The organism is Pseudomonas sp. ok272 (genome assembly GCF_900109995.1).
GTDB lineage: Bacteria > Pseudomonadota > Gammaproteobacteria > Pseudomonadales > Pseudomonadaceae > Aquipseudomonas.
Genome location: NZ_FOCB01000002.1, coordinates 186981 through 243252, shown reverse-complemented (window position 1 = coordinate 243252; position 56272 = coordinate 186981). Strand labels below are relative to the sequence as shown.

General features: G+C 61.2%; 50 protein-coding genes, 2 tRNA genes and 5 pseudogenes (2 of these 57 only partly in view). 26 read left to right on the top strand and 31 right to left on the bottom strand.

What is annotated here, in order from left to right; genetic code table 11:
- The 3 genes in view from napA to napE are tightly spaced (at most 37 nt apart) and all read right to left on the bottom strand, a layout consistent with a single transcriptional unit that may run on beyond the window.
- Positions 1-1423: the 5' portion of a nitrate reductase catalytic subunit NapA gene (gene napA, locus BMW74_RS03965; RefSeq protein WP_093413957.1), read on the bottom strand. It extends 1082 nt beyond the left edge of the window; 1423 of the gene's 2505 nt are visible here — the first part of the coding sequence; the start codon lies at positions 1421-1423; its stop codon lies beyond the left edge, outside the window.
- Positions 1420-1680: a chaperone NapD gene (locus BMW74_RS03960; RefSeq protein ID WP_093413954.1), complete on the bottom strand. Its 261-nt coding sequence runs from the start codon at positions 1678-1680 to the stop codon at positions 1420-1422. The genes napA and BMW74_RS03960 overlap by 4 nt, the downstream gene beginning before the upstream one ends.
- A gap of 37 nt (positions 1681-1717) precedes the next feature.
- Complete coding sequence (gene napE, locus BMW74_RS03955) at positions 1718-1882, bottom strand: periplasmic nitrate reductase, NapE protein (RefSeq protein WP_093413951.1); 165 nt, start codon at positions 1880-1882, stop codon at positions 1718-1720.
- Positions 1883-2514: 632 nt separating this feature from the next.
- Here napE and BMW74_RS03950 point away from each other — a divergent pair.
- The 3 genes and pseudogenes from BMW74_RS03950 (at position 2515) to BMW74_RS03940 (ending at position 4257) form a co-directional block, all read left to right on the top strand.
- Complete coding sequence (locus BMW74_RS03950; RefSeq protein ID WP_093413949.1) at positions 2515-2997, top strand: VOC family protein; 483 nt, start codon at positions 2515-2517, stop codon at positions 2995-2997.
- A gap of 3 nt (positions 2998-3000) precedes the next feature.
- Positions 3001-3123 (top strand): annotated as a pseudogene (locus BMW74_RS25655) (carboxymuconolactone decarboxylase family protein); the annotation flags it as partial.
- Between the two features lie 126 nt (positions 3124-3249).
- A complete protein-coding gene (locus BMW74_RS03940; RefSeq protein WP_093413947.1) occupies positions 3250-4257 on the top strand; it encodes an Ldh family oxidoreductase in 1008 nt (335 codons plus the stop codon).
- Positions 4258-4893: 636 nt separating this feature from the next.
- Here the strand turns inward: BMW74_RS03940 and BMW74_RS03935 are convergent.
- The 13 genes from BMW74_RS03935 to BMW74_RS03875 form a co-directional block, all read right to left on the bottom strand.
- Positions 4894-6465, bottom strand: coding sequence for an aldehyde dehydrogenase (NADP(+)) (locus tag BMW74_RS03935; RefSeq protein ID WP_093413945.1), 1572 nt, complete (start codon positions 6463-6465; stop codon positions 4894-4896).
- A 139-nt stretch (positions 6466-6604) separates the two neighbouring features.
- Entirely contained in the window at positions 6605-7522 is a 918-nt protein-coding gene (locus BMW74_RS03930; protein WP_093413943.1) for a dihydrodipicolinate synthase family protein, read from the bottom strand.
- Between the two features lie 270 nt (positions 7523-7792).
- Positions 7793-8515, bottom strand: coding sequence for an amino acid ABC transporter ATP-binding protein (locus BMW74_RS03925; protein ID WP_093413941.1), 723 nt, complete (start codon positions 8513-8515; stop codon positions 7793-7795).
- On the bottom strand, positions 8508-9158 hold the full coding sequence (locus BMW74_RS03920; RefSeq protein WP_093413939.1) for an amino acid ABC transporter permease: 651 nt from the start codon (positions 9156-9158) through the stop codon (positions 8508-8510). Before BMW74_RS03920 ends, BMW74_RS03925 begins: the two co-directional genes overlap by 8 nt.
- A gap of 10 nt (positions 9159-9168) precedes the next feature.
- The gene (locus BMW74_RS03915) at positions 9169-9834 is read right to left on the bottom strand and encodes an amino acid ABC transporter permease (protein WP_093413937.1); all 666 of its coding nucleotides are present in this window, start codon (positions 9832-9834) and stop codon (positions 9169-9171) included.
- Positions 9827-11605, bottom strand: coding sequence for a cis-3-hydroxy-L-proline dehydratase (locus BMW74_RS03910; protein WP_093413935.1), 1779 nt, complete (start codon positions 11603-11605; stop codon positions 9827-9829). The genes BMW74_RS03915 and BMW74_RS03910 overlap by 8 nt, the downstream gene beginning before the upstream one ends.
- Positions 11606-11615: 10 nt before the next feature.
- The gene (locus tag BMW74_RS03905; RefSeq protein ID WP_093413933.1) at positions 11616-12434 is read right to left on the bottom strand and encodes an ABC transporter substrate-binding protein; all 819 of its coding nucleotides are present in this window, start codon (positions 12432-12434) and stop codon (positions 11616-11618) included.
- Positions 12435-12803: 369 nt separating this feature from the next.
- Positions 12804-13553, bottom strand: a complete 750-nt coding sequence (locus tag BMW74_RS03900; RefSeq protein ID WP_093414825.1) for an AraC family transcriptional regulator — start codon at positions 13551-13553, stop codon at positions 12804-12806.
- Positions 13554-13627: 74 nt separating this feature from the next.
- Positions 13628-14884: an NAD(P)/FAD-dependent oxidoreductase gene (locus BMW74_RS03895; RefSeq protein WP_093413931.1), complete on the bottom strand. Its 1257-nt coding sequence runs from the start codon at positions 14882-14884 to the stop codon at positions 13628-13630.
- Positions 14881-15117: a 2Fe-2S iron-sulfur cluster-binding protein gene (locus tag BMW74_RS03890; RefSeq protein WP_093413929.1), complete on the bottom strand. Its 237-nt coding sequence runs from the start codon at positions 15115-15117 to the stop codon at positions 14881-14883. Before BMW74_RS03890 ends, BMW74_RS03895 begins: the two co-directional genes overlap by 4 nt.
- Positions 15110-16225 carry an NAD(P)/FAD-dependent oxidoreductase gene (locus tag BMW74_RS03885; RefSeq protein ID WP_093413927.1) on the bottom strand — a complete coding sequence of 372 codons (1116 nt, stop codon included), beginning with the start codon at positions 16223-16225 and terminating at the stop codon, positions 15110-15112. The genes BMW74_RS03890 and BMW74_RS03885 overlap by 8 nt, the downstream gene beginning before the upstream one ends.
- A complete protein-coding gene (locus tag BMW74_RS03880; RefSeq protein WP_093413925.1) occupies positions 16222-17154 on the bottom strand; it encodes a 4-hydroxyproline epimerase in 933 nt (310 codons plus the stop codon). Before BMW74_RS03880 ends, BMW74_RS03885 begins: the two co-directional genes overlap by 4 nt.
- A gap of 105 nt (positions 17155-17259) precedes the next feature.
- Positions 17260-17931, bottom strand: a complete 672-nt coding sequence (locus BMW74_RS03875; RefSeq protein ID WP_093413923.1) for a GntR family transcriptional regulator — start codon at positions 17929-17931, stop codon at positions 17260-17262.
- A 310-nt stretch (positions 17932-18241) separates the two neighbouring features.
- Here BMW74_RS03875 and BMW74_RS03870 point away from each other — a divergent pair, with 310 nt between their 5' ends.
- The 3 genes from BMW74_RS03870 to BMW74_RS03860 are packed head-to-tail and all read left to right on the top strand — an operon-like array spanning position 18242 to position 20915.
- Positions 18242-19699 carry a PAAR domain-containing protein gene (locus BMW74_RS03870; RefSeq protein WP_093413921.1) on the top strand — a complete coding sequence of 486 codons (1458 nt, stop codon included), beginning with the start codon at positions 18242-18244 and terminating at the stop codon, positions 19697-19699.
- The gene (locus BMW74_RS03865; protein WP_093413919.1) at positions 19696-20307 is read left to right on the top strand and encodes a hypothetical protein; all 612 of its coding nucleotides are present in this window, start codon (positions 19696-19698) and stop codon (positions 20305-20307) included. The genes BMW74_RS03870 and BMW74_RS03865 overlap by 4 nt, the downstream gene beginning before the upstream one ends.
- On the top strand, positions 20304-20915 hold the full coding sequence (locus BMW74_RS03860; RefSeq protein WP_093413917.1) for a hypothetical protein: 612 nt from the start codon (positions 20304-20306) through the stop codon (positions 20913-20915). Before BMW74_RS03865 ends, BMW74_RS03860 begins: the two co-directional genes overlap by 4 nt.
- A gap of 60 nt (positions 20916-20975) precedes the next feature.
- Here the strand turns inward: BMW74_RS03860 and BMW74_RS03855 are convergent, their stop codons facing one another.
- Complete coding sequence (locus BMW74_RS03855; RefSeq protein WP_093413915.1) at positions 20976-21248, bottom strand: hypothetical protein; 273 nt, start codon at positions 21246-21248, stop codon at positions 20976-20978.
- Positions 21249-21926: 678 nt separating this feature from the next.
- Between BMW74_RS03855 and BMW74_RS03850 the strand changes: the two genes are divergently transcribed.
- A complete protein-coding gene (locus BMW74_RS03850) occupies positions 21927-22637 on the top strand; it encodes a methyltransferase family protein (protein WP_256562518.1) in 711 nt (236 codons plus the stop codon).
- Positions 22638-22851: 214 nt separating this feature from the next.
- Here BMW74_RS03850 and BMW74_RS03845 read toward each other — a convergent pair whose 3' ends face one another.
- On the bottom strand, positions 22852-23352 hold the full coding sequence (locus tag BMW74_RS03845; RefSeq protein WP_093413910.1) for a PaaI family thioesterase: 501 nt from the start codon (positions 23350-23352) through the stop codon (positions 22852-22854).
- Positions 23353-23720: 368 nt separating this feature from the next.
- On the bottom strand, positions 23721-24176 hold the full coding sequence (locus BMW74_RS03840; protein WP_093413905.1) for an NUDIX hydrolase: 456 nt from the start codon (positions 24174-24176) through the stop codon (positions 23721-23723).
- A gap of 332 nt (positions 24177-24508) precedes the next feature.
- Between BMW74_RS03840 and BMW74_RS03835 the strand changes: the two genes are divergently transcribed.
- Entirely contained in the window at positions 24509-25609 is a 1101-nt protein-coding gene (locus BMW74_RS03835) for a polyamine ABC transporter substrate-binding protein (RefSeq protein ID WP_093413900.1), read from the top strand.
- A 124-nt stretch (positions 25610-25733) separates the two neighbouring features.
- On the opposite strand, the gene BMW74_RS03830 is transcribed toward BMW74_RS03835, so the two are convergent.
- The gene (locus BMW74_RS03830) at positions 25734-26054 is read right to left on the bottom strand and encodes an isochorismate lyase (RefSeq protein ID WP_093413897.1); all 321 of its coding nucleotides are present in this window, start codon (positions 26052-26054) and stop codon (positions 25734-25736) included.
- A gap of 142 nt (positions 26055-26196) precedes the next feature.
- On the opposite strand from BMW74_RS03830, the gene BMW74_RS03825 reads away from it, so the two are divergent.
- Entirely contained in the window at positions 26197-26577 is a 381-nt protein-coding gene (locus BMW74_RS03825; protein WP_093413895.1) for a RidA family protein, read from the top strand.
- An 18-nt stretch (positions 26578-26595) separates the two neighbouring features.
- Here the strand turns inward: BMW74_RS03825 and BMW74_RS03820 are convergent, their stop codons facing one another.
- Entirely contained in the window at positions 26596-27498 is a 903-nt protein-coding gene (locus BMW74_RS03820; protein WP_093413892.1) for a LysR family transcriptional regulator, read from the bottom strand.
- Between the two features lie 177 nt (positions 27499-27675).
- Here BMW74_RS03820 and BMW74_RS03815 point away from each other — a divergent pair, with 177 nt between their 5' ends.
- A complete protein-coding gene (locus BMW74_RS03815; RefSeq protein ID WP_093414819.1) occupies positions 27676-29010 on the top strand; it encodes an MFS transporter in 1335 nt (444 codons plus the stop codon).
- A gap of 36 nt (positions 29011-29046) precedes the next feature.
- Here BMW74_RS03815 and BMW74_RS03810 read toward each other — a convergent pair whose 3' ends face one another.
- The 4 genes from BMW74_RS03810 to BMW74_RS03795 form a co-directional block, all read right to left on the bottom strand.
- On the bottom strand, positions 29047-30330 hold the full coding sequence (locus tag BMW74_RS03810) for an NAD(P)/FAD-dependent oxidoreductase (protein WP_093413889.1): 1284 nt from the start codon (positions 30328-30330) through the stop codon (positions 29047-29049).
- Between the two features lie 477 nt (positions 30331-30807).
- Positions 30808-31407 carry a TetR/AcrR family transcriptional regulator gene (locus tag BMW74_RS03805; RefSeq protein ID WP_093413887.1) on the bottom strand — a complete coding sequence of 200 codons (600 nt, stop codon included), beginning with the start codon at positions 31405-31407 and terminating at the stop codon, positions 30808-30810.
- Positions 31400-32251, bottom strand: coding sequence for a 3-hydroxybutyryl-CoA dehydrogenase (locus BMW74_RS03800; RefSeq protein ID WP_093414815.1), 852 nt, complete (start codon positions 32249-32251; stop codon positions 31400-31402). The genes BMW74_RS03805 and BMW74_RS03800 overlap by 8 nt, the downstream gene beginning before the upstream one ends.
- Before the next feature lie 14 nt (positions 32252-32265).
- Positions 32266-33450 carry an acetyl-CoA C-acyltransferase family protein gene (locus tag BMW74_RS03795; RefSeq protein ID WP_093413885.1) on the bottom strand — a complete coding sequence of 395 codons (1185 nt, stop codon included), beginning with the start codon at positions 33448-33450 and terminating at the stop codon, positions 32266-32268.
- Between the two features lie 289 nt (positions 33451-33739).
- Here BMW74_RS03795 and BMW74_RS03790 point away from each other — a divergent pair, with 289 nt between their 5' ends.
- From BMW74_RS03790 to BMW74_RS03770, 5 genes are all read left to right on the top strand, one after another.
- Positions 33740-34774: an AraC family transcriptional regulator gene (locus tag BMW74_RS03790; RefSeq protein ID WP_093413882.1), complete on the top strand. Its 1035-nt coding sequence runs from the start codon at positions 33740-33742 to the stop codon at positions 34772-34774.
- 103 nt (positions 34775-34877) lie between these two features.
- Positions 34878-36167 (top strand): NAD(P)/FAD-dependent oxidoreductase, encoded by a 1290-nt coding sequence (locus BMW74_RS03785; RefSeq protein WP_093413879.1) that lies wholly within the window; start codon positions 34878-34880, stop codon positions 36165-36167.
- 25 nt (positions 36168-36192) lie between these two features.
- On the top strand, positions 36193-36750 hold the full coding sequence (locus BMW74_RS03780; protein WP_093413876.1) for a helix-turn-helix domain-containing protein: 558 nt from the start codon (positions 36193-36195) through the stop codon (positions 36748-36750).
- 23 nt (positions 36751-36773) lie between these two features.
- Positions 36774-38120: a glutamine synthetase family protein gene (locus tag BMW74_RS03775; protein WP_093413873.1), complete on the top strand. Its 1347-nt coding sequence runs from the start codon at positions 36774-36776 to the stop codon at positions 38118-38120.
- A gap of 194 nt (positions 38121-38314) precedes the next feature.
- Positions 38315-38388: transfer RNA gene (locus BMW74_RS03770), tRNA-Cys, on the top strand.
- A gap of 100 nt (positions 38389-38488) precedes the next feature.
- On the opposite strand, the pseudogene BMW74_RS25380 reads toward BMW74_RS03770, so the two are convergent.
- Together BMW74_RS25380 and BMW74_RS03760 are read right to left on the bottom strand one after the other, a co-directional pair.
- Positions 38489-38644, bottom strand: a pseudogene (locus BMW74_RS25380) (integrase); the annotation flags it as partial.
- A 166-nt stretch (positions 38645-38810) separates the two neighbouring features.
- Positions 38811-39665 (bottom strand): annotated as a pseudogene (locus BMW74_RS03760) (universal stress protein); the annotation flags it as partial.
- Between the two features lie 667 nt (positions 39666-40332).
- Between BMW74_RS03760 and BMW74_RS25650 the strand changes: the two are divergent.
- The 3 genes and pseudogenes from BMW74_RS25650 to BMW74_RS03750 form a co-directional block, all read left to right on the top strand.
- Positions 40333-40434 (top strand): annotated as a pseudogene (locus BMW74_RS25650) (IS5/IS1182 family transposase); the annotation flags it as partial.
- A gap of 287 nt (positions 40435-40721) precedes the next feature.
- Positions 40722-41600, top strand: coding sequence for an N-acetylmuramoyl-L-alanine amidase (locus BMW74_RS03755; RefSeq protein ID WP_093413867.1), 879 nt, complete (start codon positions 40722-40724; stop codon positions 41598-41600).
- Between the two features lie 165 nt (positions 41601-41765).
- Positions 41766-42014, top strand: a pseudogene (locus BMW74_RS03750) (potassium transporter Kup); the annotation flags it as partial.
- 128 nt (positions 42015-42142) lie between these two features.
- Here BMW74_RS03750 and BMW74_RS03745 read toward each other — a convergent pair.
- Positions 42143-42691 carry a cytochrome b gene (locus tag BMW74_RS03745; protein WP_093413864.1) on the bottom strand — a complete coding sequence of 183 codons (549 nt, stop codon included), beginning with the start codon at positions 42689-42691 and terminating at the stop codon, positions 42143-42145.
- Between the two features lie 485 nt (positions 42692-43176).
- Between BMW74_RS03745 and BMW74_RS03740 the strand changes: the two genes are divergently transcribed.
- The 3 genes from BMW74_RS03740 to BMW74_RS03730 all read left to right on the top strand — a co-directional run bounded on the left by BMW74_RS03740 (position 43177) and on the right by BMW74_RS03730 (position 47448).
- On the top strand, positions 43177-44919 hold the full coding sequence (locus BMW74_RS03740) for an amidohydrolase (protein ID WP_093413861.1): 1743 nt from the start codon (positions 43177-43179) through the stop codon (positions 44917-44919).
- A gap of 450 nt (positions 44920-45369) precedes the next feature.
- Positions 45370-47007, top strand: coding sequence for a methyl-accepting chemotaxis protein (locus BMW74_RS03735; RefSeq protein ID WP_093413858.1), 1638 nt, complete (start codon positions 45370-45372; stop codon positions 47005-47007).
- 356 nt (positions 47008-47363) lie between these two features.
- A tRNA-Leu gene (locus tag BMW74_RS03730) sits at positions 47364-47448 on the top strand.
- A 286-nt stretch (positions 47449-47734) separates the two neighbouring features.
- Here BMW74_RS03730 and BMW74_RS24590 read toward each other — a convergent pair.
- From BMW74_RS24590 to BMW74_RS03720, 3 genes are all read right to left on the bottom strand, one after another.
- Positions 47735-47953 carry a hypothetical protein gene (locus BMW74_RS24590; RefSeq protein WP_139208364.1) on the bottom strand — a complete coding sequence of 73 codons (219 nt, stop codon included), beginning with the start codon at positions 47951-47953 and terminating at the stop codon, positions 47735-47737.
- 208 nt (positions 47954-48161) lie between these two features.
- Positions 48162-48632 (bottom strand): hypothetical protein, encoded by a 471-nt coding sequence (locus BMW74_RS03725; RefSeq protein WP_093413856.1) that lies wholly within the window; start codon positions 48630-48632, stop codon positions 48162-48164.
- A 142-nt stretch (positions 48633-48774) separates the two neighbouring features.
- Positions 48775-48978 carry a hypothetical protein gene (locus BMW74_RS03720; protein ID WP_093413853.1) on the bottom strand — a complete coding sequence of 68 codons (204 nt, stop codon included), beginning with the start codon at positions 48976-48978 and terminating at the stop codon, positions 48775-48777.
- A 271-nt stretch (positions 48979-49249) separates the two neighbouring features.
- On the opposite strand from BMW74_RS03720, the gene BMW74_RS03715 reads away from it, so the two are divergent.
- The 5 genes from BMW74_RS03715 to BMW74_RS03695 all read left to right on the top strand — a co-directional run.
- Positions 49250-51454 carry an OsmC domain/YcaO domain-containing protein gene (locus tag BMW74_RS03715; RefSeq protein WP_093413850.1) on the top strand — a complete coding sequence of 735 codons (2205 nt, stop codon included), beginning with the start codon at positions 49250-49252 and terminating at the stop codon, positions 51452-51454.
- 443 nt (positions 51455-51897) lie between these two features.
- Positions 51898-52140, top strand: coding sequence for a DUF1652 domain-containing protein (locus BMW74_RS03710; protein WP_093413848.1), 243 nt, complete (start codon positions 51898-51900; stop codon positions 52138-52140).
- Positions 52141-52340: 200 nt separating this feature from the next.
- Positions 52341-52589, top strand: coding sequence for a hypothetical protein (locus tag BMW74_RS03705; protein WP_093413845.1), 249 nt, complete (start codon positions 52341-52343; stop codon positions 52587-52589).
- On the top strand, positions 52589-53284 hold the full coding sequence (locus BMW74_RS03700; RefSeq protein ID WP_093413842.1) for an alpha/beta hydrolase: 696 nt from the start codon (positions 52589-52591) through the stop codon (positions 53282-53284). The genes BMW74_RS03705 and BMW74_RS03700 overlap by 1 nt, the downstream gene beginning before the upstream one ends.
- A gap of 391 nt (positions 53285-53675) precedes the next feature.
- Positions 53676-56272 carry the 5' portion of a xanthine dehydrogenase family protein molybdopterin-binding subunit gene (locus tag BMW74_RS03695; RefSeq protein WP_093413839.1) on the top strand. It continues 235 nt past the right edge of the window, so the window shows 2597 of its 2832 coding nt (coding positions 1-2597); it begins with the start codon at positions 53676-53678; the stop codon falls past the right edge of the window.

Sequence of the window (56272 nt, the reverse complement as noted above, 5' to 3'; positions counted from 1 at the left end):
CGCCATCTTTGAGCATGCGGCTTTGTTGCACTGCATGGAAACCGACTTTCTCCTGGATAGTGCCCGCGGGCAGCTTCCAGATTTTCTCCGCCGTGGCGCGGTGCTTGGGATTGGTCACGACCATGTCGGCGGGCAGGCGGTGGGAGAAGGTTCCGACTTCACGCGCGGTGCCGCAGGCCGATGGTTGGCCGGTCAGCGAGAATGGGCTGTTGCCCGGCTCGCTGATCTTGCCAGTGAGCAAGTGGATGTTGTAAATCAAATTGTTGGCCCATACCCCCCGGGTGTGCTGGTTGAAGCCCATGGTCCAGAACGAGACGATCTTGCGTTTGGGGTCGGCATAGAGTTCGGCCAGGCTCTTGAGATGCTGCGCCGAGACGCCGCTCTCCTTGGCCGTTCGCTCCAGGGTGTAGGGTTTTACAAACTCGGCGAATTGCTGGAAGGAGATGTCGGTCCAGGTGTTGGCCTTGTCGGCATTCTTCGCCTGTTTCTCCCGCGGATCGTCCGGCCGCAAGCCATAGCCGATATCGTCGGCGCCCTTGGCAAAGCGCGTGTGCTTGCTGACGAAGTCCTGGTTCACCGCGCCGCTTTCAATGATGTGGTTGGCGATGTAATTGAGAATCAGCAGATCGGTCTGCGGCTTGAACACCATCGGAATGTCGGCCAGCTCGAAACTGCGGTGCTCGAAGGTGGACAGTACCGCGACTTTTACATGGGGCTGGCTCAGGCGCCGGTCGGTGACCCGACTCCAGAGCACGGGGTGCATCTCGGCCATGTTCGAGCCCCAGAGCACAAAGGCGTCGGTGGCTTCGATATCGTCATAGCAGCCCATTGGCTCATCCGCACCAAAGGTACGCATGAAGCCCATGACCGCCGAGGCCATGCAATGACGGGCATTCGGGTCGATGTTATTGCTGCGAAAGCCGGCCTTCATCAGCTTGTTGGCGGCATAGCCTTCCCACACCGTCCATTGCCCGGAACCGAACATTGCGATCGATTCGGGGCCTTTGTTCTTCAGGGCCTGCTTGTACTTTGCCTCCATGATGTCGAAGGCTTTTTCCCAACTGATGGGCTGGAACTCGCCCTGTTTGTCGTACTCACCGTTCTTCATGCGTAGCAGTGGCTGGGTCAGGCGGTCGACGCCGTACATGATCTTGGAAAGAAAATAACCCTTCACACAGTTCAGCCCGCGATTGACCTCGGCCTTGACGTCGCCATGGGTGGCAACCACCCGGTTGTCCCGGGTCGCGACCATCACGCTGCAGCCGGTGCCGCAGAAACGGCAGGGCGCCTTGTTCCAGTCCAGGGTGACCATGTCGGCTTCGGTAATCAGGTTGCTGGCAGACGTGGCAATCGGCAGGCCTGCGGCGGCGGCCGCGATGGCCGCAGCCTGGGCCTTGACGAATTCTCGGCGGGTCATGCTCATTGGGTGTCTCCTGCAGGGTCGAGGAGTTCGTGATAGATCAACGCAGCGTTCAGTACGCCCGGCAAATTGCTTATTTGCTCGATACGTTGAAGGATCTGATCTTCGTGGCGGGCCTCAAGGACCACCACCAGTTTGCCGACGGTACTTTCGTGGTGCAGCTCCAAGTTATCCAATAAGCGCAAGTTGGCTTTGACGGCGTCGAATAGTTCAGGTCGGGCAAGTACTACCAGGCTGGCAATATGCAGGGTTTCGTCCATGCGTTGACTCCGAATAGCGCTGAAAGAGGACTATCAGTTAGAGAGTTCCAGGCGGGCCGTAGAGCATTTGCAGGAACCAGACCATAAACCCGTAGCCGCCAACGATGGCAACGGATAGCAAGGGAAACAGACAGACCACGAGAAATACGAATAGCCGGGTTTCCTTGCGCCGCTGGATTTTTTTTTCGTCAACTAATGTCACAGCAATCACTCCGGGCTGATTGGAGCTGAGACTAGAGCACGCTGCGTAAAGCGTTTTTTATCTAGATAATTTGGCGATCAACGGTAACAACAGCAGTCATCCAGGTGTTATTGGGTTTAATAAGTAAGGTTGTTACATCGTTGGGTAATAATTGAATGCTGCTGCGTATGATTGTTGTTTACTAGTTATTGCTAACTGCGGCCTCGGATTACAACGTGTGGTGACAACAACGCGCGGCTAAAGAGCCGCGTTTTTTTGTTATCCGCTAGAACAACTTGAGAACGTTGATGTACACGCGTGGCGCCTTGCCAATATCCCAATAGCTGTAGTCTTGGGTTGGCACGACGAAGTCTTGGATCGGCACAGTGAATGGTTAATCGCCTCCTCGTTGCCCCTAGCGTTCAACGGCGTGATGTCCACCACTGCTAAGACCGCTAGCGAGGGTGTTCTTCATTGCGTGCGATCACGTTGTCTGCCTGCTCGTGGTGAGCAGGTTTTTTTCGACTCATTCCGTCATGGCCGCCGCTGGAGCGCGGCGAAGCTGGGCAGAGCGGTTTGATCGTCGGTTTTAAAAAAGGGGGCGCTTGAGCTGACTAGAATGTAAGGCTCAGTCACCCCTTTGGAGAATCACGATGATCAGCAAAAACACCCTTTGCCTCTGGTTCGACGGCACCGCGCTGGACGCGGCCACCTTCTACGCCAAGACATTCCCTGACAGCGCCGTGAAGGCTGTTCATCACGCGCCCGGCGACTACCCGGCGGGCAAGCTGGGCGATGTCTTGACGGTCGAGTTCACGGTCTTGGGCCTCCCTTGCCTTGGATTGAACGGCGGGCCGATGTTCAAGCACAGCGAAGCGTTCTCCTTCCAGGTGGCGACCGACGATCAGGCCGAGACGGATCGCCTGTGGCACGCGATTGTCAGTAACGGCGGCCAGGAGAGTGCGTGCGGCTGGTGCAAGGACAAGTGGGGGCTGTCGTGGCAGATCACCCCGCGTGTCTTGACGGCCGCCATCACCGATCCTGATCGAGCCGCGGCCAAGCGTGCGTTCGACGCCATGATGGACATGACCAAGATCGATATCGCGACCATCGAAGCGGCGCTGAACGCTAAATAATGCGCGCCAGACGAGTTGTACGAGCCGTTGAAAGCGCACTTCACCGACGTCGAGATCTCGGACCTGACATTGGCAGCGGCCTTGATGAATGCTTTCAACCGCCTGGCGGTGGGCATGAAGCTTTAAACCAAGGCTGTTGGCGCGGGCGCCGTGTCGGGCGATATGCTGAATTCGTCATCGCCTCGGGCTAAAGCGATCAAGCCGTGGACCCGGGAATGGGCCAGTCTGACCGGTCTGTTCAAGGAGATGACCATGATCCGACTGTCCCTGATCGAAGCCCGCGAGTTGGCCGAATCGATCCTGTTGCACAACGGCTTCAACGCCGCCCACGCCCAGGCAGTGACTGCCACGGTGATTGCCGGCGAGCGCGATGGCTGTGCGTCCCACGGCTTGTACCGGATCCTGGGCTGCGTGAATTCGCTGCGCGCCGGCAAGGTGTCGGCCGATGCGCAGCCCAAGGTGATCGACCAGGCGCCGTCGATTGTGCGGGTCGATGCCGCGGGCGGCTTCTCGCAACTGGCGTTCCAGGCCGGGTTGCCGGTGCTGGAACAGAAGGCCCGGACCAATGGGATTGCCGCGCTGGCGATCAATCATTGCGTGCACTTTTCCGCGTTGTGGGTGGAGATCGAGCAACTGACCGCCGCCGGCCTGGTGGCGCTGGCCTGTACCCCGAGCCATGCCTGGGTGGCGCCTGCCGGCGGACGCGTGCCGGTGTTCGGCACCAACCCGATTGCGTTTGGCTGGCCGCGTGCGGGCAACGATCCGTTTGTCTTCGACTTCGCCACCAGCGCCATTGCCCGGGGCGACATCGAGTTGCATCGACGTGCGGGCAAGGCGATTCCCGAGGGCTGGGGCGTGGATGCCCACGGGCAGCCGAGCACCGATGCCAACGTGGTGCTCGACAGCGGGGCGATGCTGACCTTTGGCGGGCACAAGGGCTCGGCGCTGGCGGCCATGGTCGAGTTGATCGCCGGCCCCTTGATCGGCGATCTGACCAGTGCCGAGTCACTGGCTTACGACGCGGGCAGCAAGTCGTCGCCTTACCATGGCGAGTTGATCATTGCCCTTGATCCACGACGTTTCTTGGGGGATGCCACCGAACAGCACCTGGCGCGGGCCGAAAGCATGTTCCAGGGGATCGAGGGGCAGGGCGCACGCTTGCCGTCGCAGCGGCGCTATGCTGCGCGGGCGCGCAGTGCGGTGGAGGGGGTACAGATACCCGAGGCTTTGTACCACGACCTCAAGGCCTTGCTCGCCTGATAGACGCTGACCATCTTTGTGGGAGCGAGACCGGCTTGCCGGCGAAGAGGCCGGCACATCCAGCCTCTTGGCATGCTGATCCACCGCTTTCGCGAGCAAGCCCACCCACCCTGGTCCACGGCGAACACACATCCGGGGAGCAGCTCAATTCCTTGTAGGAGCGAGGCTTGCCCTAATGCCAGTCAGTTAAGCGAAACCCGCGTGGGAGCGAGCCTGCTCGCGATAGCAGTAGGTCAGTCAACGGAGATGTTGGCTGTGTTGCCGTCTTCGCGAGCAGGCTCGCTCCCACAGGTTTGGCGCCTTAACTGACTGGCATTAAGGCTTGCCCGCGAAGGCGGTAAGCCTGACGACATCGATGTTGAATGGGTTGGCCGGTTCGCGGGCAAGCCTCGTTCCTACGGGCTCAACCCAGAGTCCTACTCGCGATGGCGGTGACGAGCGGCATGACTAAGACAGTTGCTCCCACAGGAATCAGCGCCGTACACGAATATTGTGTTCACTGAAGTGAAGGTCAAGGGTGGGAGTGGGCTTGCTCACGAAGAGGCTGGTACAGCCAGCCTCTTGGCATGCTGATCCACCGCTTTCGCGAGCAAGCCCGCTCCCACAGGAATCAGATCCCCTGTGGCCGGCGGTTGTTTAGTGAGTCATGCGGCCATCCACCAACCGCGCAATCCCCAGCGGGTTGGCATTCTTCAACGCGTCGGGCAACAGCGCGTCAGGGCAGTTCTGGTAGCACACCGGGCGCAGGAAACGCTCGATGGCCAGGCTACCAACCGAGGTGCCCCGCGCATCGGAGGTCGCAGGGTAGGGGCCGCCATGGACCATCGCATCACAGACTTCGACGCCGGTCGGGTAGCCGTTGAACAGCACCCGGCCAACCTTCTGTTCCAGCAGCACCAGCAGGTCGCTGTGTGCCTGCAGGTCCTGCGCCTCGCCGATCAGCGTTGCGGTGAGCTGGCCGTGGAGGCTGTTGAGCACGCGCTGCAACTCAGCCTTATCGGCCACTTCGACGATGACGGTGGCTGGGCCGAACACTTCCTCTTGCAGCAGCGGATCCCCCTTGAGCAGCACGCTGGCAGCCGCCTTGAACACCTGCGGCTGAGCCTGGTTGCCGTGTTGAGTCTGGCCCGCGAGGCGAGTCACGTGAGGGTGATCGAGCAAGGCCGACACGCCGCGTTCGTAGCTGCGCAGTGTTCCGACATTGAGCATGGTTTGCGCTGGCTGCTCGCTCATCAACGTGGCGAGCAGCGCAGTGAAGGCCGTGAACTCGGGTGAGTGAATCCCGATCACCAGCCCCGGATTGGTACAGAACTGGCCACACCCTTGCACCACCGATGCGACCAGCTCGCGGGCGATGTGTTCACCGCGCACGCGCAGCGCTTCGGGGAGGACCAGTACCGGGTTGATGCTGCTCATCTCGGCGAACACCGGAATCGGTTGCGGCCGTGCAGCGGCCATGTCGCACAGGGCGCGACCGCCTTTGAGCGAGCCGGTGAAGCCCACCGCCTGAATCGCCGGGTGCTTGACCAGCGCCTCGCCGACGCCCGCACCGTAGATCATGTTGAACACACCCTTGGGCATGTCGGTCTGCTCGGCGGCGCGAAGGATCGCATCGGCCACGAATGCGGCGGTTGCCATGTGGCCGCTGTGGGCCTTGAACACCACCGGGCACCCGGCGGCCAATGCGGCGGCGGTGTCACCACCGGCGGTGGAGAAGGCCAGCGGGAAGTTGCTGGCGCCAAACACCGCGACCGGACCGACACCGATCCGGTACTGGCGCAGGTCGACCCGAGGCAGCGGCTGACGCTCGGGCAAGGCGTGGTCGATACGCGCAGCATAAAAGTCGCCACGGCGCAGCACCTGGGCAAACAGGCGCATCTGGCCGCTGGTGCGTGCGCGTTCACCCTGGATACGCGCGCCGGGCAGGGCAGTTTCCCGGGTGACCAGGGCGACGAAGTCTGCGCCCAAGGCATCCAGTTGCGCGGCAATGGCTTCCAGGAACTCGGCCCGGCGCGTGGCCGGCAGGTTGCGAAAGGTCGGGTAAGCGGCGGCGGCGGCATGGGCGGCGGCATCCACTTCCTCTGGAGTGGCCTGGATGAAGGCGTAGGGCAGGGCTTCACCGGTCGTGGCGTCGTGGCTGTGCAGGGTGACACTGCCGGTAGCGCTACGGGCGCCGCCGATGTAGTTGTGGCCGAGGATATCGGGCATGAAAGGGCTCCGGTTGTAAGCAGGGTGAAATCGGACCCTGTGGCAGCGAGACCGGCTTGCCGGCGATGAGGCCATCAGGTTTGACTGATAGGCCGCCATCGCCGGCAAGCCGGTCTCGCTCCCACAGAGAGGCAATCACTCAGAGACCGACGTCCGGCAACTGCGGACGGTTGGCCAGGGCCTTGGCCATGATGCGTTCGACGAACTCGCGATCCGCGTGCGGCAGGGCCAGGCGCGGTGGACGGGTCAGCGCGCTGCCGCGACCGGCGATGGCTTCACACAGCTTGATGCACTGCACCAGGTCGGCGCGGGCATCAAGGTGCAGGATCGGCATCAGCCATTCGTAGATCGGCATGGCCTCGGCGAAACGCCCGGCCTTGGCGAGGCGGAAGATGGTCTCGCCTTCTTTCGGGAACACGTTGGACATGCCTGAGACCCAGCCTTCGGCGCCGACGGCGATGCTCTCCAGCACCACGTCATCGAGGCCGGCGAACAGCACGAAGCGGTCGCCGACTTCGTTGCGCACGTCGATGAAGCGGCGGGTGTCACCCGAAGAATCCTTGAAGCACACCACGTTGTCGCAGTCGGCCAGGGAGATCAGGATGTCCGGGGTCACGTCGTTCTTATAGATCGGCGGGTTGTTGTAGACCATCAGCGGCACGTCGGCGTTCTTGGCCACGTAGCGGTAGTGCTCGGCGGTCTCGAATGGCTTGGAGCCGTAGACCAGCGCCGGCATCAGCATCACGCCATCGACACCGACCCTGCGCACGGCGTTGGCGACCTTGGCCGCCTGCACGCTGGTGAACTCGGCCACACCGCAGATCACCGGCACCCGGCCCCGGGACGCGTCGACCGCGACTTCGGTGACGGCGATTTTTTCTTCAGCGCTCAGCGAGGTGTTTTCCCCCACCGAGCCACACACCACCAGGCCCGAGACGCCATCGCGAATCACGTTGGAAATCACCTGGTGGGTTTTTTCCAGGTTGATCGAGAAGTCATCGTTGAATTGAGTGGTGACGGCGGGGAACACGCCACTCCAGTTAATGCGCTTGCTCATGTTGTTGCCTCCGGTTCGTTAATTGTATTTCGTATACGATATTTTAAATGCCAGTAATCGACTAGTGCTTTTTTCCGGCAAAACGCTGGTTTTACGACCGCCTGTCAGGGGAATCAGTGATTGGGGCCTGTTCGCGGACAGCCTCGCTCCTATACGAATCAACCTTTCGCGAGCAGGCTCGCTCCCACACCGGGTCTGTGGTGTACACACCACCCATGGTCAACACCGGCCAATGGAGCGAGACCGGCTTGCCGGCGAAGATGCCGCGCGCTACTTCACCGACTTGAGAAACGCCGCCGTCTCGGCATGCACCGGGTTGCCGATGACCTGGTCTGGCGAGCCGATCTCATGCACCAGGCCGTTGCGAAAGAACGCCACGCGGTCGGAGACATCGCGGGCGAAGCGGATTTCGTGGGTCACCAGGACCATGGTCATGCCGTCTTCGGCGAGCATGCGCATGGTGTCCAACACCTCGCCCACGAGCTGGGGGTCCAGCGCCGAGGTGGCTTCGTCGAACAGCATGTAGTCTGGCGACATGGCCAGGGCGCGGGCGATGGCCATGCGTTGCTGCTGGCCGCCCGAGAGCTTGCCGGGGAAGGTCTTGAGCTTGTCGCCCAGGCCCACGTGGGTCAGTTGCCGCACCGCCAGTTCCTCGGCCTCTTGCTTGCTTTTACCCAGCACCTTGCGCGGGGCGAGCATCACGTTCTCCAGCACCGTGAGGTGGGGGAAGGCGTTCCACTGCTGGAACACAATGCCGATGCGCTGGCGCAGGCGATTGAGGTTGGTGGCGCTGTTGTGCACCTCAATCCCATCGATGCGAATGCTGCCCTTTTGGATCGGCTCCAGGCCGTTGATGCACATCAACAGCGTCGACTTGCCGGAGCCGGAGCCGCCGATGATCGACACCACCTCGCCCTTGCTCACCGTCAGGCTGACGCCCTTGACCACTTCCAGGTCGCCGAAGGATTTATGTACGTTGTCGATCTCAATCATTTTCTTGCCACCTTCTTTCCAGGCGAGCACCGAGGCGGGCAACCACCAGGCTCATGACGTAATAAATGAGGCCTGCGATGCACAGCACCAGCAGCGGTTCTTGAATACGCGTGACGATGGTTTGCGAGGCGCGCAGCAGCTCGACGATGCCGATCCACATCACCAGGGCGGTGTCCTTCATCACGCTGAGCACCAGGTTCAGCCAGCCGGGGAATGCCACGCGGGACGCCATCGGCAGGACGATCCAGCGCAGGTCCTGCAAGTAACTCAACCCCAGGGAGCGGCTGGCCCGGCGCACGGTCAGCGGCACCGAGAGCACGCCGCTGCGCACGATCTCGGTGAAGTACGCGGCGGCGTACACCCCCAGCACGATGCAACCGACGCTGAAGGCCGAGATGTTCAGGCCGACGATGCTTTTGAGCGAGTTGAACAGTACGAACTGGATCAACAGCGGCACGCTGCGAAACACATCCAGCACCCACGCCAGCGGCAGGCTGACCCGTGGCAGCAGGGCGCGCAGCAAGCCGAACAACAGCCCGGCGACGGAGCCGAGCATGATCGACCAGAACGTCAGTTGCAGGGTGACCCAGGCGCCTTCGAGGAGGAACAGCAGGTCGTTCCAGGAAAAACTGGTGGAAAACATGGACGACTCCTCAGTAGCGGAACAACCGCCAGGCCAGCAGTCGGGCTGTCCCGACGATGGCCTTGGCGATCAGGTAATACAGCACCGCAGCAATGGCGAAGTACTCGAAGGTGCGGAAGGTCTTGACGTTATAGTCCTGGGTCACGCCGGTCAGGTCGTTGTTCAGGCCGACGATCACTCCCAGGGACGTCATCAGCACCGCCCACACCATCTGGTTGGTCAGCGGATAGAACACGATGCGCAGCAGTTGCGGGACGATGATCATGCGATAGGTCTGGAACGCGCTCATGCCCAGGGAACGGGCCGCACGCACCTGGGTCTCGGGCACCGCCTTGAGGCCGCCGCGAAAGTTCTCCGCCAGGTAGCCGGCGCAGTTGAAGGTGATCCCGGCCATCAGCGCCAGCCACGAACTGACATGCAAACCCAGGGAGCCAAGGCCGAAGTACAGGACGTAGATCTGGAACAGCGACGGGGTGTTGCGGGCAATCGATACCCAGGCCTCGCCGAAACCGCGCAACAGCGGGTTCTTGGCTTCGCGCATGACGGTCAGCGCGAGGGCGATCAGCGTGCCGAAGATCATCGCCAGCGCGGCGGTCTCGAAGGTCACCAGGGCGCCGGCCAGCATGTCCGGCAGGGCGCGCAGGGCCGCGCGCCATTGGAAGGTGTAGTCAAACATGCGCGGGGCTCTCCAGTGGTTCGGCAGGTTGTAGCCAAGTGGGCAGGCGCCCGCTGGCGGTGGCGGTGCAGGCCGCGTCGACGCACTCGGCCAGGCTGGCGAAGTGCACCTGGCGGCCCACCAGGCCCGGTGCGTAATGGGCGTACTTGCCCGAGTTGGTCATCAAGGTGGTCGCGGCGGGCGGGATCACCGGCTCGCCGAGCATGCACCAGCAGGTGTCTGTCACCAGCGTGACGCCAAAGGCCTCGAGCACGCCGATGTGTCCAGCGGCCCGCGCCTGTTCCAGCACTGCCCGGCCGCAGGTGATGGCGAGCACCACGTCGGGGTGCTTGTGGCGTCCGTGGCACAGGCGCGCCAGGGCGGCGAATTCGCTGAGGGAGAAATGCGGGTTGCCCAGCGACACCACCTGCACCTGATTGTCGCGGGCGCTGTTGAGCTCGCGCCAACTGCGCAGCAGGTCGGCCAGGGCGATGCGTTCAACCGGGATCGCGATCCCGGCGTCCACCGCCTGCGCCGGGTCGATGGCCTCGGGGGTGACCCCGGCGATATGGAACAGGGGCGCGCCCGAGGTGGTGGCAAATGCGGCGCCGAACGCTTTCAAGTCGTCCAGGCTCGGCTGACGGTGTTCCAGCCCCAGCACCAGCGGGATGCGACTGCCGGCCAGCGCGCCGACGTGGTAGCCCAGCAGCGGATAGAAGGCGTCGTCCAGATCGCCCAGCGCCGGCAACTCCACTTGCAGGCGCGCCTTGCGCGGGGCGTCCAGGTGGCAGCCAATCAGCGGCGCGCGGCCGGTGAGGGCGATGCAGATATCCAGGTAGTCCGGGTACTTGAGGGTCCGGGCGCCGAGCACGCTGTTGGCGTAGACCACCGCGTTGGATTCGGCCCAGACGATCTGCTCGCCGGCCTTCGGCGCGCTGTCGAGCAGGTACGGTGCACAGGTGAAACTGAGCTGCGCACCCATCGCCATGTAGGCATCACCCAGGGCACTGGCGGGCTCGCCGAGCGCCGGGTCGATCCCCAATTCGCGCCAGCGACGTTGGTCCACGGATATGGAGTTGAGGGTGGTCGGCACCCGCACCTTCGCCCCCCATTGCACCAGTTGCCGGGCAAAACGCAGGCTGGCGGGGCCGGTGTAGATGCAACCGTCGATGTGGGCCTGGGTCACGTCGATCAGCTGGGTGGCGCCTTGTAGCTGGGCCATGCGCAACACGATGTGCATGGCCACCTGGGCGGCCTTGCCGTGTTGACCCGCGAGCAGGGCCTGGTCGTATTCAGTGAGTTGCAGTGAGGCGTGGATCGGATCGTCTTGAATCGGTTTGTCGCCGGCCTGCCAGTGATCGCCGGGCAGGCCTTCGAACAGGTTCAGCGCATGCCCTTCGACGCGGGCGAACGCCTTGCCACGCAAGGTGGCGAAGGCGTGCGCGCCGATGCACAGCACCGGCAGGGAACGCGCGAAAATCGTCTGCGCCACCAGTACGCCCAGGGTCAGGATCTCATCCGGCTCGGCCAGCACCAGCGCAGCGGGAGCGTGACCATTGCTGATCAACTCCATCATCACGCTGCTGCCGGTGCACGAGCCACGGCCGCTGGGAATCGCCAGCACCCGGCCGGCCAGGTGCTGGCCGCTCAAGGGGTGGTGGCGATCGATGATTTCCCCGCTGAGCGAATCGACGCCGCCCCAGAAGCTCAGGCCGACATCGGCGAACAACAGTTCGCCCTGCGCGCGGCCAGCGACCAGGCTACGGCCGGATAGAGAAGTGACCCCAGGCATGCCGGACACCTTAGTAGTAGACCTGTGGCACGGTCAGGTTGGCCGGTGGGATCTCGGTGCCGACCCATTTGACGAACAGCTCGTTATAGCGGCCGGTGCGTACTTGCTGGTTGACGAACAGGTTGAGGTAGTTGAGCAGCCCATACTCATTACGCTTGGCGCCCAGGGACACGTAGTCGATCACGTACGGCGCGTTGCCGACGACTTTCAGGCCCTTGTACTTGCCCGACTTGAGGGTGGCGGCGGCGACGGTGTTGGTGACCACCGTGGCGTCGATATGGCCCTGGGCGACGGCCAGCAGGGTGTCGTTCTGCGACTGGTAGGCGCGGAAGCTGCCGCTGCCCCATTGCTTGACGTTTTTCTCCAGGGCAATCGCTTCATAGGTGCCGCTGGTGTTACCGACGGGCTTGCCCTTGAGGTCTTCGAAGGTATTGATGCCGGTGTTGTCGCGGGTCAGCACCACCATTTGGAAGGCGAAGTAGGGCACGGTCAGGCCCACGGTCTTGGCCCGCTCAAGGGTGTCGGAGGTGGAGGCGACGATGATGTCGGCGCGCCCGGACACCAGGGCCGGGATACGATCCGGGAACGGCGTCTCGACGATTTCGGCATCGACCCCCAGCACCTTCGCCAGGTCCTTGCAGTAGTCGACGTCGAAACCAACCGGGTTGTTGGCTTCATCGCGCGAGCCCATGGGTGGGAAGTCCAGGGTCACGGCGCAGCGCAGCTTGCCCGAACCAATGATGTCGTCGAGCTTGTCGGCCTGGGCCGTGGCGATGAACGGGATACTGAGAACAGCGCTGAGGGCTACGGCAAATGCGGGGTTTTTCATAGAGGCCTCGTTGGGAAGAAAAGTGCTGTTGAGTGTCGTATTGGGGATTTCGTATACGATATTTATTTAGCAATGAGCGTGCCTGTTTTTCCCGGGGCCGAGAATTAATCAGCAGGCCTTACGCCTTGGGACTTGCAGCGAGGTGGTTAAAGGCAGAGTGACAGCATGGCGACGAGACCATCGGGGGCAGGTGTTACAGATGGGAGCAGTGAGTGTGGAGGCGCACCTTTAAGGAACACTGGGGCACAGAACGTGTGGGAGCGAGCCTGCTCGCGAATGCAGTTTGTCAGTGGGCTGGGATGTCGACTGACACGACGTTATCGCGAGCAGGCTCGCTCCCACGAGGAGGGGGTTGTGTGTCGTCCAGGCCTAGCGCGGACTCTCGCGATACTGGCTCGGGGACAAACTGGTCAGCGCGCGGAACTGGCGGCTGAAGGCGCTGTGGTCGGTGTAGCCGCAGCGCAGGGCGATCTCGGTGATCGGTAGCTCACTGTGCAGCAACAGCCGCGAACCTTCCTCCAGCCGGGCCTTGTGGATCATCTGCCGGGGTGTGAGTTGGAACACGCGCTTGCAGTGGCGCTCCAGTTGCGCCACCGAGTACCCGGCGAGAGCGGTCAGCTCGGCGAGGCTGATGGGGCGGGCGAAATGCTTGCGGATGTGCGCGTCGACGGCGACCAGCTTCTGGAACGCCGGGTGGCTGGATTGTGGCGCTTGCAGGTCGCGGGAGATGCCCGCCAGGCCGACGACCTGGCCCTGGGTGTCGCGCAGGGCGAGTTTATGGGTCAGGCACCAGATTGGCTGGTTGGCGAAGTACAGGTGCAGCTCCAGTTGATCGGTCAACTCCCGGCCGCTGGCCAATACGCGCCGGTCCTGTTCGGTGTAGAGCGGGCCGAAACGCTGCGGGAAGACGCACTCGGCGGTCTTGCCCAGTAGTTCATCCGCGTGCTTGACCCCGCAACGCCGGGCCAGGGTCTGGTTGACGAAGACGTAGCGGGCCTCGACGTCCTTGATGAAAAACACCACGTCGGTCAGCGTATCGAGCAGCGCGGCAATCGGCTGCAGGCTGGCGATGAGCGTCGGCAGGTCGCAGGGTTTCAGGGTGTTGAGCGAGGGGAACATGGCGCTGGCAGTCTGATGGCAACCCCCCGGATCATAAAGACTCGGCAGGTCGCCCGAAACCCCCGGCACGCGATTCATGCCGGCGGGGTGTCGTCCAGGCTCATCAAGGTCTCGAGGCGCGCCGGGCTGAACGGTGGCCGAGGCGCGGAAGGCTGCCAGCCGAACAGCTGTTGCACCGCGCCGCCACACACCCGGCCTTGGCAGGCGCCCATGCCGCAACGGCTGGCCAGCTTGGCCGAACGCCAATCCGCATGGCCGACGAGGGCCGAGTACGGCACGTCTTCGCAGCGGCACACCAGCGTGTCGGGCTGGGCCAGGGATGTGAGCCGTGGGTCGAGGGCAAAGGCGTGGTTCAGTGCCTTGGCGAAACCCTGCCACCGCGCCCGGCGTGGCCACAAATGACGGGCCGCGTCCTGGTTGCCGACCGCCGCGTACCCGGCAATCGCGCCCTCCACCAGCGCCAGCTCACTGCCGCCAAAGCCGGTGCACTCGCCAGCGGCGTAGTGATCGGCGCGGCTGCTGGCCTGCCAGGCATCGACGGCGATGGCCTGGCCTGCAATCGCGCACCCCAGCGCTTGGGCCAATTGAATGTTGGGGATCAAGCCAAAGCCACAGGCCAGCCGATCACATGCCATCTCGACGACCTTGCCGTGCTGCTGCACGCGCACGCCTTCCACACGATCGGTGCCCAAGGCGGCCAGGACATGGGTGGCGGTGCGGTAATGGCGGTCGAACAGGCTGAACGATTGCAGCAGTTTGCCGGGCCAGCGCGGCAGTTGCGCGGCGAACCCGGCGACGGCCTGGGATGAGGCTTGTTCAGCGATGCGCAGCACCTGGGCGCCGTGTTGCTTGGCGGTGGCGGCACTGGCCAGCAGCAACGGCCCTGAACCGGCGATCACCACACGCTGGCCGTGCACCGGCACGCCGCCCTTGATCAGCGCCTGCAAGCCGCCGGCACCGGTCACCCCGGGCAAGGTCCAGCCGGGGAAGGGCAGCAGCAACTCCCGGGCACCGGTGCACAGGATCAGCTTGTCATAGCGGATCAGCCAGCCGCGTTCGTCGTTCTCCACCAGCAGTTGCTGGGCGCCAGGGCTGGCGATCACCCGGGTGGCGGGGTGACGGTGGATGCTGTGGCAGGCCTCCAAGCGTTCGCGCAGGCGGCGGGCTTGAGCGGGCAGATGGGCGTTGGGGCCATCGCGCCAGATCTGCCCGCCCGGCAGCGGGTTGTCGTCCAGCACCACAATGCGCGCCCCGCTGGGGGCCGCGGCCAGGGCGGCGCTCATCCCGGCGGGGCCGGCCCCGATGATCAGTAAGTCGGCGTATTCATTCATGGGTGGGTCTCCACATGCATCCCTTCGCGGCACAGGGTCTGGCAGGCCAGGCGCCGACGACCGTCGATGGTCACCCGGCATTCCTGGCAAATGCCCATGCCGCACAGCGGGGCGCGGCGTTGGCCGCTGACCGAGGTGCGTGTGCAGCCATCGCCCGCCAGTGCCAGGGCCGCGGCGACGCTGGTGCCTTCGGTCACGCGCAGGGTACGACCGTCTAGCAGCACATCAGGCATGGGCCGGTTCTCCAAGGAAACGCTGGGGCAAATAGGGCTGGGCGGCCAGGGGCGGGGTTTCGTTGAACAACTGCGCCACCAGCAAATCGGCGGTGCCGGGGGCCGTGGTCACGCCCAGCCCCTCGTGGCCGACCGCCAGCCACAGGCCTTGGCGCTGCGGGTGCTGGCCCACCAGCGGCAGGCCGTCGGGGCTGGCGGCGCGAAAGCCGGTCCAGGCGCGAATGCCATTGAGCTGGGCCAGGGCCGGCATGTACTCGGCGGCGCGCTTGAGCATTTTGGACAGCATCCAGCCTTCGACCTGCGGATCGGTGGTGCCGAATTGCCGCGAGGCGCCGATGAACAGTTGCCCGGTGGGACGCGGCTGGATGTTGCAGGCGGTCGAGGGCCCGCTGGCGTTGTGGGCGCTGGTGACGTAGCCCAATTCCACCAGGGTGTGGGTGACGGTGCCCGGGTAGCGATCGGTAATCAGCAAGTGGCCTTTTTTCGGCTCGATCGGCAGCTCCGGGCACAGCTCATTGGCCTGGATACCATTGGCCAGCACCACCGCGTCGGCGCTCAACCACTGGCCGTCGTCCAGGCGGACGCGGTGGCCGTCCACTTCGGTGACACGCGCCCGACGCTGGCGGATGTTGGGCTCGGCGAGCATCCAGTTGGCCGTCGCCGGCGCATAGAGGATGCCGTCGCCATTGATCAGCAGGCCGCCTTCCAGCCCCTCGCGCAGGGCCGGCTCACGCACGCGCAGGGCGCTGGCGCCGACCCGTTCGCAGGCCACGCCCTGGGCGCGCAGGTTGAGGTATTTGCTTTCGGCCACGGCCATTTCTTCGGGATTGGCCGCCAGCCACAGGGTGCCGTTGCTGCGGTAGGCGCAGTCCTCGGGCAGGTCGGGGGCGTGTTCGCGCCAGCGTTGCAGGGAATATTGACTCAGGGCCAGTTCGGCCGGGTTGTCATCGAGCACCAGCAAGTGCCCCATGCCGGCTGCCGTCGCACCGGGCAGACCGGCGTCGAGCACCAGCACCTGCACGCCGCGTCGGGCCAGGGCCTGGGCACAGGCGGCGCCGATGATCCCGGCGCCGATCACGATCACATCGGCGACCCGGCCTTGGCTCACAGGCGAATGCCCCAGGCGAACGGGTCGTCCTGTTCGATGATCAGGCTGGCTTCGGCGCTGATAAACGCGCGGCCGCGAATGGTCGGCACAATGCGCTCGCCCTGGACCTCGTAGGAACCTTCGAACTCGCTGCCGATCACACTGGCCTGGCGCCAGAGCTGTCCCGGTTGCAGCTTGTCGTCGGCGGCCAGGCACGCCAGCTTGGCGCTGGTGCCGGTGCCACAGGGCGAGCGGTCGTAGGCCTTGCCGGGGCAGAGCACGAAGTTGCGGCTGTCGGCCTGATCGTCGTCGGCGAACAGTTCGACGTGATCGATCAAGCCGCCGTCTTCCCCGCGAATCCCCTGGACCTCCAGCGCCTGCTGGACAGCGTAGGTGTAGGCAGTCAGGGCATCGAGGTTATCGCCGGTCACCGACAGGCCATGGTCGGCAATCAGGAAGAACCAGTTGCCGCCCCAGGCGATATCGCCCACGACCTCGCCAATGCCCGGGACCTGCAGCGCCAGCGCCTTGCGGTAGCGGTAGGCCGGCACGTTGCGCACGCTCACCGACTGGTCCTCGTGCAACGTGGCCTGCACGGTGCCCACCGGGGTCTCGATGCGGTGCACGCCCGGGCCAATCCGGCCCAGGTGCGCCAGGGACGCCACCAGGCCGATGGTGCCGTGGCCGCACATGCCGAGGTAGCCGGTGTTGTTGAAGAAAATCACCCCGGCGACCGCGCTGGGGTCCACCGGGGTGCAGAGCAGGGCGCCCACCAGCACGTCGCTGCCCCGGGGTTCCAGCACACAGGCGGCGCGCCATTGATCGTGCTGCTCGGCCAGCAGCTGGCGCCGCTGGGCCATGCTGCCGTTACCCAGGTCAGGGAACCCGGCGGTCACCAGGCGGGTCGGTTCGCCGCCGGTGTGGGAGTCGATCACGGTGATGCGTTTCATGGGGGGGCCACGTCCGTTCAGATGAGTGAGCGAAAGAGTGGCCCGTGCAGCGCGGTGGCGGCTTGATGGATTTACCCGGTGCCGATGACGAAATCGGCACAGGGCTCAATGGGCGTGCGGCAGGTGTTCGAACAGGGTCTGGCAGACGCCGGCGATGTGCTCGTCCAGCAGCTTCACCGCCAGGTCGACATCACCGGCCCGACAGGCCTGGATGATGTCGCGGTGCTCGTGATCGGCGCGGTCCTTGCCGGCCGACAGGCTCATCTGCATGCGCAGGTAGCGTTCCAGCTTGTCATTGACCGAACGGATCAGGCTCACCAGGAACGGCCGTTGCGCCGGTTCGTACAGGCACGCGTGCAATTGCCAGTTGAGCTCGGCCCAGCGGCCGACGTCGTCTTCGCCGACGAACTCCTGGCAGATACTCTCGGCGCGGGCGAAGGTGGCCTCGGTCATGTTGGGAATGGCCAGGCGCAGCACCTTGTCTTCGAGCAGCATGCGTACCTCGAACATCTGCGCCAGCTCCGCGTCGGAGATACGCGTGACCATCGCCCCGCGATTGCGCTGGAACATCACCAGCCCTTCGGCCTCCAGGCGCTTGAGGGCCTCGCGTACCGGGATCTTGCTGACGTTGAACTGGCGGGCAATGTCGTCCTGACGAATCGGCTCATCTTCGGCAAAATGCCCGGCGACGATAGCGTCGCGCAGATGATGGGTGATGATCTCCGAGGTGGACGGCGTGTTGCCAAGGTCGGGGGCATTGAGTTTGGGTAGGTTCACGGCGGCGAATCTTCGGAATGAGGTGCGGATAGAGTATACGAAATTCGATTTATCGTCCTTCGGCCAGCCCGACGGTTTTTTCGCAACAGGGGATGGGGAGCACGTTGAGACGTTTCAGGAGTGGTAAATAGTCTTTTCGTACAGAAAAAAGTGATTCTTTCTCGCTGTTTTTGCGCAAGATTCTGAGTTTCATGTAGGGCATTTCTTGTTCGTTCTTGACGGCTTTGAATGGCTTTTCTGACGCCGTAGGGTGCGTTGGCCGACTCGATCCTGAGTCGGGTCAACAACCTGTCGGGAAGGAGAGCACGTAATGGCCACCGGCTATTTCATTCGCCAAGGGGACAAGACCACCTGCGGCGGCACGGTGCTGGAAGCGGATTCATTGGTCATGATGTTCGGCTTTGCCCATTCTCGTGATGGGGATCGGGTGTCGTGCGGCAAGGACGGTAAGACCTACCAGATCAGGGGCGGGGTGTCCTTCATCAGCAGTTCCGGCCGGCGGGTCGCCGGTACGCTGGACAGCGTCAGCAGTTGCCCTTGTCGGGCCAGGTTCATGGCCTCTTTTACGGGCTCTACGTATGAGGGGCCCGACCCTGCAGCGCAGGCCAGCAGCGCCGCGGCGGCTCCCCGTGCGGCCGTCGCCACCCCAGCGCCAGCTCCGGCACCGGTCGCGCCGCGCCCAGTCAATGTCGCGCCAGCACCGAGCCCATCCAGGGCATCTGCGTACCCCGTATCAGGGGTTTCGTGCGAGAACATCTGGTACACCTATCAACAGCGAGCCGAAGCCATCGTCGCGCCAGACGGCGTGCTGATCGCCGACCCCAAGGCGCGCAACCGGGCGATCAATGCGGCCTACGCCACGCTCTGGCTACGCGACCCACGCTTGCAATGGGCGGGGCTTGCGGCCTTCGCCTCCAAACAGGTGGGCTGCGGTTTGCTGCACGCCGCCGACTCCATCGAGAAGGTTCAAGCCCAGACGGATGCCGCAGAGCGCATGGTCGAGAGCGCCAAACGGCGGATGAGCTTTTTTGGCTTGACCCTGTTTGGCGGGCATGACGAGCGGGCGCAACGCGAGTACGAGCAGGCCCTGCGTGACAACCCGCTGTCGAGCATTGATTTAAGGCTCGCGGGTGAAGAGCAGTCGCTTGTGCAGCAGAACCTCCAGCATGTGCATGACCTACTGGCCATGGGTAACACCACGCTGTTCTTGGATGTGTATCCACTGCATGCGTTCTACCTGGATCGGGGGCTGGAGAAGCTGGAGAAGTGCTTGCCGGCGCGGCAGGGAATTTATGGGGATGGGTGGCCGGCAGTGTTGTGGCCGGTGGGGCAGCAGACGCTGGAGTTCGGAAATGATCATGAGGAGATCCTGCTCGCTTTCAGGGCAATTGAGGCTGGCAACATTGCCGAAAGTGTTAAGTGGCTTGCCACACACGAACAAGCCAACATCCTGCAACCAGCGATGTACAGCAACCCCAAGCTGGTAGCCCTGCTGTATGGCAACCATCTCGCCCATGTCACCAATCTCTTGCCCGGCGCCACTCAAGCCATCGAACTGACACTGGCCAGCCAATGCCGTCGGGTCGATGACGGACGCACCATTGGTTTTAGCGGCAGCCCATTTGCCGACCTGTCCAATCTTGATCAACGCATGGCCTTTGTGCTCCGGGCAGCGGCGCAGTTTGACGAACTGTTACGTGACGCGCATCAGCACAGCCTGATCGAACAGGCCATTCGGGACATCGCCTTCGGTCGAGGTGTGCGGTGAACTGGTTTGAGCGGATGAGTTGGAGGCGCCGTGGGGTATGGCTGGCAGCCATTGGCGTTGTTGCATGGGCGGCGATTGGGGCACTGCCAGAGAAGGAGATCGCCCTGGTGATGGGCGAGCCGTGGGAAGACATGCGCCAACGCTCCAGCGCTAAAATTGGTCCGGCGATTGCTGGGCATCATTGGTTCAGCATTCCCAGATCGGATGCGCGCCTGCGTTTGATCGATCCCCAGTACGGGTTTGTCACTCCACAGGCTCGCTTCTTCACCATTAATTTCAATAGCGATGAACGAGCTACCGGTGTCCGCATGTCGCCCCAAGTCGAACCGCTGCTGCTTGACGACACCCTCAAGGTCATACTGGATTTACAGGCACAATGGCACCAAGGCGGTTGGACCGTTACCCGGCCGGACTTTCCAGCGATTGCCGACACCCCCCAATGGCGTGCTCAATTGCGGAACGTAAGGAGAGGTGGGACGACCTACTGGCAAGCCGGTGATCAGTACCAGGTCATGCTGGTGGTCCATCGCTTTGAGGACGACAGGCACCCGACTCAAGAGCGCTATCTCATCACACTTGGCCTTGGCAGGCCTTGGGTGAAGCCATGAGAGGGTTGCGACGTGTCGGCTGGCGACGCGGTGGACTTGCATTGGCAATTGGGGTTGTCATCGTCTGGGCGGTCATTGGGGTACTGCCAGAAAAAGAGATCGCGTTGGTGATTGGCGAGCCTTGGGAGGACATGCGTCAGCGTTCCAGCGCTAAAATTGGTCCGGCTATTGCTGGTGACGTATCGTTCAGCATTCCCGGGGCGGATGCCCGTCTACGCTTCATAGACCCGCAATACGCGTTTGAAACCCCTCCGGCTCGTTTTTTTGCGGTTATCCATAGGCCTGATGAGACAATCAACAGTGTCCGCATGTCCCCCCAAATCGAACCCCTGCTACTCGACGACACGCTAAAGGTTGTACTGGACTTGCAGGAACAATGGCGCCAAGTCGGCTGGACCGTTACCCGGCCGGACTTTCCAGCGTTTGCCGACACCCCCCAATGGCGTGCCCAGTTACAGAACGTAAGGAGAGGGGGGAAGACCTACTGGCAAGCGGGTGAGCAGTATCAGATTAGGTTGGGGGTTCGCCGCTTCAAGGACGACAGGCACCCGACTCAAGAGCGCTATCTCATCACGCTCGGCCTTGGCAGGCCGTGGGTGAAGCCGTGAAACGCCGCCCTCGGTGGCTTGAGTCATGAAGCAGGCGCCCAACCAGGCGCCTGTTTTCATTCACGGCGTCGCCTGGGCCCGTAAGCGTCTGCCGATCACGTCCAGCACGTCGCAGCCGTCGCGCAATGGGATGGCCAGCAGCTTGGCGAAGTCGGCGAGCACGACGGTGTCGCTTTCGATGTCGGCGCGAAAGGCGATGTTTTCCAGCACCTGGGTGACGGTGCGGATGCGGTAGTCGGCCGTGGCATGCAGGACGTCGAGGGGGGCTTGGGTGTCGATGAGCAACGAGGCCGGGATCAGGTCGATTCCGGTGAGGGGCATGTATCTGTCCATGTTTTTGAAGCTCCGATCAATGCAAAGTGGACTGCACTGCAATCGTCGCCAAACGATTGGGTGGCAGCTGTACGCAGGTTGGCGAACCGGGATCGGAATACCGGCAGACCCGAAGGTCTCCCGCGCACAGCTGCCATAAAGACAGCTTTGCGAGCGTGCAACAGCGTCTGCAAAAAAGCACAGAGCTTTTGCACCCGATCGATCAGGTCGCCAAACCTGAGTCGCCAATGGGGGCGACGGGGCGGACTATAAGCGGCATTGGATCAGCGGACAAGGCGAGGGATTCCCAAGAATGTGTAGGACCGGTCAGGGCCCACCACGGCCAATCCCAACGCGTTAAGCAAAACGCCCGTGGGAGCGGCTTGCCGGTGAAAGCGGTGTGTCAGCCAGTCCTGATGCTGGATGTGCTGACGTCTTCGCGGGCAAGCCCCCTCCCACAGGGATCTCTGGCGTCAATGCTACCCGCGCCACACCGCAAAACCCGTGGGAGAGGGCTTGCCCGCGAAAGCGATGGTTCAGTCACTGGCGATGTTGGATGCGCTGTCGCTCCCACAAGGGGTCATCCTGCACGAGCGTGTTCAACACCCACTCGGTCCGTCGTCAGTGCGGCGTCATCGGTGCGGTTTGTGGTCGATACTGAGGGGTATCACCATTCCCCACAGGTGAACCATTGCGGCCATGGAAACCTCCCAACTGCCCCAAGACCCCAGCCCGATGTCGCGGGCCATGGCCATCACTTACGCCGTCGGCGTGCCGTTGGCGCTGCTGGTGTTGATCTTCCTGCCGGCCGGTAGCTTCGCCTGGTGGCCGGGGTGGGTGTTTATCGCGGTTCTGCTGCTGGGTTTTGTGGTCTCGGCGGGGATACTGGCCAAGGTCAATCCGGTGATCTTTCGCGCCCGCAGCCGCGTCCAGGCGGGTACCAAGGGCTGGGACAAAGCCCTGCTGTGGCTCATGCTGCCCTTGATGACGACCGTGCTGCCGGTCGGCGCGTTCGATGCTGGGCGGTTTCACGGGGCGGCGGCACCGGCCGCAGTGGTGTGGCTCGGCTATGCCGGCATTGTGCTGGGGCTCGCGTTGGCGACCTGGGCGCAGGCGGTCAATCCGTTTTTCGAGCCCGGCGTGCGCCTTCAGTCCGAGCGTCATCATCACGTGATCGACAGCGGTCCCTATCGGGTTGTGCGCCATCCCGGGTACGTCGCCGCGCTGTTGCTGTTTTTCGGCATGGCCCTGGCGCTGGGTTCGTTCTGGGCGCTGGTGCCGGCCGCGTTGACGGCGGGGTTGCTGGTGCTGCGCACCGCCTGGGAGGACCAGATGCTACACGCCGAGCTGGCCGGGTATGCCGAGTATGCGCGGCGGGTACGCTGGCGGTTGGTACCGGGTCTGTGGTGACGGTGCGCTGCCAGGGACATGACGTCGTTTGCCTGGCAACGCAGCGTTGAGGAGCGCAGGCCAAATTGGATGACGATGACGTCTCGCTCCTGCGCGCTACGGTTGGGTGAGCCACCGTGCAGCGTGGCTGAGTGCAGTGCCCGCCCGGCCCCCGGAGCGACGTCGGGGCAGAGCGCGGTTTCGATGGCGGTGCCGGCATGAAGGGACGCTAATGTCACGCTTCGCGCCCATGGGCCTGCGCCGACAACAACCCGGTATCGACCCGCACAAACACCGAGTCGCCTATGGCGGTCAGCACGTCGCCGGCATACACCTCGCAGATCACCCGGCTCTTGCGCCCGACCTCACCTTCGACTTTGGCTCGCAAGGTCAGCGGCACGCCCATCGGCGTGGGTTTGATGAACTTGATGCCCAGGCTGCCGGTGACACAGTCGATGCGGGGCAGGGTGCCCACGTCGCGGCCATCGTTGCGGTAGTGGTAGGCCATGGCGGTCCAGTTGGAGTGGCAGTCCACGAGCATGGCGATCAAGCCGCCGTACACCAGGTCCGGCCAGCCGCAGTATTTGGCTTCGGGCAGGTGTTCGGCCACCACGTGCACGCCGTCTTCATCCCAACGGCTCTTGATGTGCAGGCCGTGGGGGTTGCGACCGCCACAGCCATAGCACACGCCTTCGGGCGCGGCGCTGTCTTGCAGGGAAGGCGAGTGTGTCGACATGGCGGGGTCCGTCCTGGGCAATGAAAGAGGCCAAGCCTAGCGGATTTCATCAGGAAGTAGCATCACGTGTGAGCGTAAACGTGCTCGTGAAGGGGGCAGGGCACCTATCGACCGCTCATCGAAAACCCACCCCGACCTGTAAGATCTGACAGTAGCCAGCCGCCGCCCCCCGGTTCTAAATAACGCCATTAGAAAAGGGGACGGATCTATTTATCCGATCTATTCATCCGCCCCCGCTTTCAGGTCTGCATAAAACCCAGACAGATAAACTTCAACGCGCCTCACAAGACGTTCATCAGCCGGGTACACGAACGTTCGACAGTCAGGACCCTATCGAAGGACGAGGGGGGGCGAACGATCCCCCTGGCTCAAGCCTTGAACACCCCCTCACGCACCAATGTCTCGACCAAATCCTGGGGCCAGACGGTTGCCTGTGTCGATCTCAGCTCCTCGGCCGACCACCAATGATGATCGGCCATCACTTCGACTTCCTGGGCGGTCCATTGCGTGCGTGACACTTGCTCGTTGCCGACGTGTACAACGTAGTACTGCTCCAGCGACCGGACGATTTCCCCGCAGGGCAACTGCAAGGGAAAGTCGCGCTGGGCCACCGGGTCGCCAACGCGGTCGACTTCGATTCCGGTTTCCTCGCGCAGTTCGCGTATCGCGGCGCGTTGGAAGGTTTCACCGTCTTCGACGCCACCGCCGGGTGTGGCCCAGTAGTCCTGTCCCGCCAGTGCCCCGTGCTTATGGACAAAGCGGAACAGCAGCAGGTGTTGGGTGGGACTGATGACCAGCAGCCGGGCCGATTGACGTTCACGCATGGCGGATCTTTCCTTGATATGAGCGATACAAAACGGCGCGCAGTATACCGGCGCCATGGGGCGCTGCGCTCAATCGGTCGATGACTGAGGTGCGGCGCATGCCCATACAAACGGTCATGGATTTTGGCCATTACGATCCCCTTTTGGCCGACCTCGCTCTGTGATCCGGGCGGGCGCTCGGCAAGAATCAAAGCCGGATGACGGGGCCAGCCAGTTCGAGCCAAACCCATCGCCGGATCCTGCTCCTCTTACCCTGGGCTATCGTTGAAAGCCGTCTGCCGTGTACAGAACAAAAACCATCGAACTCACGCCACACATTTGGGGAACACTCCATGGTCACGATCAAACGCCTACTGGGCGCCACCGTTTGCGGGCTGACGCTGCTGGCCAGCGCCGTGCAGGCCGAGCAGCGAGAGCTGCGGGTGTACAACTGGGCGGACTACATCCTGCCGTCCGTACCCAAGGACTTCGCCAAGAACAGTGGCATCCAGTTGACCTGGGACACCTTCGACACCAACGAGTCCCTGGAAGCCAAGTTGCTGACCGGTAACTCGGGCTATGACCTGGTGGTGCCGTCCAACCAGTTCCTCGAAACCCAGATCAACGCCAAGGTGTTCCAGAAGCTGGACAAGTCCAAGCTGCCCAACTGGTCACGCCAGGACCCGGAGTTGCTCAAGTTGTTGGCCAAGAACGACCCCGGCAACCAGTACGGCGTGCCGTACATGGTCGGCACCGTGCTGATCGGCTTCAACCCGGCCAAGGTCAAGGCCGCGCTGGGGGAAAACGCGCCGGTGGACAGTTGGGACCTGGTGTTCAAGCCCGAGAACATGGAGAAGCTCAAGTCCTGCGGTGTGGCGATGCTCGACTCGCCGACCGAGATCATCCCGATTGCCTTGCAGTACCTGGGCCTGGACCCCAACAGCCAGAACCCGGCCGACTATGAAACGGTCAAAAAGATGCTGTTGAAGGTTCGCCCCTATGTGACGTACTTCAACTCCGCCAAGTACATGACCGACATCGCCAACGGCGACATTTGCGTGGCCATCGGTTACTCGGGCAGCTTCTATCAGTTCGGCAATCGGGCCAAGGAAGCCGGCAACGGTGTGGTGGTCGATTGGCGCCTGCCCAAGAGCGGCGCGCCGATTTGGTTTGATACCTTTGCTATCCCTAAGAGCGCGAAGAACGTCGACGAGGCCCACGCGTTTCTCAACAACCTGTTGGAGCCGAAGGTCATCGCCTCCATCAGCGACTTCCTCGGCTACCCCAACGCCAACAAGGACTCGCTGCCGCTGATCAACAAGGACATCACCGGCAACCCGAACCTGACGCCGACCAGCGAAGCCCTGAAAACCTTGTACGTGGTGCAGCCGTTGCCGCAGAACATGGAGCGCGTGCGGACCCGGGCCTGGATCGCCATCAAGTCCGGCACCTGAGGCTAATGCTGTTCACTCAAGGACGCCCCGATATCGAAGAAACAGCCGGTGGCGAGCTCGCCACTGGCTGTTTGAATGTCGAGATGACCTTAAGTGAACCGTATTGCGCACCTGAGGCCGGGTTTCAGGTCGCGCCCTGGTGAGCCTGCCACTGCTTGAGCTCTTGCTCGATGAAGTGGTTCACCAGGTCGCGGTACATCTTTTCGATGGCGTCCGGGTCCAGGCCTTCGGCCTCGGCCCAGGTGCGCCGGGTGCTCAACATCGCCGCGAAGCGCTCGGGTGCGCGCACCGAGGTCGCCGAAGTCTTGAACTTCGAGGCAGCCAGCACGTACTGGAAACGCTTGCCCAGGAGCTGGATCACGGCGTGATCCAGGGCATCGATCTCGCGGCGGATGTCTGCCATGCCTTCACAGGCGGCGGGTTGTCGTGGGTGGAGGGCGTCCATGTCGGTACTCCGTGTGGGTGAAAAGGGCTGGTCAGCCGCCACACCCTAACGGCTAGGCCCGTGAGTTTTCCAGCGAATGGAGCAACGAACGGGCGCGTGCACGGTAGACTCTCGGGTTTTCACCCTCAAGCAAGAGACTCCCATGGCAAACCACGACCTGACCTTTATCCCTGATCCTGACGCGGACTCCATTTCTTCCGACGTGGCCGGCTTCGGCGGCGTGCTGGTCTCCACTCAAATCCCCACTCGCGCCGATGGCAGCCTGGAGCTGGGCGATATCACCGCGCAAAGCGAATGCACCCTGCAAGCACTCAAGGTGGCGCTGGAGCGCGCCGGCAGTTCGATGGACCGGGTGCTGCACCTGACGATCTACCTCACTGACATGAGCGAGCGCGCCGCGTTCAACGAGGTGTACCAGCGCTTCTTCGCCAAGCCTTGGCCAGTCCGCGCCGCCGTCGGCGTGGCCGCATTGGCGGTCGCCGGCATGCGTGTTGAAGTCACGGCGATGGCGGCCAAGGGCTGATCCACCGCCAACGCGGTTTCAGCCCTCAAGCACCTGCGCGCACACGGCTCGCACACAATCACGCAACCAGCGGTGTGCCGGGTCGGCGTCCATGCGCGGGTGCCAGATCATCGACACCTTCAGCGCCGGCACGGGCACGGGCAGGGCAAAACTATGCAGGCCCGCGTGCAGGTGGCGGGTGTGGCTTTCGGGCACGGTGGCAATCAGGTCCGTGGCTCGTGCCAGGGCCAGGGCGGCGCCGAAGTCGCTGACCAGGGTGACGATGTCGCGCGCCAGGCCATGGGCCTGGAGGTGCTCATCCAACACGCCCTTGGCGAGCCCTCGGCGGGACACCAGGATGTGCTGGCCGGCGGCGTAGGCCGGCGCGCTGATCGGTCCCTGGCTCAGCGGATGAGCACTGCGCACCACACCGATGAAACGATCCTCGAACAACTGCCGGGTGCGCAGCTCCGGGCTGGCACTGTCGGCGACCACGCCGGTGTCCAGGTCGACGCTACCGTCGCGCAGCGGCGCGCTGCTTTTGTCGAGTTTGGGCACGAAGTACAGCCGCACCCCCGGGGCTTCGCGGCGCAGGCGCTGGATCAGGGCGGGGCCGAAGGTTTCGACGAAGCCGTCGCGGGTGCGCAGGGTGAAGGTGCGGCGCAGTTGACGCAGGTCCAGGTGCTCGGCGGGACGCAACACCGCCTGGGCGTCCTGCACCAGTTGGCGGACCTGTTCGCGCAGGGCGATGGCCCGAGGTGTCGGCACCAGGCCGCGTCCGGCGCGCACCAGCAGCGGGTCGCCGGTGGTGGTGCGCAAGCGTGCCAGCGCCCGGCTCATGGCCGATGGGCTCAGGTGCAGGCGCTCGGCGGCACGGGCCACGCTGCCTTCGGTGAGCAGGGCGTCCAGGGTCAGCAACAGGTTCAGGTCAGGCGTGGTCATGGCGCAACGGTAGCACGGCTTTGGCCGATGTGGCGTTGGGTGCAGGTATTGAGTGCACGTGCTGCGCCTTCCGTCAGGTCATGGACGGGCCTAGGCTGCGGGTCATGATCCACGCCCAGGAGCGCCTTCGTGACTGCCCAACTGCCCGTTCCCCTGACACCCTCCACCCGCTGGGCCATGGCCAGCCTGTCGCTGTCGATGCTGATGCCGTCCCTGGACACCAGCATCGCCAATGCCGGCCTGCCGACGTTGGCCCAGGCTTTTGGTGCGTCCTTTGCCCTGGTGCAATGGATCGTCCTGGCCTACTTGCTGGCGATCACCAGCTTGATCGTCAGTGCCGGGCGCCTGGGCGATCTACTCGGCCAGCGGCGCGTGCTGTTGCTTGGCATCGGCCTCTTTACCCTGGCCTCCTTGCTGTGCGCGGTGGCGCCGACGCTCGGCGCACTGATCGCCGCCCGGGCGATGCAAGGCGTGGGGGCGGCGATCATGCTCGCGCTGACCGTGGCTTTTGTTGCCCAGACCGTACCCCAGGCGCGCACCGGCAGTGCCATGGGCTTGCTGGGCACGATGTCGGCCATCGGCACGACGCTGGGGCCGTCCCTGGGTGGGGTGTTGATGGCGGGTGCCGGCTGGCCGGCGATGTTCCTGGTCAACCTGCCGCTGGGGATCATCAACGGGGGGTTGGCCTGGCGCTACTTGCCGGCTGATCCACCGGTTCGCCGCCGTCAGCGTGCCGGGTTCGACCTGCGGGGCACGCTGTTGTTGGCGTCGTGCCTGGGTGCCTATGCGTTGGCGATGACCTTGGATCAGTTCAACACGCTGTGGTTGCTGGCGGCGGTCTGCGGCGCCGGGCTGTTTGTCTGGAGCCAGGGCCGCACGGCATCGCCGCTGATTGATCTGGCGCTGTTGCGCAAGCGGTCGCTGAGCCGCGGCCTGGCCATGAACATGCTGGTGTCGACGGTGATCATGTCGACCCTGGTGGTGGGGCCGTTTTACCTGGGCCGAGGATTGGGGCTTGAAGCCTGGCTGGTCGGCTTTGCCCTGTCGGTGGGGCCGTGTGTCGCGGCGCTCAGTGGGGTGCCCGCCGGCCGCCTGGTGGACCGTTTGGGTGCGCCGCGCATGAGTGTGGCGGGGTTGCTCGCCATGGCGTGTGGCGCGGCGGCCCTGGCGCAGTTGCCGATGGACGTGGGGATGATCGGATACCTCGCCGCGATCGCATTGCTGACGGCGGGTTACGCGCTGTTCCAAGCGGCCAATAACACCGCGATCATGGCGGCGATTGCCGCGCCGCAGCGTGGGGTTGTGGCGGGCATGCTCAGTTTGTCGCGCAACGTCGGGCTGATCAGCGGCGCGTCGTGCATGGGCGCGGTGTTTGTCTGGGCGCAAGGCCCGGCGGCGTCGGCCGAGGCGGTGGCACAGGGGATGCGCAGCACCTTTGCGCTGGCGTGTGGCTTGCTGGTGTTGGCGCTGGCGCTGGCGGTGGCCAGCGCCAATCAGTTGAAGCGTCGATGAGCCCGGTTGGCCACGATCCCTGTGGCCACCGTTGGCTTAGCGCAACCGCTCAAGCATCTGGTAGTACCACATGCCGGCGGCGAGCATCGGGTTACCCAGCAGGTCGCCCATGGGCACGCGGATGTGTTGGCAGGCGGCGAAGGTGTCGTAGTGCTCCAGTTGGCCGGTGATGGCCCGGCCCATGATCTCGCCCATGATGTGGGTGGTGGCGATGCCGTGGCCGGAGTAGCCCTGGCAGTACCAGACGTTGTCCGACAGCTTGCCCAACTGCGGGATGCGGTTGATCACGATGCCCATGGCGCAACTCCACTGGTAATCGATGGCCACGCCCTTGAGCGCCGGGAAGGTCTGCTCGATGCACGGGCGCAGTTCGGCGGCGATGTTCCGTGAATCCTTGCCGCTGTAGTTGGCGCCGCCCCCGAACAGCAGGCGCCCGTCGGCGGTCATGCGGTAGTAGTCGAGCACGAAGCGACAGTCGTAGACCGCCAGGTCTTCTGGGTTGAGCTGCTTGGCCAGGTCGCCCAGGGGCGCGGTGGTGACGATGCCGCCCATGGCCGGGAAGATCTTGCCCTTGAGCTTGCCGGGTTCGAGCTTGTGGTAGACGTCGCCGGCCAGCAGCACCTGGTTGGCGTCGATCTGGCCGTGGGCGGTGCGCACGCCGGGCGTGGCGCCGTGGATGATCTCCAGCACTTCGCTGTTCTCGAAGATCAGTGCGCCCAGGCTTTCGGCCGCCCGCGCCTCGCCGATGCACAGGTTGAGCGGGTGCAGGTGCATGTTGCGGGTGTTCTTGATCGCCCCGTGGTAGAGGTCGCTTTGCAGCAGGTCACGCACCTGGCTGCGGTCGAGCAGGCTGACCTCATCGCCCATGCCACGGCGCACTGCTTCGTCATAGTCCTTGCGCAGGCCGTCCATGTGGCTGGGTTTGTACGCCGCGTGCAAGTGACCGTGCTTGAGGTCGCAGGCGATGCCGTACTTGTCCACGCGCTGCTGGATGATCTGGTGCCCGCGCCAGCGCAGGTGCCAGATGAAGTCGTCGACCTCGTCACCGATAGTGCGGCGCATCTGTTTGCGCATGGCTTCATCGCCCGACAGGCTGCCGGTGACCTGGCCGCCGTTGCGCCCGGTGGCGCCCCAACCGATCTTGTGGCTTTCGACGATCGCCACCTTCAGGCCTTTCTCCGCCAGCTCGACGGCGGTGGCCACGCCGGTGAAGCCGCCACCGATGATCACCACGTCGACCCGGTGCCGACCTTGCAGGGTCGGGTAGTCGGTCTCGTGGTTGAGGGTGGCGGTGTAATAGGAATTGCTGCGTGCAGTCATGTCAGTGTCCGGATAAGGGCGGTGCGGCCAATGCCAATCGGTCAACACACGCGACCTGTGGGAGCGAGCCTGCTCGCGATAGGGCCAGCACATTCAACATCAGTGTTGAATGACAGCCCGCCATCGCGAGCAGGCTCGCTCCCACAAGGGAACAGTGCTGGACAGGTGGCAATGAAACGGGAATCAACGCGACGCATCAGGCGTGCGTTCAGGCAGCGCGGGCGATATCCGGCGGACGTGAGGAGTGACGCAGTTTGGCGCGCAGCAGCGCCATGGGCAGGTTGACGATTCGTTTCATGGTTGCACGTTCAGTTGTTGTTCTTGTGGTGATGTGCTCATGACCGGTGTTCCCACCAGCGCAAGCGCCGATGGCGGCATCCAGAGTGGCTGGATAGTAGGAGGGAAGCGGGCGCGTGTAAACGGGGAGGGCAAAAGATAGACGGCGAGCGTGTCAGCGCGCCGTCGTGATACAGCACCTCAGGCCACGTTGGCCTGAACCACCGACAGACCTGGCGCCTGGCCCAGCACGCGTTCAATGGCGCCGGTCAGCAGGCTTTCGAGCAGGCGATCACGCTCCTTGGCGTCCAGTGGTTGTTGCACCAACCAACTGGGGGCGCAGTTGAGCAGGCTGGCGATGGCGTGCCCGGCGGCGGGCGACGTTGGCACGACGGGGCAGAGCAGGTTCATCAATGTCTGCTCATAGCGGCGTTGCAACTGCTGCACGCGGACCTGTTGGTCCTCGTTCAGGCAACTGCTGTCGCGCTCCACCAGGCGGTAGTGCCAGGGCATGTCGCGGTGCAGTTTGAGGTGGGCGTGGATCAGCGTGTGCAACTTGTCGGGTGGCGCGGATCGACGCCTGGCGATGCGCGCCAGGGTCGCCAGCAACTCGTCGTAGAACTCTTCGATCAGGTCCGCCAGCAAGTGCTGCTTGCTGGGGTAGTGGTGATACAACGAACCCGGGGTCAGCCCCAGGTGCGTGGCCAGTTCACGCATGCCGACCTGGGCAAAGCCCTTGCTGGCGAACAGCTCCAGGGCCTTGTCGCGGCTCTCGGCAAAGCGTGAGCAGCGTTCACTCATAGGCATGGAAGCCACGCCCGCTCTTGCGCCCCAGGTAACCGGCCGCGACCATTTCCTTGAGCAGCGGCGCGGGACGGTACTTGCTGTCGTTGAAGCCGTCGTAGAAGGCCTGCATGATCGCCAGCAGGGTGTCCAGGCCAATCAGGTCAGCCAGGGCCAGCGGGCCGATGGGCTGGTTGCACCCCAGCAGCATGCCGGCATCGATGTCCTCGGCGCTGGCCAGGCCTTCGTCGAGCACCTGGATGGCTTCGTTGATCATCGGCACCAGGATCCGGTTGACCACGAACCCCGGGCGGTTGCCGGCGGTGATCGCGGTCTTGCCCAGGCGCTGGGCCATGTCCAGGGCCAGGGCGTGGGTTGCATCGCTGGTTTGCAGGCCGCGAATCACTTCGATCAACTTCATCACCGGCACCGGGTTGAAGAAGTGCAGGCCGATAAAGCGTTCCGGCTGGCTGACGCTGGCGGCCAGTTGCGTGATCGACAGCGACGAGGTGTTGGAAGCGATCACGCAGGCGGGGCTGACCTGGGCGGCGATCTGCTGCAAAACCTTGAGCTTGAGGTCGAGGTTCTCGGTGGCGGCCTCGATCACCAGTTGCACGTCCTTGAGGCTGGCGTAGTCGGTGCTGGTGCGGATCTTGCCCAGGGCGGCGAGCTTTTGCGCTTCGCTCAGGCTGCCTTTGGTGACTTGCCGGTCAAGGTTCTTGGCCACGGTGGCCAGGGCCTTTTGCAAGGCGCTGTCGGCGATGTCCAGCAAGGTGACGTCCAGGCCGGCTAGCGCGCAGACCTGCGCGATGCCATTGCCCATGGTGCCGGCGCCGATGACGCCAATGTTCTGCAGATGCATGCTCATGTCCTTGATCACGCCCGCTCGAACAGCACGGCGATGCCTTGGCCGCCGCCAATGCACATGGTCGCCAGCGCATAACGGCCGCCAATGCGCTGCAGTTCGTGGATGGCCTTGGTGGCGATGATCGCGCCGGTGGCGCCCACCGGGTGGCCCAGGGAGATCCCGGAACCGTTGGGGTTGACCTTCGCGGGGTTAAAACCCAGCTCTTTGGCGACGGCGCAGGCCTGGGCGGCGAAGGCTTCGTTGGACTCGATCACGTCCAGATCCGCCACGGTCAGCCCGGCGCGTTGCAGCACCAGGCGGGTGGCGGGGATCGGGCCCAGGCCCATCATGTCCGGCTCGACGCCAGCGTGGGCATAACCCACCAGGCGGGCCAGCGGCTTGAGGCCTTGTTCCTGCACCACTTTACCGGTGGCCAGGATCAGTGCGCCGGCACCGTCGTTGAGGCCCGAGGCGTTGCCGGCGGTGACACTGCCGTCCTTCTTGAAGGCCGGCTTCATGCGTTGCAGTTGCTCGGCGCTGACGTCACCGCGCACGTGTTCGTCAGTGGCGAAGGTCACAGTGCCTTTGCGGGTGGTGATTTCGATGGGCACGATCTGCCCTTCAAAACGGCCTTCGGCAATGGCTCGCGCGGCGCGTTGCTGGCTGACCTGCGCCAGGGCATCCTGCGCCTCGCGGGTGATACCGTAGTGGGCGGCGACGTTTTCGGCGGTGATGCCCATGTGAATGCCGGCGAACGGATCATGCAGTGCGCCGAGCATGTAGTCGATGCCCTGGATATCGCCCATGCGCGCGCCCCAGCGGGCTTGCGGCAACAGGTAGGCGCCACGGCTCATGGATTCCACGCCACCGGCCAGCGCGGCGCCGGCGTCACCCAGCATCAGGCTTTGCGCGGCGCTGACAATCGCCTGCAGGCCGGAACCGCACAGGCGGTTGACGTTGAAGGCCGGGGTTTCCTTGGGCAGGCCGGCGTTCATCGAGACCACGCGGGAAATGTACGCGTCGCGGGCTTCGGTGGGGATCACGTGGCCCATCACGGTGTGGCCGATATGTTCAGGCGCCAGGCCCGAACGCTCGATGGCGGCGCGGCACACCGCGGTGCCCAGGTCGATGGGCGAAACGTCCTTGAGCGAGCCGCCAAAGCTGCCGATGGCAGAACGTACGGCGCTGACTACATAAATGTCGGTAGGGTTCATGGGCAAATTCCTCGGGACGTTTTCTTATTCGTGGGTTGCGCAGTGACAACACGGACCTTGTGGGAGCGAGCTTGCTCGCGATGGCGGTGTGTCAGTCAACATTGATGTTGAATGTGCCGTTGCTATCGCGAGCAAGCTCGCTCCCACAGGTTTGGTGTCTTGATGATGCCCGCACAGTGGTTGATGGCCGCGAGTTTAGTGTTGCCAGAGCTCACGGCCTATGCCAAAACTGCGCAAGGCGGGTGGCGTTTTTTGCCATGTTTTAGTCGATGAAGCGGATGGGCCATACATGCGGGAAACAGATTCGGTAGCGGTCTACTTCGTGTACCCGATGATTCATGCACTGCGCGAACAGCCGGCGCGCCTGCGCGCGCTGCTCGAACAGGTGGGGATTGACCCGGTGTTGATGGACCAGCCCGCGGCACGCGTCCCGGCGACTGCGTTTGCGGCGTTGTGGTTGGCGCAGATCCGTGACCTGAATGACGAGTTTTTCCAACTGGACTCCCACGGCATGCCGCCAGGCGCCTTTGCCCTGATCTGTCGCGCGCTGATTCAGGAGCCGACCCTGGAAAAAGCCATGCGTCAGTGCCTGGCCAACTTCAGCCTGTTCCTGCACGACTTTCGCGGCACGTTGACGGTGCGCGGCAAGCGTGCGGTCATCGGCTTGCAGACCCAGGCGCACAGCATCGAGCAGGCACGCTACGGCGAAGAGACGTTCATGGTGTTGATGATCAGCCTGCTCTGTTGGCTGGGCGGGCGGCGGATTCCCATCGACCGCGCCGACTTTCGCCACCAACGTTTGTCCTTGAGTGACGACTCGTTGCTGTGGGGCGCCAACCTGACCCTGGGCGCCGAGCGCACGGAGATCGAGTTCGACAGCCGCTTGCTGCAACTGCCGGTGGTCCAGGACCTGGCTTTGCTCAAGGCGTTCCTGCGCAGCGCGCCACAGTGGCTGGTGATCCGCTTCCGCAATCAGCAGGGGCTGGCCTCGCAGCTCTATCAGCGCCTGCGCAGCAGTCACTACGGCGAGTGGCCAACCCTGGACGCCTTTGCCCTGGAACAACACCTGAGCCCCAGCACCGTTCGGCGCAAGCTGACGCGTGAGGGCTGCTCCTTTCAGGAGATCAAGGACGAAGTGCGCCGCGCCGTGGCGTTCGAGCAGTTGCGCCAGACCAGGACGAGCATTACCGGGATTGCCGAGCAGATCGGTTTCCAGGAGCCCAGCGCCTTCCATCGTGCGTTCAAAAAGTGGACCGGAGAGAGCCCGGGGCAGTATCGATTGCGGTTGCAGGGTAGGGCAGGCGTTGGGGTGAAGCCGGGGTAACGCTATTCGCGGACGAGTGGGAAGAGGGATCACCTGTTGCGCTAATGAAAATATCTATGTATTTTTTCATGAAATTATAAAAGCATAATTTCATGGTGCCCGCATGTTCCAACAATCCACCCGGCACGTCGCCAGCTACTACGCCCACAGTTGCGCTGATCGCCTGGTGGATCGCGCCCCGTTGATCGGTGCGCAAGACACGGAGGTGGTGATCATCGGCGCCGGTTTCAGCGGCTTGCACACGGCGCTGCGCCTGGCCCTGGCCGGCAAGCGCGTGACGTTGCTGGAGGCCAGCCGCGTGGCGTGGGCGGCGTCCGGCCGTAATGGCGGCCAGGCGATTCTCGGTTGGTCGTGCGATATGCCGCCGCTGGAGGCCGCGTTGGGTTACGAGTCGGCGCGGCGGCTGTGGGATGGCATGCGCTGGGCAGGGCGGGAGTTGCGTGAGCTGCCGGGGCGTCATGGTTTTGATTGCGACTACCGCGCGGGGCACTTGTGGACGTCGGTCATGCCACGGCGGGTCAAGCTCTTGACCGAGTGGCAACACGAGGCCAGTCACAAGTGGGGTCATGATGGTTTGCGATTCATCCCCCGCGAACAGTTGCCCGAGTGGGTCGCCAGCCAGCGCTATCAGGCCGGTCTGTTTGACCCCGAAGGCGGGCACCTGAACCCACTGAAGCTGGCGCTGGGCCTGGCTGAGGCCATCGAGCAAGCGGGCGGGTGCATCCATGAACAAAGCAAGGCCGTGGAGTATCGCCAGCAAGGTGACGGCTACGTAGTTCGCACCGAACGCGGCAGCATTCGCGCCGATGTGCTGGTGCTGGCCTGCAATGCCTACCTTGATCGGCTGGATCCAGCGTTGGCCCGCCGTGTCTTGCCGGTCGGTACGTACCAGGTCGCCACGGCGCCACTGGCACCCGAGCAGGCCGGGGCATTGCTGCCCAGCAATGTGTGCGTCACCGACAACCAGTTCGTCCTCGACTATTTCCGTCGCACCCCCGACCACCGCTTGCTGTTCGGCGGCGGCTGCACGTACCTGGGCGGTATGCCCAAGGACATCGCGGCGGCCACTCGACCGTTCCTGGAGCGTGTGTTCCCCCAGCTCAAGGGCGTTGAGTTGGCGTTCGCCTGGGGTGGGCATATCGACCTGACCCTCAAACGCACCCCCGACATCGGCCACCGTGGCGACCTGTATTGGATGCAAGGCTATTCCGGGCACGGCGTGTTACCGACATTGGCCGCTGCCCGTGCAGTCTCGGATGCGATTCTCGGCCAGGCGGATGAGTTGGCCTTGTATGAGGGGCTGAGCAATGACCGCTTCCCCGGCGGCAAGCACTTTGCCGCGCCACTGGAAGCCATCGGCAAGGCCTGGTACCGACTGCGCGACAGTCTTTGATGCCTCATCAAACGGAATCCCTGGCATGAACAAGCAAGAAGAAATCGCGGCGCTGGCGATCCTGATCCACGACCTGCGCAAGCACAAGAAATACACCCTCAAGGACCTGGCCGACAAAATCGGCCGCTCGGTGGGTTTTCTATCCCAAGTCGAGCGTGGACTGTCGCGACCCACGGTGGCAGACCTCACGGCCATTAGCGAAACCCTGGGTGTGCCAACCACTTACTTCTACAGCCTGCCCAAACCCAAGGTGCTGCCCTGGGTCACGCGTCCCGACGAGCGCCGCACGCTGTTCTTCGCCAATGGCATCACCGACATTCTGGTCTCGCCGAAGATCCGCGCCTCGTTCTCCATGCTGGAAAGCCTGCTGGAACCCGGCGCCAGCAGCGGCGAACGGCACCTGACCGACAGTTCGGAGCAGGGCGGTTATGTGCTTGAAGGCGAGCTGTCGCTGTGGCTGGGTGACGACACTGAACCGGTCGCGCTGAAGGCCGGTGACAGCTTCCAATTCGACAGCCACACGCGCTGTCGCTACGGCAACCTCACGGATCAACTCACACGCGTGCTGTGGGTTTACACCTGATAACAACAACGGGAACTTTGATGATGGATGCTGCCTGCTCTGATCTGCTGGCCGAAGTACGGGCTTTTCGCCAACGCTACCCCGAGGTGCGTTATGTCGACCTTATCTCCCTGGACATCCCGGGGCACTTCTATGGCAAGCGCTATCCCATCGACATGCTGGAAAAGGTCGCGGCCGGCAGCGCGCTGAAGTTGCCACAGAACTGCGTGCTGCTGGGGGTGCAAGGCGGGTTGTTCAAGATCGGCGACTATTGCTTCAGCGACGGCGACCCGGATGCGGTGCGGCGCCTGGTACCGGGTACGCTCAAACCGGTGACCTGGGAAGCCCAACCGCTGGGGCAGATGCTGATCACCTCCGATGGCACCGCCAAACCCATCTGCTTTGAGCCACGCGAAGTGTTGGCGCAGGTGCTGGAGCGCTTGCGGCGCAAGGGTATTCACCCGGTGGTAGCGTTCGAGCTGGAGTTTTACCTGTTCGACAAAAAACTACGTGATGGCCTGCCACAGTTCCCTCGCGATGAGCTGTCGGACGATGCGGATGATCAGCCGAACATGCACATCGAGCGCCTGTCGCGTTTCGCCCCCGTGCTCGATGAAATGGTCGAAGCTGCGCGAATCCAGGGCATCGACACCACGGTGATCACCGCTGAACTTGGACCTGGCCAGTTCGAGATCAACTTCGGCCACCTCAAGGATGGCCTGCAAGCCGCCGACTGGGCCGCGTTGTTCTGCCGCAGCACCCGGGGCGTCGCGCTCAAACACGGCTATCGGGCCAGCTTCATGGCCAAGCCGTATTTGCAACACCCCGGCAGCGGCATGCACGTGCACGTCAGTCTCTACGATAGCGAAGGCCACAACCTGCTGGCCGCCAACCACCAGCAAGCGTTGCGACATGCAGTGGCCGGCTGCCTGGAACTGCTGCCCCATTGCATGCCCATCTTCGCGCCGAACCAGAACGCCTTCCGCCGCCTGGGCGGTACGGTGAATGCGGCAACACGCGCCAGCTGGGGTTTTGAGGATCGCGACGCGTGTGTACGCATTCCCGAGTCCGATACCAAGAACCTGCGCATCGAACACCGCCTGGCCGGCGCCGACGCCAACCCCTACCTGGTGCTGGCCGCGATCCTGGTGGGCGTGGAGCAGGGCCTGGAAGCGGGCCGCGAACCGATCACCCCACTCAACGAAGACCGCAATAGCGGTATCGACTTCCCAGTGGAAATGCTCGACGCCGTGCGTGCCATGCAGCACCAGCCGCAACTGCGCGAAGGGCTGGGGGCAGAGTTCGTTGATGTGTACTGCGAGAACAAACGCCAGGACCACCTGGCCTTCATGCAGGAAATCACGGCCCGGGAGTACCGCTGGTATCTATAAAGGCGCCAGCGGCACAAAGATTTTTACGACTCGTTCTTGACATGCCTGGGGAAGCAGTCCAGAATTGCGTCCATTCCCGCTTAGGGAAAGAGAAAAACCCTTTAAATATCAAAGGGTTGGATGTAGATGAAAATCTAGATTCTTTCTCCAGTTTGTATGTGTTCGATGCTGTTTTTAAGGCGTCCGACATTTGAGGCCGAGTAGCAAAATGGTTATGCAGTGGATTGCAAATCCACCTACGCCGGTTCGATTCCGACCTCGGCCTCCACTCTTAAAAACCCCGTAGCTCAATGAGTTACGGGGTTTTTTATTGGCTGTAAAAAAGTTAAGTGTTCCGCAATTTTTAGGATGTGTTCCGCATCTGCGGATTATTTTTTGGGTTTGACAATGGCGCCCAAGCGTCGATAAACCTTTTTTGTCATCTCTTGAGTTGAGTGTCCAAGCAGGGCGCTTGCATCCGCAATGTCCTCAATTTCAGTGGCGGCCTTTGGTCTGATATCGCGGAACCGAAACTGACGAATCATCGCGGTTGTGGCCGGCCGCACCGACCTGTTTGCCGAGCGGAAGATCATTGTTCAGGTCTTCAAGCTCGGCCTCGATGGCGACTAACTTCGATGCATGTGGCCGATGGTTATGGTGGTTATACGGCCAAGAGGATGTCGCGGTATCTGCCGATGTATTGGGTGATGGGGCGGCCAGTTCCTCCAGGTGGGCAATGATGTCGTGCGGTTTGAGCACCAGTACGTCACTGTCTAGGGTGTCCAGAATCATCTCGGCGGTATTGCCGATCAACACGCCGGACAGCCCGACGCGGGCCACGCTACCGATCACCGTGAGCACAGCTTCGAGCTTGTGCGCGATGTAGGGGATCAGCACATCGGCAGGACCTTCCTCGATATGCAGGCACTCGTCGCTGACGTCGAATTCGGCCTGGAATGTCTTGCACAGTTCGCGATAGAGAGCCTGAATGCTCTCTTTGAGTTGGAATACGGAGTCGGTCGCCGATAGCATGGGGTAGGGGTGGGCGCTGAGCATGTGGAGTGTGCCGCCGGCCAGTGTGGCGATGTCGTAGCCGTGGCTGACGATGCCGGAATGCAGGACGCGGTGCTCCATGTCACTGCTGCCAGCATCGATGGCCGCGAGAATGGTGCCTCCGGCCCATGGTCTTGCGGTTTTTACTATAAGCACCGGGCAGGGGCAGTATCGCAGTAGCTTCCAGTCCTCGGGGGTGAGAAGGGCCTTCATCAGCGGGGTGTCCGGCAGGTGTTGCTTGATCACCAGGCCACAACCTTCCGACCGCTGGGTGGCAATGATGGTCTTGTGTGAACTCCCATGCCAGGCTTGCTGGGCGCTGACGCTATAACCTTCTTGTACCAAGCCGTCTTGCATGTCGTTCATGTAGGAGCAATTGTGCTGCCCCTTGTCGCAGGTCAGCAGATGCAGGTGCGACTGGGTGGTGCTGGCAATCATTTTCGCTCTATTGAGGGTCAGGTTCATGGGCTGCTGCGAATCCACCACCACCAAGGTGTTGCGAATGGTGTGCATGAGTGTCTTCCTGTGCGTGAGTACAGTTTTTGTGTAAGGCGGCGGCACGGGCGCACTTGGCCTATGCCCCTTCGGGCGGGTTGTACGTGTTGCTGGCCAACCCTTGCCCGCTCGTCAACCGGAAGCTCACTTACCGACATCATGCACGCGACAGCTAAAATAGAATTATGTCCGCTCATTCCGATTATTAAGGCTGAATCGAGCTGGTGTTAATGATCGCAACGGATGCTGATCGTTCATGCAACTGCGCAAGTTGACTCCATTGCGCTGGCGCTATTGTTTCACTGCATCTATATTGAGTTGTAACGTGGTCGGTACACTTGGTGCCGGATGTACTACATTACTTCTTGCTGGTTACCTTACTGGCAAAGCAGGCGCGTGAGTTCCTGCCGCTAACAATGCCATGCTTATTTGCGTCTAATGCCCGCGAAAGTACGACACTTAGGTGGATGCTCCGACCTGAGTGGAATGAATCGAGTTGCTCTCTGCGGGTGCTTTTTTGCTCGCTAAACTCGATCGCTAAGTATGGTGACTATCCAGCTTAACGCTTAGGTAGTTGGTCGTCTGAATTAGTTTATTTTAATATAACGGAACTCTGAATTAGCCTCATTCGATCTGATGATAAATACTGTCTCGCTGGCCGAGAGGCTGAAGTAGATTACCTTTCGATGTCGGGCATGCCGAAAAACGCAAGCAAACTCGTCGGGAACGTTTCCTGATTGTGATGGATCAGGTGGTGATTCCGCATGTGCGGATTATTTTGTTGGTTTGACGATGGCACCCACGCAGCGATAAACCTTCTTGGTCTTGTCGCATGACTCATCGTCTACTAGCATCAAAATACGCAATGAAGCCCCGTAGGCTGGACACCAGTTGTTCTCCTCACTGCTGGAGTTAATAGGATTTAAGTGAGCGTTTGCTGGTTGACGACTGAGTCCCACCCTATCTGGCCGTGATGTTCGGCCCGATAGGGTGGGACTGCAGCTGCCCTGAGCAGTCTGACGAGCTGCGTCGGGTGGGCGGTACTCTGCTGTCCATCAACCCCAGGAGACCATCATGTCCGTTCAAGCGCCTCTGAAGAAAGGTTCCGAAGATCCATACGTCGCCATTGCGCAGCAGCAGCTTATTGCGCTGGGGTATGGCCTACCGCGCTTTGGTGCCGACGGGGTGTTGGGTGATGAGACCCTGTCCGCTTACGGCGCCTTCCTGGTATCACGGGGGCTCCGTGCCGCTACGGATGAGCAACCGAAGGCCATCACGCCTGCTGGCTCTGCAGCCCTCGACGTGGCTTTTGCGGCTTTGAATCAGGGTGGGTCCACCTCGAACATCATCGATGAGCGAGCCAACCACCCGCATGCGGGACGCTCTGTAAGCACACCGTACCGGCTCTGGTCGAAGATTACGGCGGTGGTCCTGCATCAGACGGCAAGCAACATTGGTGAAAAACCCGCTAGATGGCATAGCGTCCCCATTCACTTCTGTATCACTCGGGCTGGCAAGGTCATTCAGCTCTATGACCTGACCGAAATTTGCAACCACGCGAACGGACTCAACCGGTCCAGTGTCGGCATCGAGATAGATGGATGGTATGCAGGTATCGAGGGGCAGCCCAAAACGCTGTGGCAACCCAAGGGGCTGGCCACTCCTAGGCAACCTATGGATTTGCCCACTTTACAGGCTGACGCTGTTAAGGCGACCGTCCAGTGGATCGCGAACACAGTGGCGGCTAATGGCGGAATGGTGACCCACATTCATCCACATCGGCAATCCAGTAAGGACCGACAGTCTGATCCGGGCTCGCTGATCTGGCAGACCGTAGGCTTGTGGGCCCAAAACACATTGGGGCTGTCTGATGGAGGAGCAGCATTCACCGTGGGTAATGGGCGGACAATTCCCGAGGACTGGGATGTCCGCTACACGGGCAATCGCTACTGATCTCACTACTCCCAGAGAAACTCAGGACGCTACGCATGCACAGCATGACAGGTACCTCGTAGCTAGTGTGACCTTGCGCCCATTTTCACCCTGTTCCTCTACTGGTCAAGTTGCCACGCTAAACCGGACGATGAACGGTCGCGTTAGGCGCGGCAGTTAAAGGCACTGCATTTCGGCTTTATGGACGTGCCGGCGGCGCTGGGTCTGTGTCACCTGGACGGGCTGGATTTCAGCCCGATGCGCTGCACCTACGTCCTCAGCCGCGAGACAGTGATCTCGACCAAGCGGATCGGCATGGCGCGCTGGCGCGAGGGCTTGTTCGCCTGTCTATTGAAGAACGCCAACAGCAACCTGCGCTTCTTCAACCTGCCGTTGAACCGGGTGATAGAGCTGGGAACCCAGGTGGTAATTTGAGTGCCGCCTTTGCGATTCGTTGGGCGTCGGGCTTTTGTAGGAGCCAGCAAGCTGGCGATGCCTTTTGTTGCAGAGCTTTCGCCAGCAAGCGGGCTCCTACAGACATCCACTGCTAGGCCGCAGGCGGCTTAGTCGCGACCGGGGAGCATGCGCACGACGGTGTTGTCGCGGCTGATGAAGTGGTGGAACAGGGCGGCAGCGGCGTGCAGGCCGATCAACCAGTAGCCGACGACGCCGGCCAGCTCGTGCCATTCCTTGATCTCGCCGGCCAGCGGCGGGTTCTTGCCGATCAGTGCGGGCAGTTCCAGGCCAAAAAACGGAATCGGCTTGTCGGCCGCGCTGAGTACCAACCAACCGGCCAGCGGCGCACCGATCATCAGGGCGTAGAGCGCCAGGTGCATGAGCTTGCCGAGGGCTTGCTGCCAGCCTTGTGGTGCCGGTTTGATGTTTGGCGTCGGGGCGATCAAGCGGGCGAACAGGCGCAGCCAGACCAGCGCGAAAACCCCGAGCCCGAGCATGAAGTGCCACTGTTTGAGCAGCTCGCGGGTGTCGCTGCCCTTGGGAAAGTTGCCCTTCAGTTCGATGCAGGCATACAGGCCGGCAATCATTACCAGCATCAGCCAGTGCAGGGCGATGCTGAGGCTGCCATAGCGGGATTCGGTATTTTTCCAGGTCATCGCGGTTTCCTTGTTAGCGCTGAGTCCGCCGGGGGGGCGGGGAAGGGCTGGATAGTGAGCGGGCCAGCTTAAGCCAGCCTTAATTGTTGATGCGGTGCGCAAACATGGCGGAGGTAGTAAGTTCCAGGAACTGGATTGCTGGACTGGAGAGGGGCATAGAAGCTGGCGGAACGATTGGTGTATTCAACGCCGCGCAAACAGCGTCCGCCTCTGCGCGCCGCGATTGAGTGCGGCGGCCTGAGTTTCCAACTAATCGCCTCACCCTCCTCATTTGTAGAGGTCCATGCGACGCCTGCGCTCTGTATCGTTTACCCGTTATATATCAAGGATTTGTACGGTTCAGAGGGCGGGGCACTTTTTTGTCCTGAACATTACTCACCATGACGAATGCAATTTCTGAGCTAACAAAAAAAACGCGCATATCGCTGCGTAGCGAGGACTCACTCATCTCGTAGTTAGCCTAATAGAATCAATAAAGGTTTCTAATGCAACGATTTATTCCAAGTATGTTGGCCGCTGCACTGGCCTGCACCTCGCTGCACGTCATGGCCGCTGTCGATCTGGTACTCACCAATGGCAAGGTTTTTACCGGTGTTCCCGGTCAAGGCCTTGTTCAAGCCGTAGCGGTGGAAAACGGCAAAATCTTTCAAGTCGGTACCGATGCGCAGATCAACGCGCTGGCGGATGATAAAACTCAACGGATCGATCTTGGCGGCAAGGTTTTGATGCCGGGTATGATTGATACTCACAGCCATCCGGTGATGGCAGCCTTCGATAGCCTGCGAGCCAATCTGCTGGACGAAGTTAAGCCGTTGCCCGAGCTTGAGCAATGGATCATCAAACAGGATAAAGCGGGCAACGCGAGATCCGGGGACGTGATCACCATTGCTGGTGTCAGCTCGGCCTATTGGGAACAAAGTCGCGAACTGGGCCGGCGCTTCAATCAGGGCCGTTGGGCCGACCAGCCGATGGTTCTGAGCGGTATTGACGGTCATACCGGCTGGGCCAACAACGCCATGCTCAAACGTCTGAAAATCGATGCTGCGCTGGTAAAAAGCCTGCCAGAGAAAGAACGCAGCTATGTGGGCCACGAAGCTGATTTCACGCCCACGGGTTATGTTGCCGAGGCTCTCTGGGATCAGGTCCGAAACGAGGTTCCCTCAGCTAGCAAAGAGACAATGATAAAGGCCGCCCGGGAAGCGGTGAAAGTCAATAATGGATACGGTATTACCGGCTGGATGGACGCCGCGTCTAATGCGGGTCAGACCGACTCACTGTTCGATTTTACGGCAACGGAGCAGAGTTACGGCGTACTACCGTTCTACCGTGAGTTGGCCGAGAAAGGCGAACTCAGTGCCCACGTCGCCGCCTTGTTGCTGACCAACTCCAAAAGCAAGCCGGCCGACTTGGAAGTCCTGGCCAAGGTGATGAAAAAATTCGAAGGTGTGCCCAACCTGACATTCCCCGGCATCAAGATCTTTGCCGATGGCATTCTGGAGTTTCCAGGGCAGACCGCAGCGGTCATCGTCCCCTACACGAACAGTCATAAAACGGGTCAATTGCTGATCGATCCGAAGCGTTTTGGCGAGTTGGTGGTGGCGGTGGAAAAACGCAACTGGATCGTGCATGCACATGCAGACGGCGACCGTGCCGTACGTGAGGTGCTCAATGGCTTTGAATATGCGCGCAAGCTCAATCCAACGCCTGTAGCCCATAGCATTGCGCACTTGCAATTGGTCAATCCCGAAGACTTCCCACGTTTCAAACAACTGGGGGTCATCGCATCCATGCAACTGCTGTGGGCCACCGGCGAGAGTTACACCGAAGAACTGGTTAAGCCTTATATCAGCGCGTTTGCCTACGGTTACCAATACCCTGCTAAATCCTTACATGACGCGGGTGCAACGATCGCGGGTGGCAGCGATTGGCCAGTGTCGAGCCCCAACCCATGGCGCGCCATTGCTCAGGCCAGTACCCGAAAAGGCCCATTGGGGGTGCTTAACGCTAAGGAGAGCCTTGATCGCCAGACCATGTTCTATGCCTACACGATCAACGCTGCCAAGACCCTGCGCCTAGAGCATCAGATAGGCTCTATGGAGCCCGGTAAACAGGCAGATATGATCATCCTCGATCGCGATGTCTTCAACGTCAGCGATGACCAGTTGTCCGAGACCAGGGTCTTGAAAACTTTCTTCGCTGGTAAGCCGGTTTACGCGCACGACGCCTGATAACGCGATGAAAAACGTCTAACGCCGCCTCTGTGCGGCGTAGGCATTCTCATGCCTGAGTGCTGTTGACGCCAATGCTCAATTGACCCAGTTGTTGACATTTCACTGGCCCAGTCTGATTCCTCGTGAGCCATTACCTGTGCTGGGTTTGTGCCGATTAGGCGGTGGGGCATTCTTGCATCGGCACGTTCGGCATCGCTTTCAACTCCCGACGCCAATGGATGATTTTTATAGGTAACTACCCAAGTGAGAGGTCAGCGGACCTTGCCGGAATGCGTTCTTTCTGGAGGGACTATTTATTTAACGGCATGAATCGTATTCCCATTGAATTATTAAGGTTTTACGAGCAGGGGACGATACATTGATTGGCAATCGCGCATGGCTGTGTGACACCTCGATTCAACAGCCTGCACCAGGTATCTCTCGATACGTTTGATTCATAGGTACGGCATGACTTTGCGTAATCTCAATATTGCACCACGCTCGGCTCTGGGTTTTGGTTTGATGGCGTTACTGGTATTTGTACTGGGTGGTTTTACTCTGGTACAGATGTCAAAGTTGAGTGAGCAGTCGGATGTAGTGAGCGACGAGTGGATTCCTAGCGTTCTCGCCATCAATGAAGTGAGTCAGAGTTTTTTGCGCCTGCGCGCCTTGAACTTGCGGATACTACTGATGCGTGACGATCAGACGCTGCAGGCGAACGTGGCGCGCATTGATGAGCTGAAAACCAGCATGAAAAAGGCTCTTCGCGCTTATGAAGAGCTTATGGATCCACCCGAAAAAGCACCTGAAGATTTCGCGATTTATCAACGGCTGATTACCGCTGAGAACGCTTATCTGCGCGAGCAAGAGAAAATCATGGAGCTTTCGCGCCAGGGTCAGCTGGATGCAGCGTTGGCGGTCGTCAAAGGTGAACTGAACCAGCGCGCTGACGATATGAGCAACGCTCTGGCAGAACTGGTCAAGCTGAACAGCGACGGTGCATTTAAGCAGGCGGATATTTCAGCAGCGATGTTTCAGAGCTCACGTATCTGGATCATTGTAGCCATGTTGTTGGCGGGGTTGGTGACCGTAGTGCTGGCTTGGTTGCTAACCCGCAGCATCGTCGCGCCACTGGCGCGAGCGGTGGCAGTGGCTGAAACCGTGGCGACGGGCGACCTGACCGAAAACATTCAGGTCGAAGGCACGGATGAGCCCGCACGGTTGCTGGCGGCGCTTAAAACCATGCAGCAGAACTTGCGCAGTGCCATCCACAACATCGCTGATTCGTCCAGCCAGTTAGCTTCGGCTTCGGAGGAACTCTCTGCCGTCACCGAGGACTCGACTCGTGGCCTGCATCAGCAGAACGATGAAATCGAACAGGCCGCCACGGCGGTGAATGAAATGACTACAGCCGTGGAGGAGGTGGCACGCAATGCAGTCATCACCTCCGAAGCCTCTCAGGCTTCGGATCGTACCACTCAACATGGCCGCGAACAGGTGCGTCATACCGTTGACTCGATCACCGGTTTGGCCAACGACGTGACCGTCACTGCTGGTGAAGTCGAACACCTGGCGAGCAAGGTGCGCGACATCAGCAAGGTGCTGGACGTGATTCGCTCGATCGCCGATCAAACCAACCTGCTGGCCCTGAACGCGGCCATTGAAGCTGCCCGAGCTGGAGACGCCGGGCGTGGGTTTGCCGTGGTGGCCGACGAAGTACGGGCACTGGCGCACCGTACTCAGCAGTCAACGCAGGAAATCGAGCAGATGGTCGGTGGCATCCAGCAGGGTACCGATCAGGCGGTCAGCTCAATGCAGCGCAGCAACACTCTGGCGCGTAGCACCCTGGACGTGGCCGAGGCCGCAGGGAGGGCGCTGGACGAAATCGCGGTGGCGATCGCAGAGATTAACGAGCGCAACATGGTGATCGCCAGCGCCTCAGAAGAGCAGGCCCAGGTGGCTCGTGAAGTGGATCGCAACCTGATGAACATCCGCGATCTATCGCTGCAAAGCTCGGCTGGCGCCAACCAGACCAGCGCTGCCAGCCAAGAGTTGTCGCGCCTGGCAGTGGATCTTAATGGCATTGTGGCGCGATTCAAGGTCTGAGAAACGTCATGATCTGCGGCGCGTTTGAATATCACCCACATTGTTGGCAGGTAGAGCGAAAGCTGGTCGGCTCAACACCTTAGAACGCGACCGTTTTGTTGCACTGAATGAATCACCCCTGGATTTTGCGCACTACGAAAAATGTTTTACCACCAGCCGTTGTTGACCGTGCGGCGAGGCCCTTGGCTTCGGTGTCGTACACCACAATGTCGGATTTGTCTTCCGAGCACGTCAGATCGTTCAGCGCGGACTTGGTAAAATTGATTTTCCTGGCCGTAAGGGGTGACTCATTTCCTAAGTGATTGATTCTGGATTTGTTTTAGGGTTAAATCAGCGCCTGTTTTTGCATTTCCCATGCCCCGATGGTGAAATTGGTAGACACATCAGACTTAAAATCTGCCGCCGCAGGGCGTGCCGGTTCGATTCCGGCTCGGGGCACCAAACATATCAAGGGCCTGCGCGATTGTATCGCGAAGGCCCTTTTGTTTTTTCTTAGGAAATAACTCTTTCCGCAATCCGTCGCGGCCGGTCATTTGGTTGGGGCACCTTCATGCCTTTGCACAGCGCGCGATGTCGAGCCCTGGCTTTTCGGGCGTGAAAGTCATCACGGATCGCTCGGTGTGGATGGCGGGTGAGTGCAGTTGCGCATGCACGCTCGACTCTTAAACTTCTTCTGCGCTTACAATGGTTTAGCGGAATATTTCTGTTTTGAATAAAGTTAGATTAATTAGTTGTTGGAATTCTTGATGCAATTTTGATAAGTGTCCATTTGCGCGGCTTCGGCACTGAAGGACACAAGTTGAATTGGAGCGCGCCAATGCATCTCCATTTGCTCAAATGGAAACGGCCCAACATTGCGCTGGGCAATGGTCGATGAACCTGATTGCCAGGCTGGAATTAAAGCTGCGACTTTGGCCAACTGCTCGCATTGAGGTATAGGGTTCATCGACCTCTTTCTAACGTGTAGGTTTTCTTCTGGACACGGCAATGCCCTGTTCTGCGTAGGTTCGGGTATCGAGGGTGTGGGGCGCGAGGATCATCGCGCTAACGATCGGGCCGTCTTCGGTGTCGAACTGTTCGGAACCCCCTGATAGCTTCTTCCAAGCCGATCAGGAGAATTACCGATTGCGAACATGAGCATCCAACGACGGCACTTACTTATCAGTGGTGCACGCCACGAGGGCTGTATAGTCAGTCGCAGGCCAAAGGTAGTACCCGGAACTCATTCCAACGGCGTAATACTTCTCCGGCACGGCCCTGTCGCTGGCCCAATAAAACCCTTTGTTCCCGCCGCACTGATGGCTCATTGGCCAGCCGTGCACGGTACACATGTCGTCATTTTGAACAACCTCGGGATCGGGAAAAGAAACAGGCGACCTCGTCTTGCTTGTAAACAGCGTTTGCAGCTCAACAACAGTGGGCAAGCGCGCCTTGTCGCTTAAGCCTTTGCAGTAAACTTGTGCTTCAGGGCCGGTTCTTAATACGGTGTCAGGGGCTTGAAAGTTATCGAGCGATTTAGCTTCTACTGCTTTGATCGTTGGATCTTCAGCATGGCAGAGCGCGCTGCTGGTGGCCAAGAAGCTAAGAATCAGTGGTGTCGCCAGGTGTACAAAAGCCTTACCCAAATGTATTTACTCCCTGATGATTGAAATAGCCCCTGTTGCATACATCCACTCACCCAAACTCACGGTGTCGGTGGTGGCTGTACGACTTTTACATTTTGGAGGCATCAATGGCTGTTCTTTAACAACGGCACCACGACGGCGTTCAATGAAGAACCCTGCGGCTTTCGCCAATCCTGATTCGGTCCAGTGCCCGGTTTAGAGCGTCCAAGGCATCAAGCAGGGCTTTCGCCTCGGTCTCTCGGCCATCCCCCCACAGGCGTTCAGCCATCTTGTTCAGGGCTTGGATCGAGTTTTCGATATCTGCAGCGGATGCTGGCGCTTTTCTTTCCGGCTGTTGCTTCGGCATTCAGTATCCTTGCGGGCCGTCGTGACCACGAATAATCTACCGTCCTTGGCTCTGTACGAAAAGTACTGTCGCAAAGCTCATAGCGCTTTGCCATCGTCGCTTCCTGGCTTTGATGGCGGCGAATTCTACCGGAATCGATATTCCAAGGGGCTTCGTACACCGCCTTCGGGCTGGGAAGGCAGAACATGGCGGAAAGAAAACGCCACGCCTGCTGGCTAAAATCCGGATAATAGCGGCCAAATCATTTGGTTCGTTATTCTGGTAATCGCGCATGGAAATCAAGGTCAACTTTCTCGACAACCTTCGGCTTGAGGCCAAGTTTGATGACTTCACGGTGGTGGCCGACCAACCGATCCGCTACAAGGGCGATGGTTCGGCACCGGGTCCGTTCGATTACTTTCTGGCTTCGTCGGCGTTGTGTGCAGCTTATTTTGTGAAGTTGTACTGCGATACCCGCAATATTCCCACCGAGAACATCCGACTGTCGCAGAACAACATCGTTGACCCGGAAAACCGCTACAACCAGATTTTTAAGATTCAGGTCGAGTTGCCGGCGGACATCAGCGCCAAGGATCGCCAAGGCATTTTGCGTTCCATTGACCGTTGCACCGTAAAGAAGGTGGTGCAAACCGGGCCTGAGTTTGTGATTGAGGAAGTGGAAAGCCTGGATGCCGATGCCCAGGCGCTGCTGATGCCCCATTCTGCCTCAGAGGCGGGCACCTATGTCATGGGCAAGGATCTGCCGCTGGAACAAACCATCGCCAACATGTCGGGCATTCTGGCCGGTCTCGGCATGAAGATTGAAATCGCTTCATGGCGCAACATCGTTCCCAATGTGTGGTCGCTGCATATCCGCGATGCGCATTCGCCGATGTGTTTTACCAATGGCAAGGGCGCAACCAAGGAAGGCGCATTGGCGTCGGCGTTGGGCGAATTCATCGAGCGGCTCAATTGCAACTTCTTCTACAACGATCAGTTCTGGGGTGAGGACATCGCCAATGCGGCGTTTGTGCACTATCCGAACGAGCGCTGGTTCAAGCCTGGGCCGAAAGATGCACTGCCGAGTGAGATTCTCGACGAATATTGCCTGGAGATTTACAACCGCGATGGCGAGCTACAAGGTTCGCATCTGTATGACACCAACTCCGGTAATACGCAGCGCGGCATCTGCTCGCTACCGTTTGTTCGTCAGTCGGATGACGAGGTGGTGTATTTCCCCTCCAACCTGATCGAAAACCTGTTCCTGAGTAATGGCATGAGTGCCGGTAACACGCTGGCCGAAGCGCAGGTGCAATGCCTCTCGGAGATCTTCGAGCGCGCGGTCAAGCGCGAGATTCTCGAAGGTGAAATGGCACTGCCGGACGTGCCGCAGGAGGTGCTGGCGAAGTACCCGGGGATTCTGGCCGGGATTCAGGGCCTGGAAGAGCAGGGCTTCCCAGTCCTGGTCAAGGATGCTTCGCTGGGCGGTGAGTTCCCGGTGATGTGCGTGACCTTGATGAACCCACGTACCGGCGGGGTGTTCGCCTCGTTCGGCGCACACCCAAGTTTTGAAGTGGCGTTGGAGCGCAGCCTGACGGAATTGCTCCAGGGGCGTAGTTTTGAAGGCCTGAACGATTTGCCGCAGCCGACCTTTGAAGGTCATGCGGTGACCGAACCGAACAACTTTGTTGAGCACTTCATCGACTCCAGCGGGGTGGTGTCGTGGCGCTTTTTCAGTGCCAAGTCTGACTTTGAGTTTGTCGAGTGGGACTTCTCCGGCCAGGGTGAAAACTCCAATGCCGAAGAAGCCGCGACGTTGTTCGGGATTCTCGAAGACCTCGGCAAACAAGTGTATATGGCGGTGTACGACGACCTGGGCGCCACGGCCTGCCGCATTCTGGTGCCGGACTACTCGGAAATTTATCCGGTGGACGACCTGATCTGGGATAACACCAACAAAGCCCTGCAATTCCGCGCCGATATCTTGAACCTGCACAGCTTGAGCAAAGTTGGTTTGAGAACACTGGCCAAGCGCTTGGAAGACAGTGAGCTGGATGATTACACCGACATCACCACCTTGATCGGCATCGAATTTGACGACAATACCCCTTGGGGTAAGTTGACGATCCTTGAGTTGAAACTGCTGATCTATGTGGCCCTGCAGAAGTTTGAGCAGGCGAAGGATCTGGTGGAAGCCTTCCTGCAGTACAACGACAACACGGTCGAGCGTGGGTTGTTCTATCAGGCGTTGAATGTGGTGCTGGAAGTGCAACTGGACGACGACCTGGAGCTGGCCGATTACGAAGTCAACTTCCGACGCATGTTCGGCAACTCGCGGATGGACGCCGCGATCGGCTCGGTAGATGGTAGCGTGCGTTTCTATGGGTTGACACCAACCAGCATGAAGCTGGAAGGTCTCGACCGGCACCTGCGCTTGATCGACAGCTACAAAAAGCTGCACACGGCACGCGCCAATGCGGCGGCCTTGTCTCGTTAACGGTGAGCAATGCCCGGCCCTGAACTAGGCCCGCAGCGGTTTCACACACAAACGCCCGGTGCATTGCATCGGGCGTTTTGCGTGACGCCGAGTCTGTGAGTGCTTGCGCCAACAGCCGGTTGCCGATCAATGGGATGTCGTGAAAAAAGTGCATTTATTCAATGGCTTATCTGAAATATTAAGAAACATTCACACGTAAATATCTTGTAACAAGATAATTGCGAAGGTAAGATTGCGTCGCGTTCACCTACCACGGTTTATGCATTTTTAAGCCCCAAGTCTCCATCAGCTGCTTGGGCTTTTTTTTGTCCGAAATTTGAGGGCAGGCCGGCAAAGTGTGACCGTACTAGCACTTTGCACTTAATTCTTTCGCATACGCCAGGTTCGACTAGTCTGAGAGGCTGAAGCACCCATTTCATCATCGGTATCTGCGGGTCAACGTCATGCTGCCTATCAGCGAACTTCGTCATATCGTGGAGTCTGGATTCTGTCCATTGGCCTGCACCTGCACGGTGAATGTCGACGGTTCGCTGAGGATCACCGTGTTCGAACCCGAGTCCGGCGGAGTGAAGCTATTGCTCACGGGTGTATCGACGGCGCGGCTGACCAGTATTCGCGATATCTCCAATCTCATTGGCGAACTGCGCACCGAGTTAACCGCTGGGCGCCGGGCTTTTGCAGGCTGAGCAGTGGCTTGCCGGTGCGTGAACTCTCCCTCGACTATCCTCAACCCTGCGCCTGATATCTCGGGCCTTCATCGCGCCGCCTGCCAGATTCCCGGGACGGCGGTTGCATACGGTGGGCGCAAGGTCTATCAATTTCCTTGCGTTGCCTCAGCTTTCGCAGCTGGTGCAGTCCACATCCGTTCAACGTGGAGGGAACTGCCATGCCACTTAACAAACCAGAGCAGCACTTGCGTGCTGACCTCAAGGATATTGCCTCTGAATTGCGTTGGTCAGCGGTGGAGATGAAATCCATTGCCGAGCGCCTGAAACAGTCGGGTAATCCGGTCGATGCCGAGTCTCTGCTAAGAATGTGCGAGGTGTTCGAGCGAACCGAGGCGCGATTGAACAGCTACGCCGATGAAGTCAAGGCCCACAAAATCAACCTGTCTAGTCAGTTGGGAACGGTGTGATGAGCGACAAACCCACGATTGTTCTGGTACATGGTTTTTGGGGCGGTGCGGCGCACTGGAACCGGGTGATTGGCGAACTGTTGCGACTGGGGCATAGCCGGATTCGGGCGGTTGAACTGCCCTTGACCTCCCTGGCCGATGATGCCGAGCGCACGCGCAAGATGATCGCGCAACAGGACGGGCCCGTGTTGCTGGTTGGCCACTCCTATGGTGGTGCGGTGATCACCGAAGCCGGTAATCAAGCCAATGTCGCGGGCCTGGTGTTCATCGCCGCCTTTGCCCCGGATGCCGGAGAGAGTCCAGGCGGTATCACCCAGGAGCATCTGCCGGTGGCGGCCACCAACCTGGTACCTGACAGCGACGGCTATCTGTGGGTCAGTCCCGAGCTGTACCACGAAAGCTTCTGCCAGGATTTGCCCGCGAATGAAGGGCTGGTCATGGGCATCACCCAAAAGGCGCCGCTGGCCAGTACCTTTGGCAACACCATCAGTCTGCCGGCCTGGAAGAACAAGCCGTCGTGGTATCAGATCTCCAGCGATGACCGGATGATTGCCCCGCAAAACCAGCAGCGCATGTCGGCGAGACTGAACGCCAGGAAAGTCATCACCTTGCAGGCCAGCCATGCATCGCTGGCATCAATGCCGGTGCAGGTGGCAGCGCTTATCGACGAGGCGGCGATGGCCGTTACGGAGTAAAACCGCCACACCCGGTCTTGCGCCGGGTGTGGCCTGGCGTGCCGGACTCGACAGCCGTTTCTCTCTGGTCTACCTCTCAAGCCCTGCTTTAAGCGCAATGCCGTTCACTTAAGGGCGTCCCGATATCGAAGAAGTACTCGTGGCGAGATGACCTTAAGTGAACAGTATTGTGCGTTAAGCGGGGTTTTTCGTTGATGGCCGTAAGGATATTTTCCCTCGAACTACTATTACTTTTGCCGAGGCCGGACAAACGCTATAAAGTTAACCTCCCGGTCAAATTTTCAACTTGTCCAGCCCTTTGCATTGTCAGGAAGGGCTTTTGTGTGACCTGAGATTTCTTCGTAGACCATAACGACATGGACGGATTTCATAGCCGTCCAGAGGATGATCCATGTCCAACCGTGATATATCCCGACGCTCCTTCCTGCAGGGCGGGTTGATTGCGGGTGTCAGCGTAACGCTGACCCCACTCAGCACCCAGGCACTGGCGGCCTTGATGGAAAACAGCGTGACCGTGCCGTCCGAACTATGGCTTGGCAACAACGGCAAGGCACGCATGCGTAACGATTCCCTGTCCAAGGTCTGCGGCAGCAAAGTGTTTGCCCGCGACATTCGTGCCAAGGACATGCCGGGCTGGCCCCAGCAGCAGGGCCACGCGATGTTGCTCAAGACCATTCGCGCCGACCGCCTCTATGAAGGATTTGACCTGTCGTTGCTCGGCGCCGAGTTGCAGCCGGACCGCATCGTCACCGCCGAGGACCTGGACAAGGACGGGATTGTCTTCCCGGAAGACCACGCCCCCGATCCATTGCTGCCCACCGGTAAGGTGCCAATGTTCATCGGCCATCCGGTGGCGATCCTGATCTGGAACGATTTCGAACGCTTCCGCCAGGCCAAGAACCTGCTCAAGTTCAACGACAAGGCGATCCGCTACGGCGCCCAGGTGCCGTTCTATACCCGCGATCCCTATGGCAGCTTCCGCTATGTGCGGGTAGGCGGTGCGACCTCGGCCGACGAAGATGAATTCGCCAGCCTCAAGGACTCGATCCTGTTCCCGATGATTCGGGAACGACGCCCGGTGTGGAATGCCCAACCCAATGTGCATGGCAACCTGACCGAGCGCGGTCTGTTCTATGCCGACCGCATGCAGCAGCAGTTGGAGGCCCCGCCAGAAAATTGGATGGTGTTCGACCAGCGCTACAAGACACCGTCCATCGAGCCGGCGGCCCTGGAGGCGGACAACGGTAACGGCTGGTACGACCCGGCCACCAAGACCCTGCACTTTGTCGTCGCCACCCAATGCCCGCTGGAGGCCGCGACGGAAACCGCGAAGATGGTCGCACCGTCGCGCTTCGGCCTGGCCAACCTGAACCTGCACCCGGGCTACACCGTGGGCTACGGTTCCAAGGACCACAATATCTTCGTCTACTACGCAGCCCTGGCCGCGTTGTATGGCGCCGGTGTGCCGGTACGCCTGGCCAACGACCGCTATGAGCAGTTCCAGAGCGGCATCAAGCGTCACCCGTTCGACATTCGCTATCAACTGGCCGTCGACAAGCAAGACCACACCTTCAAGATCTTCCGCGCCGACATGACCGTCGACGGCGGGGGGCGGATCAACTACAGCCCATCGGTGGCCGCCGTTGGTGCGACCGCGGCGCAGTCGATCTACTACATGCCGCAGAACGACCTGCAAGTGACCGCGTACCACTCGCGCGGTGTCGAAGCTGGCTCCATGCGCGGTTACGGCACCCTGCAAAGCATGGCCGCCACCGAGATGATGGTGGACGAGATTGCCGATCGCCTGGGCATCGATGCTATCGATCTGCGCAAGAAAAACGTGCTGCTCTCGGGCATGAAGAACACCCAGGGCGCGGTGCCCGCCGGTGCCTTGCGCCTGCACGAAATCCTGGAGAAGGCCGCCGGTTTTGACCTGTGGAGGAAACGCCACGCACTGAAGTCGCAGGAAGACGCCAAGGACCCGGATAACTGGTACGGCATCGGCTTTGCCATCTGCCAGAAAGACTTCGGCACCGGTTCCGAAGCGCCGATGGCCAGCGTCGAATTCACGGCCGAGGGCCACATCACGCTGCGCCACATCGGCATTGAAATTGGCACCGGCATGTCGACGTCCCAGGCCCTGGTGGTTGCCGATTTCCTTGGCTTGCCAGCCAACGAAGTGAAGACGGGCGAGACCCAGTGGGGCGAGTTGCAACTGACCAGCAGCGGCAACCCGTACATCATGAGCCAGGTCGAGCAAGACAGTGTGCTGCGCAACCCGCGCTGGGTTGGCAAGGTGGCCTCGGCGTCATCGGCCACCAACTCGGCGTATTACTTCAGTCACGCCACCCGTGAAGCGGCGCGCGTACTGTTCAATCACAGCCTGTGGCCGGCGGCCATGGAGATCTGGCGCCAAGGCCCGTTCGGTGGCCAGGCCAACCCTTACGTGGTCCGTCGCGAAGACGCCCACTGGGTCGACGGCAAGCTGACCGCCAATGGCATGGAGCCCTTACCGTTTGCCCAACTCGCCAAGCGTGCCCACGAGCGCGGCCTGGTGACGGGTGCCAGCGTGCATGGTTTCAACCGCTGGAGCTGGGCCGAGGCTGAATACAGCATCAACGGTGTGAGTGAGCGCTTGCCCATCGACGCCCTGGCCGTGAAGTACGGCGACGGTGCACCGAAAGCCAAGCTGGCCCAGATGACCAGCGCCGGCTTCCACCTGCTTGACCGGCAGAATGTGGTCTATCCGGCGACCCAGTTGAACAACGCGGCGGTGACGTACTACAGCCCGGTGGCGACGATTGTCGAATTGAAAGTGAACAAAGGCTCGGGCGAGGTGCAGGTACTCAACCACCACTCCTGGTTGGAGTGCGGTCGAGTGCTGGTGCCGGAACTGGTCAAGGGCCAGCTCGAAGGCGGGATTGCCATGGGCATCGGCCACGCACTGCTGGAAGACATGCCGTTGTATGAAGGTGGACCGGGGGAGGG

Coding starts and splice junctions, on each gene's coding strand:
- BMW74_RS03960 (WP_093413954.1), bottom strand. CDS start 1,680: ATGGACGAAACCCTGCATATTGCCAGCCTGGTAGTACTTGCCCGACCT.
- BMW74_RS03950 (WP_093413949.1), top strand. CDS start 2,515: ATGATCAGCAAAAACACCCTTTGCCTCTGGTTCGACGGCACCGCGCTG.
- BMW74_RS03940 (WP_093413947.1), top strand. CDS start 3,250: ATGATCCGACTGTCCCTGATCGAAGCCCGCGAGTTGGCCGAATCGATC.
- BMW74_RS03935 (WP_093413945.1), bottom strand. CDS start 6,465: ATGCCCGATATCCTCGGCCACAACTACATCGGCGGCGCCCGTAGCGCT.
- BMW74_RS03930 (WP_093413943.1), bottom strand. CDS start 7,522: ATGAGCAAGCGCATTAACTGGAGTGGCGTGTTCCCCGCCGTCACCACT.
- BMW74_RS03925 (WP_093413941.1), bottom strand. CDS start 8,515: ATGATTGAGATCGACAACGTACATAAATCCTTCGGCGACCTGGAAGTG.
- BMW74_RS03920 (WP_093413939.1), bottom strand. CDS start 9,158: ATGTTTTCCACCAGTTTTTCCTGGAACGACCTGCTGTTCCTCCTCGAA.
- BMW74_RS03915 (WP_093413937.1), bottom strand. CDS start 9,834: ATGTTTGACTACACCTTCCAATGGCGCGCGGCCCTGCGCGCCCTGCCG.
- BMW74_RS03910 (WP_093413935.1), bottom strand. CDS start 11,605: ATGCCTGGGGTCACTTCTCTATCCGGCCGTAGCCTGGTCGCTGGCCGC.
- BMW74_RS03905 (WP_093413933.1), bottom strand. CDS start 12,434: ATGAAAAACCCCGCATTTGCCGTAGCCCTCAGCGCTGTTCTCAGTATC.
- BMW74_RS03900 (WP_093414825.1), bottom strand. CDS start 13,553: ATGTTCCCCTCGCTCAACACCCTGAAACCCTGCGACCTGCCGACGCTC.
- BMW74_RS03895 (WP_093413931.1), bottom strand. CDS start 14,884: ATGAATGAATACGCCGACTTACTGATCATCGGGGCCGGCCCCGCCGGG.
- BMW74_RS03890 (WP_093413929.1), bottom strand. CDS start 15,117: ATGCCTGATGTGCTGCTAGACGGTCGTACCCTGCGCGTGACCGAAGGC.
- BMW74_RS03880 (WP_093413925.1), bottom strand. CDS start 17,154: ATGAAACGCATCACCGTGATCGACTCCCACACCGGCGGCGAACCGACC.
- BMW74_RS03870 (WP_093413921.1), top strand. CDS start 18,242: ATGGCCACCGGCTATTTCATTCGCCAAGGGGACAAGACCACCTGCGGC.
- BMW74_RS03860 (WP_093413917.1), top strand. CDS start 20,304: ATGAGAGGGTTGCGACGTGTCGGCTGGCGACGCGGTGGACTTGCATTG.
- BMW74_RS03855 (WP_093413915.1), bottom strand. CDS start 21,248: ATGGACAGATACATGCCCCTCACCGGAATCGACCTGATCCCGGCCTCG.
- BMW74_RS03850 (WP_256562518.1), top strand. CDS start 21,927: ATGGAAACCTCCCAACTGCCCCAAGACCCCAGCCCGATGTCGCGGGCC.
- BMW74_RS03845 (WP_093413910.1), bottom strand. CDS start 23,352: ATGTCGACACACTCGCCTTCCCTGCAAGACAGCGCCGCGCCCGAAGGC.
- BMW74_RS03840 (WP_093413905.1), bottom strand. CDS start 24,176: ATGCGTGAACGTCAATCGGCCCGGCTGCTGGTCATCAGTCCCACCCAA.
- BMW74_RS03835 (WP_093413900.1), top strand. CDS start 24,509: ATGGTCACGATCAAACGCCTACTGGGCGCCACCGTTTGCGGGCTGACG.
- BMW74_RS03830 (WP_093413897.1), bottom strand. CDS start 26,054: ATGGACGCCCTCCACCCACGACAACCCGCCGCCTGTGAAGGCATGGCA.
- BMW74_RS03825 (WP_093413895.1), top strand. CDS start 26,197: ATGGCAAACCACGACCTGACCTTTATCCCTGATCCTGACGCGGACTCC.
- BMW74_RS03820 (WP_093413892.1), bottom strand. CDS start 27,498: ATGACCACGCCTGACCTGAACCTGTTGCTGACCCTGGACGCCCTGCTC.
- BMW74_RS03815 (WP_093414819.1), top strand. CDS start 27,676: ATGGCCAGCCTGTCGCTGTCGATGCTGATGCCGTCCCTGGACACCAGC.
- BMW74_RS03810 (WP_093413889.1), bottom strand. CDS start 30,330: ATGACTGCACGCAGCAATTCCTATTACACCGCCACCCTCAACCACGAG.
- BMW74_RS03805 (WP_093413887.1), bottom strand. CDS start 31,407: ATGAGTGAACGCTGCTCACGCTTTGCCGAGAGCCGCGACAAGGCCCTG.
- BMW74_RS03800 (WP_093414815.1), bottom strand. CDS start 32,251: ATGCATCTGCAGAACATTGGCGTCATCGGCGCCGGCACCATGGGCAAT.
- BMW74_RS03795 (WP_093413885.1), bottom strand. CDS start 33,450: ATGAACCCTACCGACATTTATGTAGTCAGCGCCGTACGTTCTGCCATC.
- BMW74_RS03790 (WP_093413882.1), top strand. CDS start 33,740: ATGCGGGAAACAGATTCGGTAGCGGTCTACTTCGTGTACCCGATGATT.
- BMW74_RS03785 (WP_093413879.1), top strand. CDS start 34,878: ATGTTCCAACAATCCACCCGGCACGTCGCCAGCTACTACGCCCACAGT.
- BMW74_RS03780 (WP_093413876.1), top strand. CDS start 36,193: ATGAACAAGCAAGAAGAAATCGCGGCGCTGGCGATCCTGATCCACGAC.
- BMW74_RS03775 (WP_093413873.1), top strand. CDS start 36,774: ATGGATGCTGCCTGCTCTGATCTGCTGGCCGAAGTACGGGCTTTTCGC.
- BMW74_RS03755 (WP_093413867.1), top strand. CDS start 40,722: ATGTCCGTTCAAGCGCCTCTGAAGAAAGGTTCCGAAGATCCATACGTC.
- BMW74_RS03745 (WP_093413864.1), bottom strand. CDS start 42,691: ATGACCTGGAAAAATACCGAATCCCGCTATGGCAGCCTCAGCATCGCC.
- BMW74_RS03740 (WP_093413861.1), top strand. CDS start 43,177: ATGCAACGATTTATTCCAAGTATGTTGGCCGCTGCACTGGCCTGCACC.
- BMW74_RS03735 (WP_093413858.1), top strand. CDS start 45,370: ATGACTTTGCGTAATCTCAATATTGCACCACGCTCGGCTCTGGGTTTT.
- BMW74_RS24590 (WP_139208364.1), bottom strand. CDS start 47,953: ATGAACCCTATACCTCAATGCGAGCAGTTGGCCAAAGTCGCAGCTTTA.
- BMW74_RS03720 (WP_093413853.1), bottom strand. CDS start 48,978: ATGCCGAAGCAACAGCCGGAAAGAAAAGCGCCAGCATCCGCTGCAGAT.
- BMW74_RS03715 (WP_093413850.1), top strand. CDS start 49,250: ATGGAAATCAAGGTCAACTTTCTCGACAACCTTCGGCTTGAGGCCAAG.
- BMW74_RS03710 (WP_093413848.1), top strand. CDS start 51,898: ATGCTGCCTATCAGCGAACTTCGTCATATCGTGGAGTCTGGATTCTGT.
- BMW74_RS03705 (WP_093413845.1), top strand. CDS start 52,341: ATGCCACTTAACAAACCAGAGCAGCACTTGCGTGCTGACCTCAAGGAT.
- BMW74_RS03700 (WP_093413842.1), top strand. CDS start 52,589: ATGAGCGACAAACCCACGATTGTTCTGGTACATGGTTTTTGGGGCGGT.